This window comes from Pantoea sp. X-Soil-OKNW-713 (assembly GCF_059730685.1).
Map to the genome: position 1 here is coordinate 57672 of NZ_AP035998.1, position 57671 is coordinate 115342.

Below are 57671 nucleotides of genomic sequence, written 5' to 3' on the forward strand. Positions count from 1 at the left end.
GCCTGTGATCAGCTTATCCCGGGTTGAGCAGATTGGTTATAGCCACTTTGATGCTGTATTTGTTCCTGGCGGTCATGCGCCAATGCAGGATCTGCCTGGCAGCCCGGAAATGGGTAAGCTGTTACGTGCTTTCCATCAGGCGGGTAAACCGACTGTGCTGCTCTGTCATGGACCTGTCGCACTTATTTCCGCATTACCGGAGGCGAATAGTTACCTTCAGCGCCTGGAAAAGCATTCGGGGGTAAAAGCGCACGGCTGGATTTATTCCGGATATCGGATGACTTCATTCACTAACGCGGAAGAAGATGCCAGTGCCGCGGTGCTTGAGGGGGGAAAAATGAAATTTACCCCGCAGACAGCACTGACCAATGCCGGGGCGATATTTATCTCTGCTCCGCAAAAATGGCAAAGTCATGTTGTGGAAGACAGGGAGCTGATTACGGGTCAAAACCCGGCATCCGCACTTGAACTGGGCAAGCGCCTGGTTGCAAAACTTTCTGATGTGAAAGATCAGAAACGGTAAATCTCTCACTCATGGCACTGGCATAGCCAAAAATTGAAAGCGTCCTCTCTCATCGTATAATTTTTCCCGGTATGAGAGGGGCGTTCTGCGACTGACGCACACTTCACCGGTTTCGCCCCCTCCTGAGCATCTGACCACCTTGCTGTTCCCCGCATAAAAAATCGCCATCACGATCACATTTATCACAACTTGTTCACAAATTGACTTGCCTGATATATCAGATTTGATACTTACTATATCTAACATGTCACCTGATCGGATAATTTAGCGATGCAACTTACCGAGTCACCTCAAGTCATTCTTGACTGCCAAAACGTGTTGGGTGAAAGCATCCTCTGGGATGACCGAACCAACCAGCTTTGGTGGACGAATATTCATGCCCGTGAAGTGTGGTGCTGGGCGCCCGGACAGCAGACATCTCCACGTATCTATGCCATGCAACAGCGGGTTGGGGCCATTGCGTTATGTGAAGGACCGGGGATTGCGCTGGCGCTGGAAAAAGGGTTTGGGATGATGGATACCGCTACTGGCGCGGTTGAATGGTGCGCGGATGTTGAGTCTGCCGTGCCTGACACCCGGCTCAATGATGGTCGGGTGGATCCCGCCGGACGTTTTCTCTGCGGCGGGATGCATGAAGGCTCACCACAGTTGCCGCATTCCGCGCTTTGGCGCTGGGAAGGCAACAACCAGGTCAGCCTGTGTTTGCCACATGTGTCATGTGCAAACTCACTTTGCTGGAGCCCGGATGGTAACACCCTGTATTTCACCGATATGCCGGAGGGCACCATCAACGCCTATCCCTATAACCCGGACACAGGTGAAGTCGGTGAACCACGCCTGTTTGCCGATCTTGCCGAACAGCCTGGTCTGGCTGATGGATCAGTGGTGGATGAAGAAGGGTACTTGTGGAATGCGCAATGGGGTGGGGCGCGTATCGTGCGTTATTCGCCGGACGGTGCCATCGATCGCATTGTCTCTCTCCCGGTCGACAACCCGACCTGCCTGACATTCGGTGGCCCCCAGCGGGATGTGTTGTTTATTACCTCCGCCTGGTGGGGGCTAACCGAGGATCAGCGCCAGCAGCAGCCCTTCGCTGGCAGTGTCTTTGCTTTCAGGCCTGGCGTCCGGGGGCAGCGAGAACACCGGTTTCATCGTTAACGCGCTGCACCGTGCAGCGTTCTGCCACTTTCCTTCATGAGTAACTTATCAATGAAAATAACATCAGTGACGTCTCATCTTTTGCGTGTGCCGCTGGGCGATAAAACGTTCTATTCATCGCAGGCGGCCTTTCCGGAAAGAAACAGCTATCTGGTGCGGATCGAAACCGATACCGGGCTGGTCGGCTGGGGTGAAGGGGGACAATATGGGCCAGCGCAGCCGGTCGCCGCAGTGGTTGACCACGTTTTCACCCCACGGATCCTCGGGCGCGATCCCTGCGAGCCGGTTCGTATCTGGGAGGAGCTGTACGCCTTTTCACGGGATTTCGGTCAGCGAGGCACCTATATAGAAGCGCTTTCTGCCATTGATATCGCGCTGTGGGATATCGCCGGGCAGGCGGCAGGGTTGCCGGTGTGGAAATTACTGGGTGGGCGCTTTCGCGACAAAATCACCGCCTACGCCACCGGGTGTTATTACCCGGAAAGTTTCCATGATTTGCCCTCAATTTTAACCTCCTTGCAGGCTGAGGCCGCAGGCTATGCCAATGCCGGATTCGGTTTGCTGAAGGTCAAGATTGGGTTGCTATCGCTGGAAGATGACATTGCCCGGCTGCGTACCATCAGAGAAGCGGTTGGCCCGCATATTGGTTTGCTGGTGGATGCTAATCACGCCTACAACGCGGCGACCGCCGTGCGTATGGGACGGATGATGCAGGAACTGGGGGTCTTGTTTTATGAAGAGCCCGTGGTACCGGAGGATCGCGACGGTTACCGCAAGGTACGCGCTGAAAACCCGATTGCGGTAGCAGGTGGAGAGTGTGAGTTCACCCGTTATGGCTTCCGTGATTTTATCGCGGGTGGTTGTGTGGACATTGTTCAACCCGATCTGGCCGTCTGCGGCGGCTTCACCGCCTTCACGCAAATCCTGGCGCTGGCTAACAGTTGGGGCGTAGCCACCGTGCCACATGTGTGGGGTTCAGGTATCGCCGTCGCTGCCGCGTTGCAGGCTGTCGCAATTATTCCGCCTTTCCCGTTTACCGCGAATGGACTCCCTCTACTAAATCAGCCTGTGATTGAGTTCGATCGTAAACATAACCCGTTGCGTGATGACCTGCTTCACCAGCGTTTTGAGCTGGTTGATGGTTGTCTGGCCGTGCCTGATGCGCCAGGACTGGGCGTCACGGTGCGCAACGACATTCTTAGCCAGTTTTCATATTGAGGAGATCAACCATGAGATATCAGGGAAAAAACGTGCTTATCACCGGTGCCGCCGCCGGGTTGGGTCAGGTTATCGCCACCTCCTATGCGCGCGAAGGGGCCAGCATTGCCATTATCGATTTTGCCGATGCCAGTGATTCCGTGGCAAAAGTGCAGGCACTGGGTCAGAAAGCCGTGGCGTTTCAGGCCGATGTTCGTGACCAGGCTGCCGTTCAGACCGCAGTGCAACAGGCGGCCGCATTCTTTGAAGGACGTATTGATGTGCTGATTAACAATGCCGGTTTTAACGGGCATTACAATCTGGTGGAAAACATGCCGTTGGCACAATGGCGTGAAACGCTGGATATCAATCTTACCGGCACCATGCTGGTGACGCAGGCGGTAATCCCGCATATGCGAGCCAGCGGTGGTGGGGCTATTGGTATCACCGCCTCTAATGTGGCTCGCCGGGGATTACCTTATCGTGCCGACTACGTCTGTTCAAAATGGGCACTGCTGGGGCTGAATCAAACGCTCGCACTGGAGTTGGTCAATGACCACATCCGCGTCAACGCTGTCTGTCCAGGGCCAATTGAAGGTGATCGCATTGAAGACGTGATGGTGCGTCAGGCCGAAGCCGAAGGTAAGAGCCTGAGTGACATGCGTAAAGCCTGGGAGGATGCGGCCCCGATGAAGCGCTTTGTCACTGCTGATGAAGTGACGGCCGCCATGATGTTTCTCACCAGTGACGCCGCCAGTGCGATGACCGGTCAGGCATTAAATGTCACCGGTGGATTCTTGATGACCTGAGAACAACTTCCCAATACCAAACCTACCCTACACCCGAGGAAGTCAAAATGAAAAATACAACAACATACGCCCTCGCTGGCGCAATGACGCTCGCCCTGCTTTCAGCTTCGGCTGCCAGTTGGGCAAAAGAACTGGTGGCGTTTTCCCAGGCTGGTATGGAAAACGAATGGCGCGTCATGGACACCAAAGATATGGAAAAAACCTTTAAGGATGCGGGTTACGACTTTGTCTGGACCAACGCAAATTCCGATCCCGCCAAACAGATCTCCGATATTGAAGATTTGCTGGCGCGCAAACCGGCGTTGTTAATCGTGGCCCCTATCGAGTATGAGCCGCTGGCACCGGTGCCGGATATGGCCACCAAGGCAGATGTGCCATTGATTGTGGTGGACAGGGCACTTCCCGGAGAACCCGGTAAAGGCAAGTGGCTCGCGCTCCTCACCACCAATTTTGTCGATACCGGTGAGCTGGTGGCGAAAGACGTGGTGAAAGGATTGACCGAGAAGAACGGCGCACCCAAAGGCAACTTGCTGCATATCACCGGCAACAAAGGCGCATCGCCGGTGGTTGACGAACAAAAAGGGCTGGATAACGTCCTGAGCAAGTATCCCGATATTAAATTCGTCGCCAGCTGCGACGGACTTTATTCGCGAGAACCCGGGCGCAAGTGTGTGGAAGACCTGTTCCAGGCTTTCCCGAAAGGCAAAATTGACGGCATCGTGTTTGACAGTGATGACATGATGATTGGCGGTATCCAGGCCATCAAAGCGGCAGGCCGAAACGAGTTACTGGGCTATCTGTGGGGCAAAGATGGCACGGTTGATGGCCTGCAAGCCATGATCAACGGTGAGGCGCGTTTTAGCGTACAAACGCCGCCGTTCTTTGGCGAAAAAGCGCTGGAGGTCTTCAAGCTGTTCCGTGCGGGCAAACCGATTGAACCGAAGACGCAATACGTGCCTAAAGAGATTTTCCAGCGCGATACCGATCAACATCGGGCGCGTTTACCGCTGCGTATCCAGGAGTTGAAGGCAATGGGTGTCGGCTGCTGCTGACCCCGTTAATGGCAGGTAGCCAAGTGGGCTGCCTGCTTTCCTCATTGGCGACAACACCTGGAACTGCACTATGCAACCTCACATGCAACCACTGGCCAGACTTGAAGCTATAAAAAAGACCTATCCTGGCGTGAAAGCGTTAAGTGGAATCGATTTTGACGTTTTAGCGGGCGAGATCCATTGTCTGGTGGGCGAGAACGGCGCGGGTAAATCGACGCTGATGCGCGTTCTGACCGGCGCAACACAACCGGACAGTGGCACCATCTTTATTGACGAGAAACCTACCGTTCTGGATGCCAAAACCCGGCTCGATCACGGCATTGGTATTGTCTGGCAGGAGCTGGATCTGATCCCTGCCATGAGCGTGGCGGAAAACATCTATATCGGCCATGAACCGATGCTGAGTATGGGGCGCGTTGATCATGCCGCCTTACGCGACAACACCCGGAAACTGCTGAGCAATTTTGACCTTAACGTGTCCCCCGATACGCGGGTGGATCGCCTGGCTCCGGCCCAGCAGCAACTGGTGCAGATTGCCAAAGCGCTCAGCCATAATAACCGTATCCTGATCCTCGATGAGCCAACCGCTTCGCTCACCGACAATGAGGTCGCGAACCTGTTTGTGCTGTTACGTAAGTTGCGGCAACAGGGATTGGGGATTGTTTATATCTCTCACCGGCTGGAAGAGCTGACCGCGATTGGCGACCGTCTCACCGTGCTGCGCGACGGACACTACATTTTGACGGCCGATGTTGCCGCACTCAGTCACAGCGACATCATTAAAGCGATGGTTGGACGACCGCTGGCCGAGCAGTTTCCCCGAGGTTCCCGTAAAACGGCGGAGGTCGGATTACAGGTCACCGGGCTGGGGCGCCACGGCGAATTTGCAGAGATAAACTTCAGCGTTAATAAAGGTGAAGTGCTGGCTATCGCGGGGATTATTGGTGCCGGACGTAGTGAGCTGCTTGAAACCCTGTTTGGCCTGCGTAAGGCGGATAACGGCAGCATTGCCATCGACGGTAAGCCGGTCAATATACGCCATCCACGGGACGCGGTCCGGCTGGGCCTGGGACTGGTGCCCGAGGAGCGCCGCGAAAGTGGTCTTGTCCTCAACCGCGCCATCAACGACAACCTTATCTATCCCATCATCAATCGGTTGGGCAATGTCCTGCATTTCAGCCGCAGCCAAATGCGCGCGGTCAGCGATCGCCTTATCAAGCAGTTAGCCATTAAAGCCCCTTCAGGACAGGCGAAGGCGGGGAGCTTATCTGGCGGTAATCAGCAAAAAATCGTCATCGGTAAATGGCTGGCAGCCGGTGTGAAGGTGTTATTGCTGGACGAGCCGACGCGCGGGGTAGATGTGAATGCCAAAGCCGAAATCTACCGTCTGATTGACGAACTGGCGCAAACCGGTGTCACCGTGGTGGTGGTGTCCTCTGAATTACCCGAGGTACTGGGCATTTCCGATCGCGTCCTGGTGATTGCGCAAGGTCGTCAGACGGCGCTACTCAACACCGCGGAAACCAGTCAGGAAGAGATTATGTCTTTTGCGGTGGCTGCTACCAGCATGCCGCAACCGGAGGAAGCATGAATTCGACGACCTTTAACAAAAAGGAGACGCTGACCCTGGAACGTCTCCCCGGCGAAAGTCTGCTCAGGAAGTTGTTTTCTGCCTGGGCGCTGGTGTTTATCTGGGTGGCAATGGCGATTGTGGCTTCGATCATCTCGCCGGTTTTTCTCACCAGTATCAACCTCAGTAACATTCTCAACCAGGCGTCGATACTCGGCATTCTGGCGTGCGCCCAGTTTCTGGTGGTGCTGGTCGGCGGTTTCGATCTTTCCGTCGCGGCCATTCTGGCGCTCTCCTCGGTGATCTTTGCCAGTACGGTTCCGGTTTCGACCGGGTTGGGCATGGTGTCAGGCTGCCTGGCTGGCGCAGCGTTGGGTCTGCTCAGTGGTATTGCTGTCACATGGGGACGTGTGCCGCCAATGATTGCCACCCTGAGCGTAATGGGTATTGCGCGCGGTCTGGCATTCGTGGTGTCGGAGAAAAGCGTTGCGGTGCCGATGGCTAAACTGGCCGCTTACAAATTCAGTTTGTCCCTGCTTTCCCTGCCGGTGCTGACCTGGCTAATCGCGGCGTGCTTACTTTACTGGATGCTGCGGTCACTGAGGTTTGGCCGAAATCTGTATGCCATCGGTGGCAATGAACGTGCCGCCAGTCTGGCGGGGATCGGTGTGCGGACCCATAAAATCATTGTTTACACCCTGGCCGGTGCGCTCTCCGCGCTGGCTGGGCTGATGCTGGTGGTGCGCACTTCATCCGGGGTTCCCCATGTGGGACAAGGCTGGGAGCTGGATTCGATCGCGGCGATCGTCATCGGTGGGACACGCTTGTTTGGTGGTGAAGGCAATATCCTCAAGGCGATGATGGGGGTGATTATTTATCAAACCATCGCCAATGTGATGAACCTGGCGAGCCTCGATCCCTTCTATCAGGACATTGTGAAGGCGCTGGTCATTATCACCGTGGTCGGCGCGACGGTCATGCGTGCAGAAAAGGTGTAGGAGAAGATGATGACAACGCAAACGGCGAAAACGGGCCTGAATCTGCGCAATCCGGCCTTCTGGCAAGACAACGGCACGGTGGTGGTATTGATCGCTTTTATCATCCTGGCGACTGCGGTATCCGGGGGCGTTTTTATCCGGCCCGATAACTTAATCACCATTGCTTACCAGGCATCGATTGTGGGTGTGCTGGTTCTGGGACAATCATTGGTAGTGATCTCTGGCGGCCTGGATCTCTCTATGGTCGGCATTTTGATCCTGTCAGCGGTGATCATGGGCGGAGCCGGCTCGGAACAACAATCGATGATGCTGCTGGGCGGCTTGCCTTATATCGGTTTATGGCCAGCGATTATCGCCGGATTTCTGACGGCCTTACTGTTTGGCTTGCTGAACGGGCTGATGGTCACGCGGCTGCATATTCCTGCGTTCATTGCCACACTGGCCAGCACATTGCTGCTGGGAGGCATCATCCTGCTCACCACCGGCGGTGCGCCGATTTATTACCCTGATCCTTTTTTCACCCACTTCGGCAATAGCATTTGGCTTGGGCTACCTGCACCCATTTATCTGTTTATCGCCATGACGCTGATAACCTGGTGGATGCTGAATCGCACCCGTTTTGGCAGAAAACTTTACGCTATCGGCGCGAATGCGCGTGCCAGCCATTACTCAGGCGTGGCCGTGAACAACGTGCGGCTGTGCGTGTACATGCTGAGCGGGCTGGCGGCTGGGGTGGCGGGCTTCATGTTCCTGAGTCGTACCGGGTATATTGCCGCCGCGTCGGGCGGGGATATGCTGATGACCACCATCGCCTCGCTGGTGGTGGGCGGCATCAGTTTGTCTGGCGGCTTTGGTGGCATCAAACATGCGATTTCGGGTGTTCTGCTACTGGCTGCGCTGAGTAATTTAATGAATATCCTGCTGATTTCGCCCTATGTGCAAAATGCGATCAACGGCTTTGTTATTCTTATCGCGGTGTCGGTGTATAGCCATATCCACCACGACCGCGCGTAACAGAAAATGGGTGGACTTGTTTCACCCAGAATCGCTACGTAGACTGATATATAAGATTTCAGCCGGTTTGACGGTAAGCTGCTTAACGAGCGATGTATTGGATGACGATAATGACAAAAACGCAAACTGATGCGCTTCCCGCGATTTCTCTGGAAACGCTCGGCAATCAAATTGTCGATGCACTGAGTCAGGAAATTATCTCTGGCCGATTAACCCCCGGACAGCGTGTTGATCTCGGTTACTACGCGACGCAATGGAACATCAGTATCACACCGGTACGCGATGCGGCGCGAAAATTAGAGGCGTTGGGGTTAATGGAGATCTTCCCTCGTCGCGGTGTGTTTGTGGCAACGCTGAATGCCAGAGATGTCAAAGAGTTGTTTGATGTGCGTATTGCGCTGGAGAGTGCCACCATTCGCCTGGCGACGCCCAATATTCCGCGTGCAGAGGCCGAGCAAACGCGCGCCCTCTATCTCCAGGCGGGGGAACAACTGCATCAACAGAACGTAGAGCAATCGCTGCCAGCAGTAGATCTGCTGATCCATAAGCTGGCATTACAATATTGCGACAATGCCCGATTAACCCGGATGATGCAGGAGATGTGGAGCCAGATTGAGTGGTGTCAGAATACCATCGCCTCACAATTGCAGGAGCCTTTCCTCACCACGTTACCTGAACATATTGCGATATGTGATGCCGTTATAGCAGGGGATGCGGAGGCGGCTTCGCAGGCCATGTATCGTCATCTCACGCTGACTGCTGAGCGTATTCAACACTTATTGATGCAAATGTAAGGCACCGGGGGACGACGTTGAGCGGTCTGGACCGAAAAAGGTTCATTTGGCAGAACCTTTTTCGGTAATGGTATGCTGCCCGGAGCTGTAAACAACGCTCACGCACGACATCTTATGCTGAATATAAAACGGAATCAGCCTTCTTACAGTTGTTTCTGCGTTGGCGGTGTGCCATGAGTATGGAAAGTTTCGATCGTCTTCAGGCCCCATGCCTGTCCTTTTTTACGCTCGGTTTCCGTCCAGACGACTGTCTGCCAGTCAGGAGCCAGAATCAGCCGTGCCCCAGAATTTGCCAGCTCAACACGGTTGCCAGCTGGTTCCCATACGTATAAGAAGAATGTGCCCTGAATGGCATGCTTATGCGGTCCGGTTTCGATATGTACACCATTTTCGAGAAAGATATCCGCGGCACGCAAAATATCTTCACGGGTATCTGTCGCATAGGTGACATGATGAAGACGAGCATTACCCCCACCATGCTCTTCGGTGCAGGCCAGATCGTATGTTTTATTATTGATCGTGAACCAGCAACCGCCGATGCGTCCGTTATCAAGCTGAATCATTTCGGTGACGCGCGAGCCGAGGCAGGTTTCCATAAAGGTTTTAAACTCGCTCACATCGGCTGCCAGCAGGTTGAGATGATCGAGACGACGTGGGCAAGCGCCGCGGCCATGATAGCGTTGCGCTAAGTTTTTTAATGAAGGGCGCTCAGCCGCATCTGCCTGATAACGTACCGTATCGTAATAGATTTCAAATATATGTCCGAAGGGATCTGAGAAGCGAAAAGCGCGTCCATGCCCAGGTTCATCGTCAACCCAGCCAATAACATCATATTTACTGGCCTCGATCGCCGCCACCCGTCGCATCAACGCGGCCTCTGAACTGGCGCGGTAGGCGATATGGCCCACACCTGTCGTTGAGTGGCGCGTCAGTTTCAGGGTATGGAATTCGTAGTCATCCCATGCCCTGAGCCAGGCATGGTTCTCATCCTGTGCAGAGACAGTGAGACCATACACGTTGACAAAGAAATCCAGGCTTTCCTCAAATTTATTTGAGAACATCTCAACATGTGCCAGGTGTGCAATATCATGACATGGCTCGGCTAAATGGTTTGTCATTCGAGGCTCCCAAAATCTGATCGTATCGTAGAGGTTTATTTATCCTTCGGTCAGGGTATCTTTAAGCGGCACTGGAAAGCAGGTGGCTTTCGCTTTTCAGGGTATGAGTTCCATTTATACTGTGACGGATGTATCACCGGATAGGGGCAAAACGCGGCGGATCGGCGGGAAAATGCCAATAGCGTATAAATTTCATAAATTGATCAGGCAGAGTGGCTGGCGGCAAACTGAACAAAGCGTGAGGGCATCTCATGGCCAGATTGACGGATTTCTAAAGAAATCCGTTCCAGATAACGTTGATTCTGTCGGGTACTGAGATTGATGCTACAGATAATTAAAATGACTTTACCCTTACCCGGGCAGTTTCTGGTTTACATCAACACTCAGGCTCACCCATTTGGCCCCGGTAATGCTGGCCAACTTTTCGGGCGAGATACGCACCCCTGAGCGTGCATTGCCGCCCGCAGGTAGCACTTCAGGATAACTGAGCAGGCTTTCATCACAGTAAATGTTAACTTCCGGATTGATGCCGAAAGGGCAGACACCACCCGGAGCAAAGCCCGTTTGCATCTCCACCTCATCGGCTGCCAGCATGCGCGCCTTCACCCCAAAAAATTCTTTGTATTTTCGGTTATCCAGTCGCCGATCGCCCGCCATGACCACCAGCACGACCTGGTCATTAACCCGGAAGGATAACGATTTTGCTATTTGTCCATGTTCAACGCCAAATGCCTCGGCCGCCTGAATCACGGTTGCGGTCGGTGCTTCCAATTCGGTCACGGTAATTTCTGGTGCGTGTGTTTGCAGGAAGCTGCGAACGCGTTGAATCCCCATATTGCTCTCCATGTTGCTGATTTCAGCTCGACGATATGATGAAAGAAAGCTCATCATTGTTATGAAATCAGATCGTTTTCTGTTTTACCAGTCCGGCAACGGGATCTAACTTTCTCATTTCCTGCTATACGGCTTTTGCGTGACGATCCCAACATCAGCGCGGTGTATAACGTTGCTGGTGTGGATTAACGTGGATAGTTACCCACAGCACGATTCACCGCCGCCCATGCCGTCTTAAGATCCCGTTGACTCATCGCCAATGCCTGACGTGCCTGAATATCGCTACGTTGGGCATCCAGGACATTAATAAAACTGGTTAATCCGCCGTTATAGCGTGCCTCAATCAGGGCCAGAGCCTGAGCAGAACTCTCAGCCCGCGTTTGTTGTTCAGCGAGTTTTTGTTGGGCTGCGCTATAGCGACTTAAAGCGTCATCAATTTCCTGCCACGCTCTCAGGACAGTTTTCTGATAATCGACAGCGGCCTGTTGCTGATCAGTCTCCCGCAATACGACAGTCGCTTTACGCCGTCCTCGATCGAAAATCGGTAAATTAAGGCTTGGGCCAACGGACCAACTGCGACTGCCCCATTCACCGAAATTACCCGCACTGTAGGTATCCATACCAATTTGGGCACCGATTGTGATACTGGGATAGAGCTCTGCTTCAGCCACGCCAATTCTGGCCGTGGCAGCATGAAGATGTGCTTCCGCAGCTTTGATGTCAGGTCGGTTTGACGCAACCTCGGAGGGGATACCTAACTGTAAAGGTGGCAGATTACCTGCCTGTAAGCTGCCAGGTTTGAATTGCAGCAACGTTTTCAATGCACCAGGACGTTCATTCAGCAGCAGAAGAAGCTGATTTGTCGTCACCCCCTCCTGTGCCTGTAATTCAATAAGATTTGCCCGCGTCGCTGCCAGTTCACTGCGTTGCCGTTCAAGATCCGTATTATCCTGTGCACCACCCAACGTTCGTGCTCGAATCAACGACAGACGTTCATCAAGTGCTCTCTCATCATCTTTTGCCAGGCTGATTTGCTGCTGCACACCCCGCAAAGTCCAGTAACTGTTAACCACGTCACCAACAATACTCAATCTGGCAAATTCAAGCTGGGCCTGCTGCGCGGCGCTGTCAGCTTCGGAAGCCTCAATGGCGCGACGGACGTGCCCCCAGAAATCAATTTCCCAGCTAAAATCCAGTCCTGACTGATACCAGTTGTAGGGATCGGTCATCAGCGTGATGAGCTCATCCGGATTTGGCAGAACCTCTTTTAACGCTCTGGTCGAAGGGCTGTTTTCGCTTTGCTGATTGCGGGTGATACTGGCTGTCGCATTGACATTTGGCGTTTGTTGCGACGACGTGATGTGTTGCTGTGCGCGTGCGCTGGCAAACCGAAGCGCGGCCGTTCTGATATCAGGACTGGCAGTTAAGGCCTTTTCGACCAGCACATTGAGTGTGGGGTCATCGTATCTTTTCCACCACTGGTTATCCGCCACCGCAGCGGCGCCGGGAACATGAAGCAACGCCGGATCAGCACTACGCCAGCTTGTCCAGTCAGCCGGGGCTTTCTGCTCTGGTTTTTTGAAATCAGGACCAACGGTACAACCGCTAACGAGTGTCATCGCCAGCAACGTTGCCACGACAGACAACCCAGGACGATTTAAGTGGTAAACACTGAGATTCATGTTCATTCCTGCATCAGTACAGTCGGTTACGAAACAACCATGCAGCCAGCGGCATAGTGACAACAGCCAGGGCAAGCATTGGGATAAAATCAAAGGCGATATCAGCGAATCCGGCTCCCTCGAGATAGACCCGGCGCACCAGATCGATGGCAAAGCGCAAGGGGTTGGCATAGGTAAGGGTATTGAGCAGGTCAGGCATGGTTTGTACTGGAGTAAGCAGCCCGGAAAGCAGCATGAGCGGCATAATCAGCAAGAAGGTATAAAGCATCGCCTGTTGCATATTGATGGAAACAGCCGAAATCGACAGCCCCAGCCCAACCGCAGCAATGTTGAAGCACAACAGGCCGGTGTAGAGCACCAGAAACGAGCCGTTCATCGGTATCCGGAACCAGAACAGAATGATCAGTAAAATTATCGTCGACTGTACCAGGCCCACCAATACTGGCGGTATGGCTTTGCCAACCAGTAGCTGCATGGGTGTAAAAGGGGTCACAAGCAGTTGATCAAATGTTCCCTGTTCCCGTTCTCTGGCGACAGACAGAGCAGAAAGTAACAGGGTTTGAATCATGCTGAGGGCCGCAATCAGAGTCGGCATTATTCCCCAGCGAGACTCAAAATTTGGGTTATACCAGGCTCTGACCACGACGTTCAGGGCAGAAGGGCCAGCACTTCTCTGATTGAAGCCAGTGACTACCGCAGAGATATAACTCGCTGCAGCCCCGGCCGTTGAAGAGTTACGCCCATCCAAAATTACCTGCATGGGGGAGGTTAAGCCCTGGTTGAGTTTATCCTCAAAGTCGGGTGGGAAAGTCAGTACCATAAGCGCTTTACCGTCCATGACAGTCTGCGCTATCTGGGCAGATGAAGTCAGGGTCGCCGTACGGTTAAAAACACCGGTGCCATCAAGATGCGACAGAATCTCGATGGAAGACTGACTTCTGCTTTGATCCAGGACGGCGTAGTCAACATGATTGACATCATAGGTTGCGGCATAACCGAAGAGTACGGCCTGCAAAAATGCCGGCGCAATCAGGATCACCCGGTTGGCGGGTTCTTTGATGATCGTCAGCATTTCTTTTCTTATCAGAAAGCTGATATGTCGCAGCCACTGTATTAATGAATTCGTCATCTTTTTATCTCAACCGTTTACGAAGTGAGATCCGCGAAGCGTTAATAAGCAGCACTGCGTAAAGCAAAAGAATGCCGCACTGGCGGAAAAACAATGGCCAGTCATTCCCCCCCAGGAAAAGCGTTTTTATCAGAGACATGAAATGTGTGGCAGGCAGGATCTGACTGACTACCTGGATTGCCAGCGGCAAATTGCGAAGATCAAAGACAAATCCTGACAGCATCATGGCTGGCATAAAGCTCGCAATCAGTGCCACCTGACTTGCCATGAACTGACTCGGCGCAAACCCAGAAATTGCCAGTCCCATACCCAGTGCCACCAGCAGGTAGAGCAAAGAGGCGATGATGATAGCGAACAGAGAGCCACGGATGGGGACGTCGAAAAGATAATGCGCGGCCAGAAGGCACATCATCAGGTCAACCGTGCCTATCACCATATACGGGGCAAGTTTGGCGAGTACAAGTTCCAGGGGGCGAACCGGGGTGACAAACAACGCTTCAAGCGTTCCCCGTTCTCGTTCCCTGGCTATCAGTAACCCGGTAAGAAAGGCACCAATGAGCGTCAGAATCAGGACAATGATCCCAGGAACGATGAACCAGGTGCTGTTGCTGGCTTCGTTAAACCACATACGCTGCTCGATGGAAACAGAACCCACCACCGAGGGGGTATTTTGCCTGTCTGATTCAACGGCAGACTGCACGGCCAGTGCCCCGGTAATGTAACTCTGAGCGGCAGAGGCGACGCTGGTCACCGCCCCATTCAGGATTACCTGCAACTGTCCTGTGCCGACGCTACTACTCTGCGCATAATCTGAAGGAATACGGACAATGGCATCCGTTTTCCCCTGTTGCAGCGCCCTCTGTGCCGTAACGAAGTTTGGATACTCCTGCACTGACAGATAGCGACTTCCCTGCAATGCGCTAATCACCTGATGGCTTTGCGGAGTATGTTGTTCCTGAACGACAGCAACACGGGCATTGGCAAGGTCGAAAGAAATACCGTAACCAAATAAAAGAATTAGCACCACGGGTAACAGGAAACCCACGGCCAGATTGCTTTTATCACGAACCAACTGGCGTGTTTCTTTCCGTGTCAGCGAGATAAGACGATGAAAGAATGTGGAGTCATGCATGTGATGACCCTCTCTCTATGGCGTTGGCTCGTGCATTCTCGACAATCGCAATAAATGCCGTATTCATATCGACATCGTGATGCAACCCGGCAAACTGTCGTACTTCTCCTGGGGTACCCAGTGCCAGCATTTTTCCTGCATCCTGAATCGCTATGCGGTCGCAATACTCGGCTTCTTCCATAAAGTGAGTGGTGACAATGATGGTGATCCCCTTATCGGCCAGCTCTCCGATGGTGTACCAGAAAAGGCGTCTGGCCAGCGGATCGATACCACTGGTTGGTTCATCAAGAAAGACGATTTCGGGTTGATGCAGTAATGCGACAGCCATGGACAAACGTTGTTTAAACCCACCCGGCAATTCACCACTGATAGCATCAGGATTGAGTTTGAACTGTTTAAGAGAGGCTTCAATTTGTCGAGCTAACACGTCCCCGGACAAGCCATAAGCACCGCCAAAGAATGTCAGGTTTTCCCTGACGCTGAGATTGCCGTACAGAGCAAACTTTTGCGACACATAGCCAATGCGGGCACGCGCTTTTGCTCTTGCGGTTCGCAGATTCATTCCGGCGACTTCCAGCTGACCACTGGTCGCAGGCAGCAGTCCACACAGCATCCGAAAGGTGGTGGTCTTTCCAGCGCCGTTCGGTCCGAGAAGACCGAAAATCTCCCCACGTTTTACCCCAAAAGAGGTGCTGGCAACCGCAGTAAAATCACCAAACTTACGGACCAGATCCTTTACAAGGATGACCGGGTTATCGTTGTTATCTGCGGAATCACGGGATGACACCATTTCTGGCTTCACCGGGGCAGAGAATGTTGAGGGGTGTTCCTTCAATTGTGCACGATGCAGCAACAGCATGAAGCCGTCTTCAAGTTCAGGTTCGCGTGTTGTAGCGTTTATCCCGGCAGGGGTCGATGTGTCTTCAGGGGACTGACAAATAAACCTTACGGCATCCCCTTTAGGGACGGCGTCAGCAATCTTTTCCCGTTGTTCAAGTAAATGTGCCTGCAATGTACGTGATTTGATTCCGGATGCCGGAATTGCCTGCCATGTGCTGCCATTGGCGACCTGTCGAAGCTCGTCTGGTGTGCCAGAGGCGAGAATTTTACCCTGATCCAAAATGTAAACCTGAGCACATCGCTCAGCTTCATCCATGTAAGCTGTGCTGATGATAACGCTCAGATTTTCTTCCTGGACAAGTTGCTCAATAATCTTCCATAAATCGCGACGGGAAAGCGGATCAACGCCGACACTGGGTTCATCCAACAACAATAAATCCGGGGAGCGCACCAGGGTACAGGCCAGACCCAGTTTCTGTTTCATACCGCCAGACAGCTTTCCTGCCGGGCGAGCGGTGAAACGTTCAAGGTCAGTGATAGCCAGCAAACGGGCAAAACGTGACTGCCTTTCCCCGGCTGGGACACCATGCAGGTCAGCATACAGGTCAAGATTCTCCTGCACGCTCAGATCCTCATAAAGACCAAATCGTTGCGGCATATAACTGATGCGGCTTTGCACAGATTGCGGGTCAGCGACCACATCGGTCCCCAGAACTGTCAGGGTACCCGATGTGGGGGTATACAGTCCGGCGATCAGTCGTTGAAAGGTGGTTTTGCCAGCACCATCCGGCCCGACGAGCGCCGTCACTTCACCGGCACGAATCCTCAGCGTGAGTCCATCCAGCGCTCGCAGGCCTGGCATATTTTTCCCAGGGGCAGGAAACTCGCGCACTAAATCTTGAGTCACCACCACGTCCTGACGATCAGTGAGTGGCATCATGTTGTTTCTCTGGTTGAGTGTTGATAGTGACCGTTGCAGGCTGTCCCATACGCAATACATCATTCGGGTCTTCAGCAACAATTCGCACTTCGTATACCAGATTGGTTCGTAGCTCCTCGGTTTGAACCGATTTTGGGGTGAATTCGGCGACAGAAGAGATAAAGCCGACTTTGCCCTGCACGGGGTTATCAGGAAAGGAGTCTGTCCTGATCTGGGCGGTCATGCCTGACCTCACTCGGCCAAGATCATTTTGGCTCAACCATACCCGAACCCATTTAGGTTCACTCAGTGCCAGAGTGAAGACCGCTTTCTGAGGTCCGGTCATGTCACCCGGCTCCTGAAGACGGGCGCGTACCACAGCATCGACAGGAGAACGTAACTCGGCCTGTGAAATGTGATACTGCATCAGTGCCAGCTGGGCCTGTGTGGCGCGGACCTGAGCGACCGATGCCTCACGCTGTTCTTTTCGAACCCCTTTTTCCATTAACGTGAGGTTAGCCTGCCGCTCTTTCACACTCGCCTGTGCAATGAGCAGGGAACTTCTGGCCATATCCAGTTCCTGCTTGCTGATACCTTTACCACCCGTGGTGGCTGAAATCCGCTGGATCCGGGTGATATCCTCAGTGGCTTTTTGCAGTTGTGCCTGAGCGGATGCCAGTTGCGCTTTCGCCTGTGCGATTTCTTCCGGACGCGCGCCCGCCTGCTGTTCACGAACGGTCTGCTTTTGAACATCCAACTGCGCCACAGCCTGTTGTTCCTGAATTTCCAGCGCTTTGGTATCCAGCGTAGCCAGAATCTGCCCGGCTTTGACGTGGTCGCCTTCATCAACGGTAACCGTACTGATCCGGCCATTATTCTCAAATGCCAGTGAAACCTGACGGATGTCGACATTGCCATACAGCGTCAGTTGACCCGAACTCTGGTTGTTTCTGCCAAACAACCAGAAAGCGCCTGCGACAACGATGAGAACCGCCACGATCCCTCCAGCGATGATTTTTTTGTTCATAGGCATTGCGTCCTGACGCTCTCTGATGCTTAGTTTAAATTTAATTTAAACTTTAACTGTGTGATAATAAACCCCTTATGGTCATAAATAACTTATCCGGGCATTTTGAATAATGGGCAGAGCACGACGCAGCGATGGAGATATCACCCGCGAGAGCATTCTGGAGGCAGCAGGGGAATTGATTGCGGAGAAGGGGTTTGCTCAGACCACTAACAAAGAGGTCGCCAAAAAAGCCAATGTTGACCTGGCAGCGATCAACTATCACTTTGGCGGTAGAGATGGGCTATATCTGGCTGTGCTGACACTGGCTCATCATCATTACCTGGATGGTGATCAGCTTGCTCAGTTAGCGGCATCAGACCTTCCCGCTGAAGATAAACTGGGTGTGTTTCTGGAAACGTTTCTGGCGAAACTCAGCAATCCGGATGACTGGCACGGACGCGTATTTGCACGAGAACTGTTGTCTCCTTCGGTACAACTCGGTGATTTTATCAACTCAGAAGGTGCAGGAAAAATTCAGTCAGTCAGGCGGATTGTTGCGGAAGCCGCCGGTCTTGCAGAGGATGATCCCCGCCTGCTTCCCTGCATGCTCAGTGTCGTGGCACCCTGTATGATGCTGATGGTGGCCGGGAACCGGATACCTGGTCCGGTGCAGGAAATTGTTGCGATGCAGACGCAAGCGCTGACTGCGCATTTCAAACTTTTTTCTCTGGCTGGGTTAAAGGCGATACGTGGCGAGAACAGCAGTGAATCGCCGCAAAAAAGTTAACCGTCAGCTTAACCAGCGTTTCAGACACAGGCCTGTGCGACCGCGTAACTGTCTTCAAACAGCCGAAAACGCGTAATCAGGCCATCAGTCACCGTAAAATCAAGCACGAACTCGCTCTCGATCAGTTTTCCGGTTTTGTTCACCCGGGAGGCCAGCCTGCCGGGGATCATGACTCTGCCACCCAGCACCAACATCTCGCCGACTTCAAATTGTTCCGAGCTAATCTGCTCGCGGATCTGCCGATAAAACTCGACGGCACCGGCTTTGCCGTGCTTGCGGCCAATCCACGGTACAACCGCCACATCTCCCGCCACGAACCAGTCAACCTCCTCGCTGACCAGCTCAGCAATGGTGGAAGCATCTGGCGATGTTGCCGCACGTTGCAAAAATTCCTCAATAACCTCAACCGGTTGTCGTTCAGACATCATGCGCCTTCTATTCTGTAGTCAAAAATATATAATTGGTTCTAACCCGGCTGGATGATGCAGTCAATAATTTTGTAGTGATATTTACAGAAATGGTGTGCTATGACTTCTCGCGGAAGACCCCGCAGTTTTGACAGGCAAGCGGCTTTGCAGGCGATGATGGAAGTCTTTTGGATTCGCGGCTATGAAGGCGCGCAACTCTCTGATTTAACTGCCGCAGCAGGCATTAACCCGCCCAGTTTTTATGCAGCCTTTGAGTCCAAAGAAGCCGCATTTTGTGAGGCGGTGGATCATTACCTGGTGACCATCGGAGAAAGGTCACGACAGGCGCTGGAAACACCGCCAACGCTGTGGCAGGCGCTGCGTAATATGTTCCTGACCAGTATTGAGGCTGCGCTCGCCCATCAACCGGGCGGATGTATGCTGATCCTCGGGGTAGTGAATTGCCTGCCGGGTAATGAACAGGCAAGGCTGTACCTTAAGCAGGCACGGCACAAGATTGTTGAGGCGATTACCGCCCGTATTGAACGTGGACGTCATGACGGCGACATTCCCGCAGAAACCGATATTGGGCAAATGGCGGCGTTTTTTTATGGCATAACCCAGGCGATTTCCTTGCAGGCGCGTGATGGATCATCCAGAGAAGAGCTTATCGCCATGATTGATTTTGCCCTGCGTTCGCTGGATACGGTGGTGGTTACAGGTTAAAGCGGTCAGATAAAGAAGAGAGAATGCTCTGCGCAGCCATCAGAACAATGGAATATTTCCTGTCGAAATTTTACCGCAAGAGTAAATAGAAAAAATGTTAATGTCTGATGGCGATTTTAGTCATCTGTGAAGGTTAAATATGGAGAACATGTCTGTGTATGGCGTGTTTTCAACTGTCGAAATTAATGTGTGTTTTATGTGATTTATATCACTCCATTGGTCTTTCTGGCCTTTAATTATTATCTCCTTATTAATGTAATTCGCTTAACTTATTGATTTGTAGTTTTTATTTTCGCGCATGAAAGAAAATATAATGATATGCAACCATCTAAGTTTACGCCCGGAATCATATAGTAAATACATATAAACGTCCTGTTTAGATCTTGTTATTTACTGTGAGTGATTACTCCTGTTGCATTTTTTCAATGTTTTTAATAATTGCTAATCATTAATTGCAGATGTATTCTCCTTGCTCCTTTTTCGTAATATAAATAACTATATAACGCAATGATATGAACAAGAGATTAATCGCGATACTACTCGCCGGTTTGCCTGGGATGGTCGGTGCAGCAGTAACGAATGAACCTGTTGCGACAAAAGATAAAAGCACGTCGGCAAAAGAACCCACCCATGATGAGCAGATGGTGGTTAACGCAGTGCCCTCGGGGGACATTTATTCAGACAGTCAGGGTGGGGCAGGGTTTACCACGCCGGATGTCAACCTGGGTCCCATTGGCAATAAGTCATGGACTGAAACGCCGTACTCAACCACGACCGTTACTCACCAGATGATTGATAATCAGCAGGCGAAAAGCGTCAGCGAATTATTGAAATATTCACCCAGTACGCAGATGCAGGCCCGCGGTGGCATGGACGTTGGACGGCCACAAAGCCGGGGGATGCAGGGTAGCGTGGTGGCAAACAGCCGTCTTGATGGTCTCAATATCGTTTCAACCACCGCATTTCCGGTAGAGATGTTAGAACGACTTGATGTACTGAACAGTTTGACGGGGGCACTTTATGGTCCCGCCAGCCCGGCGGGTCAGTTTAATTTTGTTGCCAAACGTCCCACTGAACAACCGCTGCATCGGGTCACTTTGGGTTATCAAAGCCGCAATGCTTACAGTGGTCACGTCGACCTGGGGGGGCATTTTGGCGATGACGATAAGTTTGGCTACCGGGTGAATCTTCTTAATGAAGAGGGTGAGGGTAACGTGAAGGACAGCACGTTACGCCGCAAACTGGTTGCAGTCGCGTTTGACTGGAATATCCGACCGGGGACGCAGTTGCAACTTGATGCCAGCCATTATGAATTTATACAAAAAGGTTATGTTGGTGGCTTCAGCTATGGTGAGAGCATAAATCTGCCGAAAGCACCTAATCCGAATAATAAAAACTATACGTTGCCGACGTCAGGTAATGACCTGACCACTGACACCATCAGCACCCACCTGATTCATTACCTGAACAGTAACTGGTCAGTGAATGCCGGGGTTGGCTTCCAGCAGGCTGACCGGGCAATGCGCACCGTATCTAACACGATTACCGATAATTCGGGAACACTCAGTCGCTCCCTTTCTGATTCTGCGGCAGCGGGGCGATTCAGAGTATTAAGTAATACGCTGACGCTGAACGGACACGTCGATACGGGCAGTATCGGTCACGACCTGGCCTTCTCCACGGGAGGATATGTATGGTCTATCTGGACCGCTAAAGGCAGTACCCAACGTTATAGTCTGGGAACGACTAACTATTATGATCCTTCGGCTATGCAGGAACCGGGTGATGGCAAAATTATCACTGATGGTGCGCGTTATAAATCGAGTGTGACCACGCAACAAAATATCACCGTTGGCGATACCGTCACCTTCAATCCACAGTGGTCAGCGATGTTCTATCTCAGCCAGAGTTGGCTGGAGACCAGCAACTACAGTAATGCGGGCCAGAAAACCGGGGTGGTTAGCCAGGATGGCTTAAGCCCGAATGTCGCGTTGATGTATTCGATCACCCCAGCCTTGATGGCATATATCAGCTATGCCGACTCGCTTGAACAGGGTGGCACGGCGGCAACAGGTGAAGGCATTAAAAATGAGGGGCAGACACTCGACCCTTACCGCAGCGAGCAATATGAAATTGGGCTGAAAGCGCAGGTTCAGGGGTTGAATCTGGGTGCCGCGCTGTTTCGCCTGAAACGTCCTTTTGCTTACGTTGACCCTTCTGACATGGTTTACAAAGAGCAGGGTGATCAACTCAATAAAGGACTCGAACTCACCGCCAGCGGAAATGTGTTTGACGGGCTGAATATCTATAGCGGCGTCACTTTCCTTGATCCGAAATTGAAAAACACCGTTTCGGAAGACACCAGTAATAAACGGGTGGTCGGCGTACCGAAAGTTCAGGGGAATGTGCTGGTGGAATACAACCTGCCTTCCATGCCAGAACTGGTGTACAGCGCCAATGTGCATTATACCGGCAAGCGTGCAGGTAATGACCTGAATACCACATGGGCAGACAGTTATACCACCCTGGATCTCGGTACCCGCTACACCACGATGGTTGGAAATATCCCCACCACACTGCGTGTTGCGGTAAATAACGTGACGAATGAACACTACTGGGCGTCTATTTTCCCGGGTGATACCGACGGGAGTGGCAGCTCGGCAAGTGCCTTTGTCGGCAACGGCCGTGAAGTTCGCGCTTCAGTCACTTTCGATTTCTAATATCTGGAGCGGTGTCTCCCGCCAGGAGGCACCGGGATTTTATGGAAAACTTTATTCGTCGATTAACGACGGTTTTATTCGCCGCCCTGTTAGCCTGGCCGTTGTATGGTAATGCTGCAAATGAGACGCACAGCGATATTCGTGTCGCGTCTCCCTGGCCTGCACAAAATACCATTATTGCCATGCTGGGTTATGGACCCAATATTGTTGGCACCTCAGAAATTGCCAAACGCATTCCTTTGTTTCGCCAGATCTATCCAGGCATCGAAAAAGTACCGGTCATTGGTGTGAACAGTGCGCATGAAATCAATCCTGAGCAGGTTATCGCACTCAATGCTCAGCTACTGATCATTCCCGCCAATATGCATTTGTCACAACCCGAACTGTTATCTCAGGCCGGTGTTAAGACGCTGGAGCTGAAAGCGAATTCTATGGATGCCTTGCGTGAGCGGGTATCACTGACGGCGCAGGCACTGGGGCCATCGGCACAGGTTATTAACGATCGTTATCAGCACTATTTTGACCGCAATATCGCGCTGATAAAGCAACGACTGAAAGGGCTGCCGGAAAGTGAGCAGGTAACACTTTATCACAGCATGGGAAGCCCACTAACGACCAGTGGTCGTCCTTCTCTCAACCAGGACTGGATGGATTTAGCTGGCGCGCGCAACGTGGCAGAACATTGGTTTGGCGTAAAACGGAACAACATGGGTGAAGTCCCGCTGGAGAAAGTCATCGCCAGTAATCCTGAAGCAATTGTTGCCATGAACAGACGCGATGCCGATGAAATCATGCATTCTCCCGCGTGGCAGGCTGTGTCTGCGGTAAAACAGCACCGGGTGTATGTCAATCCGCAGGGGATGTTCTGGTGGTGCAGGGAAACCAGTGAAGAGGCAATACAGATCTTATGGCTGGCGAAAACCCTTTACCCGACGCGATTTGCTGATATCGATATGGCTAAGGAAACGCATGATTTTTATAGCCAATTCTTTGGTGTAGACCTGTCATCGCAGCAGGTTGAAGACATCCTTAATCCTGAGTCGTGAAATGCGTTGTATCTGTCAGGGGCGGATTTTCAGTACGGCTGAGCTCGACCCTGTGATGAAGGTGTTGCCAGATCATAACCATCCTCTGATTTTTGATATCATAGAAGTTGATATCAAAAATCATAAATCATAATTTTCTTTATTTCTTAAGTGCTGCCACCATTGATTCATCGACACACTGACTGGATTAAGAAATGAAAAAAACACTACTGGCCGTCCTCCTGGGTTCTGCTTCACTTTTCAGCGTGGGAAGTCATGCCGCACAGCAACAGGTATCTCCGCAGATGCAGACTGAGGGATACGGCCCTGTCATTGTATGGCCCAAAAAGTTTACCCCGGGCACCACAGATAACTATGTTTCTAATGAAGTGGTCGTTAAGGGACTCACTATCAATGATGTCTGGCCTTTGCTCACTCATGCGTCTGAATGGCCGAACTACTACAAAAACGCAGCAAACATCATTTTTCATAAGAAAGGTGAAACAGAACTGCATATGGGAACCCGTTTTAAATTCACCACATTTGGTTTCCCGGTTGAGTCTGAGGTTACTGAGTTTCAGCCATCCGTTAATGGTGGGCCAGCACGCATCGCCTGGCATGGCTGGGTAGAAGGTGATGCCCAGCATCATCTCGATGTTCATCACGCCTGGTTACTGGAGAATCTTCCGGGGGGGCGCCTGCGCATCCTGACAGAAGAAAGCCAGATTGGTGTTCCTGCTCAACAACTGCACAACACATTACCTAATCCTATGCTCAACGCTCACCAACTTTGGCTGACAGGTCTGGTCCAGGCTGCGGAACAAGCCAAACAGTAATTATCTGGCCTGAGTGGCCGTCTGGAAAAAACAGGAACTGACAATGGCAAATATCACCGTTATCGGGTTGGGCGCGATGGGAAGCCGTATGGCGTCTAATCTGCTGAAAGCCGGGCATGTGTTGACTGTCTGGAACCGCACGCCGGCGGCTGTTAAGGAACTGGCTTCTGCCGGGGCTATCATCGGCAAAACGCCGCGTGAAGCAGTAGCCAGTGCTGATGTGGTTTTATCAATGGTGCGCGATGATGATGCCTCACATGAGGTCTGGCTTGATGCCGAGCACGGTGCGCTTGCCGGTATGCAACCGCATTCAATTGCTATAGAGAGCAGTACTCTCACGCCGGGCTGGATTAAGACGCTTGCCGCAGAAATGGCTGCGCACACCAGGCACTTCGTTGAAGCACCGGTATCAGGTTCACGGCCTCAGGCTGAAGCAGGAACCCTGGTCTGGTTTGCTGGCGGAGAACAGGATGTGATCAAAAAAATCCAGCCTGTGCTTCTCCAGATGGGGTCTGTGGTTTACCACACCGGTGCGCACGGTTCAGCGGCACTGACCAAACTGGCCACCAATGCCCTGATGGGCGTTCAGGTCACCGCAATTGCTGAGATCATTGGCATCCTTAATCAGGAGGGGGCTGATGTGGCCCGCGTACTGAATGCGGTTTCCGGCACGTCATGCTGGAGCCCGCTGGCTGGCGGTATTTCCGGGTTAATGATGAGCGAAAATTATACCCCGCAGTTCCCCTCAGAACTGATTGAAAAAGACTTCGGATACATTTTGCAGTCCACTGCATCTGGTCAGGATGCCCCGACACTGAATGGTGCGCGTGCGGTATTCCAGCGAGCTATCGACGCCGGACAGGGCGCGGACAATATGTCAGGTGTGGTAAGGCTGTTTCGCTGAAAGAGGAAGAGGCTTTGCGCAATAATTTCGCGGTCACTATCGCGGTAGGTCAGCCTACACTTCACGGCGGTAAAATCTGCGGGTGACTTCATCCGTAAATACTCATTTACTCATTTGAGTAAACTCAGTAGGTAGTTATCAGAACACATCAGGCGATGGCAAAAACCATCGCCTGATATTTACCCTATTTTCGTTGTCGTCTGCGTACGAAAAACAGAAGAATCGCCAGGACAATAACACCACCAGCGACCATACCGCCTTTCGCCACGGCTAATAGCGGCGAAGGTTTGCCGCCTGCTCTTAACTCTTTCACGCGCTCGGGTGTGGTCTGAACACGGGCATCGCCAAAATTATCGAACAGATAGTTAACCAACGTGGCAACCTGTTGGTCGTTCATATGCCGGGAGAAAGCTGGCATCGCTTGTCCGTGGTCGGGTACCAGACCATCCAGCACTGCCATGACAGCGTTATCCGCCACCGGGCGTCGAAGTGCCGCGTTGCCAGCCAGGGCAGGGAGTCCGTTACGTCCTTCTCCCGACAGCTGATGGCAACTGGCGCAGTGGCTGTTATACAGATTTGCGCCTTCGGACGCATTGCCCGATAACAGGTCCAGCTCATTCACCTGCTTTGCCGGGGTTATCTGCGTTTGCGTTGCCGTTGGATTGATTTGCTGTGCGGGTACATCGCGCAAATATGCGGTAATGGCTTTGATATCGCTGGGCGTCAGGTGACTGAAGCTTTTGTTGATGGCTTCCAGCATCGGGCCACCTGCCTGCGATCCTTCCCCTGAATTACCGGTAGTGAGATAAGCAGACAATGCCTGATCTGACCAACTGCCGATACCTGCATGGACATCCGAGGTAATGTTGGGTGCAAACCAGGTACCGAGAGATGCACCGGCCAGCGCCTTACCCGACTCTTCAGCCATCAGGGCGTTGCGTGGTGTATGGCAAGTGGAGCAGTGGGCTAACCCCTCAACCAGATACGCACCCCGATTCCATTCAGCCGATTTGCTGTTATCCGGCGTAAACGGTTTATCGTCTGCAAACAACAAATTCCATCCTGCCATCGACAGGCGAATATTGAAGGGGAAGGGCAGATCGGTTTGCGGCCCTTTGTCATCGACGGGTTGGACACCCTGCATGAAATACGCGTACAGCGCCTTCATATCCTCATCAGTAACTTTCGAGTACGAGGTGTAAGGCATGGCCGGATAGAGGTTTGCGCCATCTTTGCGTACCCCATGACGTACCGCTTTTTCAAAATCAGTCAGGCTGTAATCACCGATACCTGCTGTTTTCGACGGTGTGATGTTGGTGCTGTAGATACTACCGAGCGGCGTCTGGAGTGATAATCCACCGGCAAAGGGTTTGCCACCCGGCGCAGTATGACAGGCACCACAATCTCCTGCGGTGGCCAGATACTGCCCTTTGGCGATAAGTGCAGCGGATGCCGACTCATCAGCCTTAGCTGCTGCACTCAAGGAGAGTGCCAGCGCCACGCCTGTCAGACTTAAAGAAAGCGTCTTTTTCATTTACGGCTCTCCTTAAATTTTGCCAAGAATGGCGTCGGCAGTACGTAATCCGAGCGCGCAAGCGGTGAGGGTTGAGTTTGCGGTAGCAACGGTTGGCATGACACCCGTCGATACCATGTAGAGATTGTCGTATTCCCAGGCTTTGCCATGATGGTCAGTGACTGAGGTCTTTTCATCAAAACCCATCGCCAGCGTGCCGGTAATGTGTTGGTTATTGCTATACACGCCCGGCGTGGAGTAACGCACATTGGTGGCACCCAGCATTTTGGCAATATCGGCGTACACCGCTAAGGAGTGCTGCATCCCTTTTTCAACGTAACTGTCGAATGAATAGGAGAATGCCGGGGTGGGTAAACCCAACGCATCCTTTTTCGTGGTACTCAGCATGGTACGGTTGTTAGGATCGGGCAATTGTTCTAACACGTTCTTAAAACTCAGTTCATGGGAGGCGCGAAACCGGATAGCGTCATCCAGTGCCTGACCGGTAAGACCTTCTTTAATTGCACCCGCAGTGACGCCGGCGACCCGCGATGAGTTGGAAATATCAATACGAAACGCGGCGGATTCAGAACGGAAAGCACCATCACGCAACTGCTGGATAGAAGAGGGACTCATGGGGCCGCGTCCGGGCCAGAGGGGTTCATCAGCGAAAAAGGTGACGGAGTTTGATGGATGGTCCATCAAATTACGTCCCAGTTGGTCATAGTTATTGCACAGACCATGAGGGTTTTTCGCATCGGCAGACATGAACAATATTTTGGGTGTTTCAACCGCATTTGCCGCCAGCACGACGATCTCCGCTTCTACCCGGTGAGATTGTTTGTTCCAGTCGTAATAGTGAACGGCCGTGATCTTACCTTTCCCGTCCTGCTCCAGTTTGTAAACCACCGCCTGTGGCAGCAGTTTGACACCCGCTTTTTCAGCGGCATCCGCAGCAATGCCACCGTGATATTGCGCATCAATCGGACAGATTGGCATGCAGTTATTGTTACCACAGCATTGAGGACGACCATCATAAGGCAGTGAGTTACGCCCGGTGGTATTCGTCAGCACTTCATATTTCGGTGCCAGGCGGTCGGTAATTCGCTGCTCAAGCCACGATTTGGTGACGGGAGGCATCGGAAATGGCTGTTTTCTGGGTGAATATTTCGCCATTTCTGGCGGGCCTGATACTCCCCAGAGGAGTTCGGCCTCGTAATAATACGGTTCGAGATCGTCATAACTGATCGGCCAGTCGCGTCCAACGCCATACTGAGTTTTCAGGCGAAAATCAGCCGGCACCAATCGCCATGCCTGGGCTGCCCAGTGCCAGCTGGTCCCACCGACAACGCGCAGATATTCGGGTTTATAGTCCTTTGGACCCGTCTGGTCGAGATAACCGTTATCTTCAGGTTTGTAATCCGGAAACGGGGCGATTTTTGAATTTGGGTAGGGAGCGATGAAATCGTCCTTACGGGCAGAATGACGGAAATTGCTGACAATGGTGTCTCGTTCAATACGCGGGCCAGCCTCCAGCATCAGAACCTGGCGTCCCGCCAGCGCCAGCTTACGGGCGGTTAATGCGCCCACGACCCCGGAACCGATAACGACAATATCAGCAGTAATAGTTTCAGACATATTAGTTACTTAATCTCAATGGATAGATTGAACCCAGGGGTTAGAGCGGCTTTGCAGCCCAACTGCCATAAGCGCCGTAAGCGTAGGTCGGTGGTCTGAGCTTGTCGGCCACAACCTGATTCGCGAGCGCTTCGATATAAGCCACGCAAATGGCGTTGTCTCCTTTGCCGACGACCCCGAGATACCAACCAGTCAAAATGTCGGTAGGGAGGTGGGCTAAATCGGCTACTGAGGGATCGGCTGCCAGCTTGCTGCTCATTTCATTGGCGCTCACTGCGTGTTGGTCAATCCACTGCTGAAGTCTGGACGTTTTACTGCTGAAACTGCTGTCAATTCTGGAGAATGCGGCAAGAAGGACCCTGGTAAAGTTTTCCGGTAATTGTGATTTACCGGTTAGCAGGGTGGATAATTTTGCGAAACTACTGTCTTCGGGGGCGCTGGCATAGGAAGGGAATGCGGGAATAACCGTCAGTGCAGCCAGTGCACCCATTCCCTGCAACAAACGCCTGCGCGAAACACGACTTGATTGCTCAACCATAAATAAATGACCTGCCATGTGTGATTCTATTGTTATGACTGAATGCTGCCAGCCACAGGTGTGGTGACATAAATTCAATCTCTCAATAATTATAGGGATATAAAAACTTAACCTGTATCACAAAACTGACGGTAAAATTTCACAAATTACATTTAATGTGATCTTTTCTTAAGGAGGTGTAACATTTTGTGTGTTGGGCTGCTTATGTTGTCAGTACATCGTATTACGCTTCTTCACTTCCCTTCTGCCAGATTTATCAAGAGCGGTGAGCCTGCAAGCCAGTTGTGTCAGAATTACCTCTACGTTGCCAGTTCCTGATTCCGCAGTGTGTTTTTCACCGAGCGGGATACAACGGCGTTCGAACATTTCAGTATGAATTGAGTGGGGGTTTCATGAGTACAGGCAGTCTTTTCCTGCTACAGCCGCTTTCAGGCGACATCATTGAATTTAATCCTGAAACCGGGGAACGCGCTTCTGTTGTTTCCGGCTTACGATCCCATCCCGATGGCATTGCCATAGATGTTATAAATAAGCGGATTTATTGGACAAATATGGGGGAGCACAAAGAGCCTGATACGTTGGAATTTTTCCAGGCCGATGGCAGTGTTGAAACCGCGAACCTGGACGGTTCTGGCCGTAAGCGCCTGGTTGAAAATGGGGTGTTTGTTACGGGTAAGCAGCTTCTCCACGACAGCGACAATGGTCATCTTTACTGGTGCGATCGAGAAGGAATGCGCGTTCTTCGCTCAAATGATGATGGCTCAAATCTGACGGTACTGATTCAGACGGGGCTGTTTCCCAAAGATTCCAGAGACTATACGCGGCATTGTGTTGGGATCGCGATTGATCTGAAAAATGATTTTATCTACTGGACCCAGAAAGGACCGTCAAAAGGTGGGAAGGGGCGCATTATGCGGGCATCACTCGCTCTCCCTGAAGGAAAAACGGCATCAACACGGCAGGATATTAAGCCTGTAATGGAAAACTTACCGGAACCGATAGATCTGGAGTTCGATTTCCACAATAACCTGATGTACTGGACAGACAGGGGAGACAAGCTGCAAGGGGGAAACACGTTAAACTGTGCTTCGGTGCAAAACGGCGAATTTAACGATCATCGTATCCTTGCTACGGGTTTGGACGAAGGTATCGGATTAGCCATAGATCATCCTCGTGGAGTGATTTGGATTACTGACCTGGGCGGTAATTTATGGCAGTACAAACTGAACTCAGATGAGCCACTCCAGCGTATCGCCAGCTTCGAACCACTGACAGGTATCGCCCTCGGTTGAATGGCGTCTGTTCTGGCACGACTCCCGGCAGGAGCATTATAACGCCAATGGCGATTAACCTGTGCTTGCGGTCGTGCCGGAATAAAGTGGAGTTGACAGGCATGATTTGGATAAAGGCACGCTTAAATGTTTACGTAAAAAGAGCTTTGGCGGATACAGAAAATTCATTGATTCAAAGGGTACTGAACTGAGTTAGTATATAAAAATAAGGACATTTAGAACTGCCCTTATTTATATCCTCAGCCGTGTCTCCCTAATATTAGTGCTTTATTCGCATAAAAATTCGAGACAGAACCACGGCCTATGGTAAAAATGGATGCGCTTACAGTATGTTAAAGCAAACATTTATCGGGATGATAACCTGGCAGGATATAAAAATGAGAACCGCTTCCATTCTTTTAGCTTCAGCTTTGCTATGCATTTCAGCTACAAACAGCTTGTGATGACTCATATATTGTTCTGTTAAAAACTCCCAGCTTTGATAGCAATACGGATAATAAAAGTTAAAGGCATAAACTATGCAAAGCTGGCAACGTCACAGAATCTCGCGCGGTTAGACAGACAAAACTCTATTCAACCTTGATTATTTTCCGACAATGCTTGGTAACGTCCCAGTTAGGCTGTGGCAGTTGTGGGAATGTGCTCACAACATCTCTCGACTGAGTTTGATTGGGATGAAATAATTTTCCGATATTTCGCGTACGCGATAGTCAATAGCAAAGTAATAACGTTTCCCGGGTTGGGGAATAAACGGAATCCACTGTTCTTCGCTAACGTCCGAAAAAGGGAGTAGGGGGCTAATTGATTTTTGACCGTGTAGATCTGTTCAATCGCGATGAGTTTTCCCGGCGGAATTTATTTTTTTCTTTCTTGCAACGAGCCTATGGCCTACTGGCGGTACTGTGCATGACGCTAATGAACAAGAAGCGGCGCAGCGCCAGTGGTGGATTAGTATAGTCCCGGTTACTTGCAAAAGGATAAAAGTTCAACCGTTCCCTCTGATTGAGAAAAGACAAATTTTTTACATTGCCTTGTAGAGCCCGAGTAATCCAGCAGAGCAATTAACACCAGATAAAATTAAGGAATTCGTGCATTGTTTCATTTGTGAAACATATTCCTTTAAAGGTTTGCAAATTAAGTCACAATATTTTTGTTATTTAAGCATGGCCACATAAAGTATCTCTTTGTCGGTAAAATCTCTTAAATATCATCGCTTTGCGGTGGTATTGTATAATGATAATGATTTTCATAAGCAATTGCATGTCTGTTCATATCTGCTATCTTAGCCGCGAATAAGAAGGGATGGTCAATGGCACCATAACTCCAAATATTATCCTGCATGGAGAATAATTGTACTTTCGGGTCTTTGAGTATCGGCTTCTTATCTTCTACTTATCTAAATAAATTCCTGATAATTAGTGCGGTTTATAACTTCTAATATGGACATGGTATGAATCAGACAAAAGCGTGTGGCATTGTTTTGCGTTCTCTTGCGGTTATGATCTCGGCAGTTTTGTGCCATCAGGCGTTTGCTGACTTGCCTCAGCCAGCTAATGATCCTCATGCTCAGGTTCATGATGGGGGTAAAGGCGGGCAACATAAATGGGCTCAACCGCCTCAGCCTTTTAAAGTCTTACCTGATAATAAAGTGGTTTTTAGCATTCGTGCGCCGGAAGCTTCTAAAGTAGAAGTGCAGGGTGGCTGGCCTGGTGGAGCGAAAGGGGATAGTCGGGTTGCTATGACTAAAGGCGCTGATGGCGTGTGGACCACCACTGTGGGGCCTCTGGCTTCCGATATCTGGAATTACCAGTTTATCGTTGATGGTGTTAAAGCGATGCCTGAGTTTGGCCGTAAGTCTCCTCAAACCGGGCTGGCAAACAATGAATTTGCTATTCCTGGTGCAAAAGCTGACGACTTCGTGGCAAATTCCGCTTCTAAAGGCAGTGTTACTTACACGTCTGTGCCGTATATGGACAGTCAGAAGCGTTTTACCATCTATACCCCACCAGGCTATTTCAATTCATCAGAGCGCTACCCGGTTTTATATCTCACGTTAGGCGGCGCACATGATGGTTCTCGGGCGAATGAAGACTCTTTCATCTTCAACTTGCTTGATAACATGATTGCAGATAAACGTATCCAACCGATGATTGTGGTTGTTCTCGACCCGGATGCGCCAGGAGGAAGTTCGCTGGGGAACTCCAGTTTCCATGGTGGAGGAAACCAGACATCTGAAAAATATGTAGAAGCATCTCAGGCGATTGTAGATAACATCGTCCCCTTCGTGGATAAATCATTCCGTACATTGGCGGACCGAGAGCATCGTGCGATCGGCGGTTTCTCCTCTCCTGGTGCACAAGGCTTTATGGCTGGAGCACGTAATCCGAATGTATTTGCCTCGATTGGTACTTTCAGCGGCGGCTTCCCGACCTGGCCGGGTGTAGGTGTGCAGATTGAAAGCAAGCTGCATTATGACCATTACACTGGGCCTGATCTGAACCGCGTACCTGACATGAAAAAGTTAGGAGCATATATTCCTAAACTGAATTCAGACGCAAATATGAAGTTGGTCTTTATGAGTGTTGGAAGCGATGAACCTCTGATCCAAACTTTCGAACTGATGAAAACGTTTCTGAGTGAACGTGGAATTAAATATCAGGCCATCGTTGAACCGGGTGAGATTCATGATGGGCGTAATATCCGTGTTTCACTGCGTAACTTCCTTCCATTGTTGTTCAAGTAATTAGTTGTATTTCGTCATTCAAAATAGAAATCAATAAAATTTGAGCCTGCTTTGCAGGCTCTCATAAGAAATGACCGTATTGATACCATTCGCATTTAATTGCGTTATTTGGTTGCACGCCCGTGTTCTGAATATGTTCAATTAAACGACGAGAAAAAAGAAATGTCTATCAAGTATGCACAGGGATTGCCGCGGCTCTCTTCATTATCTCTTGCAGTAACATTGTCCATTTTGACGATGAATAATGTCCATGCCGATGATTTTTCATATGATTCAACTGCTAATAACCTTAATGGTAAAGACCAGAACACAATGGTCGTGACGGCATCTGGATTCGATGAGGATGTGACCAAAGCTGCCGCCTCTGTCACCGTCATTAGCAATAAAACCATACATTCCAAGCCATATTATACGGTGCTGGATGTACTAAGAGACGTCCCAGGGGTTTTTGTAACAGGAAGCGTCGGCTCTGAAGAAATAACCATGCGTGGCATGGCAAGCGATTACACCTTGATTCTGGTTGATGGAAAAAAGGTTGATATGCGAGAAACCGTCGATGAAACAACGACAACGGGATATCAATTTTTGCCGGGTATCGAAGCCATTGATCATATTGAGGTGATCCGTGGCCCTGCATCTTCCCTTTATGGTTCCGATGCAATAGGTGGTGTTATCAATATCATCACTAAAAAAGCGAACAGAAAAGAATGGCACGGTTCGATTACCGCAGGAACAACTATCCAGGAACACAGCCGTTCTGGTGACATTAATCAAACCAGTGCCCATTTAGCAGGTCCATTGATTGAAGATACGCTGAGTATGAAAGTCGATGGCACTTTTCAGCAGAGAAATGAAGATGACTATGATGGTGGGGCAGCAAAACGTAAACTTCTGAATGGAGGGGTAGGATTTACCTGGACGCCAAATCTCGACAATATTTTTGACTTTGATGTGACCCGGGCTTTACAGGAAACACTGGCCACACCGAAAACTTCTGGTGGTACGACTAACCATGCCTACACTCGAACAAACTATACGCTGAGCCATAAAGGGTATTATGGAATCCTGGAGACTAATTCTTATGCTCAAATTCAGGACTCAACCAATTCCAGCAGTAGCATCACTGGCAGAAACACCACGTTAAACACGCTTGAGAAACTTTATCTTGGGGACAATCATACGTTTTCATTTGGGGGTTCATTCCTGAACGAGACCATCCATGATGCCAACAATGTGCTTAAAGTTGAGAGTGGTGATCCAACTTCAAAACTGGACCGTAATAGCTGGGCGCTGACTGCTGAGGACCGATGGAATGTAGTTGACCCATTTGATGTGATCCCGTCACTTCGTCTGGATGAAAATGAAAAATACGGTTCACACGTTACACCAAAACTTTATGGCGTATGGACTATCGCCCCGCAATGGACGTTAAAGGGCGGTATATCTGGTGGTTATAAAAACCCCACTTTACGCCAGTCAGCGTCAAACTGGGCTGACTCTGCCGGTTCCGGTCAACGAGATGGGGTAAGTATTGGTAATCCTGATCTTAAGCCGGAAACCAGTACTAACTATGAGCTGGGAATTAACTGGGACAGCGGCAGAGTGAAAGTCGGCGTCACCGGATTCTACAGCAAGTTCAGAAATAAAATTGAACTTGAAACGCTATGTACTGGAGATGCCGGGACTTATACCTGCGATTATAATGGCGAAAAATATGACTTTGTCTCGTCTTACTATAATGTGAGTAAGGCAATGATGCGTGGGGTTGAATCCACATTTGCATGGGATATTCTGTCTAATCTGCATCTAAATACTTCTTACACCTATACTGAAACCAAGCAGGAGTCGGGAGAATTTGCAGGCCAGCCGCTTAATCAGCAACCTAAACATCTGGTAAGTGCACGTCTGGATTATGACTTCTCACAGAATATCAGTCCGTGGTTGCGTGTTTATTATCGTGGCAAAACGTCTGAGCACTATGCAGGGAATTCCAGGTCAACTGAAACAGCAGGATTCTATTCCTACACCGTTGTTGATTTAGGGGTTAATTTCCAACTTACACCGAAGGTTAAGTTAAATACCAGCGTTTCAAACCTGTTTGATAAATACATAGATAGTGATACCTATGGCGATAATCAGGATGGAAGACGTTACAACGTTAGCCTGACCTACAATTTCTGATTCTACAGCAGGGCGTATCAGGTATCTAATACGCCTGAATCAGAAAAGAGTCTCCCGGTTAATAACTAAGATGAAAATTAAGGACTTAATGATGGTGAAGTTGAAAAAAGGGCACTATACCTTAAAAACACTATTTGCCGTATTATTGGCGAGTATGGCAACTCCGGGTTTTGCAGACATCCAGGTGTTAAGAAAACCGGTTGATGTAGGTGCATATGAAATGGTCTACAACAATGATCATCAATCCATTTTGGTTGCCACCACTCAGGACAGAAATGTTGAAGGGGGGCTGGTATATGAACTTGATGCCAAAACACTGAATGTGATTCACACGATCGAAACAGGTAAAAAGCCTTTTGGCGCAGCAATAAACAATAAAACGCACACCGCATATTTTGGTGGAAGTATAGATGGATGTCTTATCGCTGTTGATATTGATACAGGAAAGGTCAAAGGTATTGTTAGCCTGGTACCGCAGATGCAAAGAGCAGAAACGAAAGGTAAACCCACAGAGCCGCGTCGTCAGAATGCGCAAGCTCGTGGAACGAAACCTGCGGGTGAGATGAAGATTCACGACGATAACCGGCCACCTGCACCGCGAGAGCTGGCGGTGGATGAACAAACCAATACCGTTTATGTCAGTGGTGTTAACCGCAAAGATAGTGTGCTATGGGTGGTTGATGGTGGCAGTTTAGTGGTGAAACAGACACTGCACGGATTGGGTAAACTCAACACCGGATTGGCAATAGATAATGATAATCACCGCCTTTATACCAGTAACGGTGATGGAGAGTTCATCACAATCGACAGCCAGAACAATAGCATCCTTTCCAGAACGAAAATTGTCGCAGATGACCAGGAACATTTGCTGATGAATATTTCTCTCGATAAGAAAGGGCATCGCGCATTTGTGTCAGATAATAAAGCAGCCGAGATTTTGGTTGTGGACACGACCAATGGTAAAGTTATTCATCGGATCAATGTACCTGAGTCTATCGGTGTTCTTTTCAATTCACAGCGTAATGAGATCTTCGCAGCCCACCGTAACGATGGGACTGTCAGCATAATTGATGGCAGAAACTATGAGGTGCTGTCAACTTTACGGCTTCCAGCACACCCTAATAGTTTTGCATTATCAACATCAGGTGATGCACTCTATGTAAGTGTCAAGCAGGACTCTGCTCATGATAAACCTACTATTCTACCTGATGATGTTGTGCGTATTGCCCTGAACTAAGATGATGCGTGCCCGTATTCCGTGCGGGCATGCAATGATTTAGGGAGGGTCACACGCGCGTTAAGTCCGTGAGGGTTACGGTTCATCAATTCGAATACACCGCCATGCAATTGAACAATTTCATTGACGATTGAAAGACCTAATCCGGCATTTCCTTTTCGCTCATTTCTTGCCGAATTGAGATGAAAGAATGGTTCTTTGACTTTTTCTAGCATGTCGGGAGGGATGCCTGGGCCGTTATCCATGATCTCAATAATGATTTGATCACCGGCCTGCCTGGTATGAATCGTTATTTGGTCTGCATGTGCTGCTGCATTTTCAATAAGATTGACGATAGCTCGTTGTATCGCTTCTGGTTTGCAAAATAATTCCAGGGTTGATGTACCAATGTATTGTATGCATGTTCCGCCATCTTCATATTCATCGCAAAGGGTTGTCAGTAATGCATCCAGATCCAGCCATTCTGGTTTTTCTCCATCCGAACCCGTGCGAATGAAAGAAAGAGCCGCCCCGATCAGTTTGGTCATCAGATCTATGTCCTTGATGAGTTTTTCTTTTGCAATTTCCGGTGGCCAGGTATCGATACCAAGTCGCATTCGGGTGAGGGGAGTACGCAGATCATGACTGATAGCTGCCAGCATATGGCTACGGCTTTGCATGTAACTTGAGATGCGCTCCTGCATGAGATTGAAAGTGTGGGCGACTCTGCGAATTTCGAGAGGGCCTTCCTCTTTCACCGGTATAACCGTCATATCGCGACTGAATGCGTCTGCTTTTATTGAGAGTTCGCGCAGTGGGCTAATAATTCGGCCAATTGCCCAAATTGACATAACCGCAATTCCCGTCAGAAGAAACAATATTGCGCAGAAGGTTGGAAAGGTAAATCGCGTAGGTTCTCTGCCAATGTTATCCACCATCACTTCAAGATAACCATTACCCATATTTATGATGACCTGTATATCCTGGCGGGGGTTCTGAGAGTTACAGGAAAAAACGTCAATATGGTTTCCTCCTTTTAATTCACTGGCTAGTGATCTTGCCAGATCCCAGGTATTGAATGTCTGAGTTGTGCAACTTACAGGTTGTTGTGTGACCCAACGAATTTTCATCCCATCGGCTCGTTGTGCTGCCTGCAATATTGCATTCTGCTGTGCAGGCTCAACTTCACGCAATATATTAACAATACTACTAATACGATATGTTGTTTGCCATGGCCAGGGAGGGCCGGGTGGCCCTTTCGGGATGAATAGCAGTGTGCATAAAACCATAAAGGTAATGACAGTCGAGCATGAAATAATAATCAGAATATGGCCTAACGTAGTGGAAAAGAATTTTTTCATCACAGCGTATTAACTTCTGGTCTGAACATATAGCCACCATTTCTGAATGTCTGGATTAACTCATCTTTTACCTGGTCATCAGCAAGTTTTTTTCTTAAACGGCTAATCAGAATGTCGATGGTACGTGTTGATGGTGAACAGTCATCCGCCCGAGTTAACTCCAGCAGATTTTCGCGAGAAAGCAATTTGTTGACGTTCTGGCACAACACGACCAATAAGTTTGTTTCGTTCGCGGTCAAGGATTTGCGTAGTCCCCCAGGACCGCGAAGATAGCGTCTCAAGGGGTAAAAGGTGTATGCAGAAAACTGAAATGTCATTTCTGTTGTTAATTTTGGTTGAGAGACATCATGAGAAGTCGATCGGCGTAATACGGAACGAATCCTGGCGAGGAGAACGTGTAAATCAAAGGGTTTCGTAACATAGTCGTCTGCGCCAAGTTCCAGACCAAGAATATTGTCAGCAGGATCTTCCAGAGCCGTTAGCATGATGACAGCTGGACCTCCTTCGGTGCGGACTTTACGGAAGAATTCAAAGCCGTTCTCTCCAGGTAACATCAGGTCAAGTAGAATCAAGTCAGTGCTATTTTTCTTCATCCACTCATGCCCGGTTTCAGCTGAAGGACATGTTTCCACATGATAGCCCTGCGTTTTGAGAAACGAAGCAAGTGATTGGTTTATATCAATATCATCTTCGATTATTAGGATTTTTGTCTCGTTCATGTGTGTATTCAGCAATCTCAGGCATGAGCAATATTTTATCATTAATTGATAATAATAGTCATTATCAATTAACGAATCTGTATCTGTGAGATTGAGAGAAAAGAAAGGGCTTAAATATCTGAACTGGCAAAAGTCGATAGTTGTCGTTGGAGCTAAAATAAACATACCGGGATTCGCAGTATGCCGGTGCGGTTTATAACACGTTAACGAATTGCCATATTGTTCCAGGGAAGAAGGGGGCATGGTGGAAAATCACCACCACAACTTTACCCTCAGCTTCGAGTTTAGTCAGGAACCCGTTGTAAAACCGGTGGCGCAAAGTGGGAGCCCGATGGCTGCCCACTCATCAAGCGCAGTTAGTGAGATTTTTTCATAAACAACGCGGTGCCTGCGGAGAGCAGGCAGCCAGCCAGAAGGTAAATTGCCACGCTATGCCATTGACCACCTGACAGGGTGACTAAAGAGGCCGCAATAAACGGCGTAAAACCACCGCCAACTACGCTGGCGACCTGATAACCCACCCCTGCGCCGCTGTAGCGATAACCTGCACCAAACATTTCAGTAAACATGGGTTGCTGGACACAGACGACCATATCATGCGCAATATTCGCCAGCATAATTGAGAAGAATATTATCCAGACGAGAGATTTTGCCTCCAGTGCCATAAAGAAAGGAAAGGCACTCAACATACCGATCACCGCACCGATGATGTAAATGCGATGACGACCGAAGCGATCCGCTAAATGGGCAAAGCAGGGGATGGTAAGGCAGCTAAGGCCACCGACCAGCAGACCGATATTAAGGAACAGTTCGCGTGGCAAGCCAAGATTCTGTGTGGAATAACTCAATGCGAACGCGGTAACAATATACATTGTCAGTAATTCACACAGACGCAGTGCGATAATCTTTAAAAACGCACCCGGATGACGCACCAGCGCCTCCATGACAGGTATGCGTGATTTCTTTGATACATCTGCTTTCTGCTGGCGCTCAAATTCAGTGGATTCTTCCATGCCTTTTCGTATCCACAGCGCGGCAAGAACCAGGATCGTGCTGCATAAGAAAGGGATGCGCCAACCCCAGCTCAGAAATTGCTGGTCCGATGTTAAATGACTGATGAGTGAAACCAGTCCGGTGGAGAGTAAAAGTCCCACGCCGTAGCCGACCTGAACACCACTGCTGTAAAAGGCTTTTTTCCGCTCAGGTGCACTTTCTACTGACAGCAACGCTGCACCTCCCCATTCTCCACCAACGGCAAAGCCCTGTATGGCCCGCAATGTGACCAGCAACACCGGTGCATACCAGCCAATGCTGGAAAAGGTTGGCAACAGACCGATAAGGGCGGTGGAAATACCCATCATCCAGACCGTCATCATCAACATACGTTTACGGCCCAGACGATCTCCAAAATGGCCGAAAATTATCCCGCCCAATGGCCGGAACAGAAAGCCGACACCAAAGGTGGCGAATGCAGCGAGTGTTCCCATCGCTGGGCTAATCTGTGGAAAGAATTCATGGTTAAAGACCAGGGCGGCAGTGATGCCGTAAAGCAAGAAGTCATACCAGTCAACCACCGCACCGGCAAAGCTACCCCAGGCAGCACGCCGGGCACGATTCAGAGACGGAGTTTTGTTCATGGCTGATGGTGAAATAAGTGGAGAATCCATAGTTGTCCTGTTTGCACTATTTTTAGTTGTTAGAACGAGCAGCAAGTCATTCTTATCAAAGCGGGCATCATTCAGAGTCGGCCAAGAGACTACTCTGTCATCAGCCAGGATGAAACCCTTATCCTGGGATACTTGCGCGAAGCTGTCTGTGCCATAAGGCTAAGCTGAGAGGGTGTACAAGTTATCCAAATCGGTCATGCAAGTCTTAATTGATTAAAAATAGATAATTATCAACGAGATATAAAAGTGCGCAAAATGATAGTTATGTTAAATACGATATCCGGCTAATCCCGCAACACCACCCCATCCCGTAGCGGCGCGATTCATCGCGCAGGTTTTACGTCACCATCACTGGATATCACACCAGAAATGGCTATCAAGCTGTCAGCTGTAATCGGCAGTACTCCCGCGATGTGGTTACGTATTCAAGCTGCCTATGACCTTGACCGGGCGGAAAAAACTGTCGACCTCTCTGTTTTGAATACAAGTTATAAGCCAGCCCCTTTAAAAGGTGCCAACTGAGCCGATTAAGAGGCTTCAAAGCCACTGTTTCTTAATGACATTCCCGAACTGGGCAGGCTACCTGTTCTGCCCAGATTTCAGGAGTGTTACGTCAAAATATGTTAGCAGTCAGAGCGTTCTCTTTTAAAAACTCACGATTAATCGTGAAGCCCAACCCAGGCTCTTGCGGCAACGTTAACCAACCCTGTTCATGTTCAAGCGGATTCTCGACCAGCGCGGTGCGGAACGGATGTGATGATGTGTCGTATTCGAAAAGCGGTTGGCTGGCATAGAGCGCATAGTGGGTGACCGGGGTTGACGCGATCAGATGCAAAGAAGCGTATTGGCCCACCGCAGTGCCCCAGACATGAGGGTTGACCTGAACGCCGCCTGCCATAGCTAACACGTTAATATGACGTAATGCAGTCACCCCACCCGCCAGGCAGATATCAGGTTGAGCAATATCAATGGCCTGAGATGCAATGAGATCACGGAAGCCAAACAATGAAAATTCCGCTTCACCACCCGCGATGGGAATATCCAGCGCATCCCTCACCCGGCGGTAAGCAACATAATCTTCAGGAATAACCGGCTCTTCCATCCACAGCAAATCGTAATCGGCCAGGGCGCGTCCAAGGCGAATGGCATCATTGGCACCATAGCCGTGGTTAACATCGACCATAAATTTGCTGCGTTCGCCAACGGCTTCCCTGATAGCAGACATCACTTTTACGTCATCATCAACACCAAAGCCCAGCTTCACCTTCATCAGGGAAAAACCGGCTTCACTGTGGCGTATCGCCTCACTGGCCATAGCATCCGCCTGGCCGCGTCCTTCCGTGCGGAAAAAACCTGTCGCATAACATTGCACGCGCTCACGAAACGCGCCGCCAAGCAGTTGCCAAAGCGGCAATCCCGCCGCTTTACCGCAGATGTCCCACAACGCAATATCAACTGCGCTGATGGCCCCCAGCACCACCCCCTTACGGCCGTAATCTCGCGTTTTGACATACATGTCATGCCACAAGACTTCTGTATTGCGCGGATCTTTACCGATGATCAATGGCTTCAGGGCGCTGTTGATGGCGGCGGCAGCGATTTCAGGAGGCTGCAAGCCAACACTGAACGTCTCACCCCACCCCTCGATGCCTTCGTCGGTGGCGATGCGCACCAGCACGGTGGATCGTCCCTGCACCCAGCCTTGTGAGTAGGCAAATGGCCGATCCAGTTTGCTCTTCAGGATATAGGTTTCCACTTCAGTAATTTTCATCTCAGATTACTCCTGCGTAGCTTGTGCCATAAGGGATGAGGATTTTTCTTCGCGGATAACCGGCTTACCGACGAACCAGAAATAAATACCTGCGCCAAGCACAGAGACAACCGCGGAAATCAGAAACACCAGCGTAAAACTGTGAGTAGCATCGACAATCGCGCCAGCGACCAGCGGTGAAACTGTCGCACCGAGGAAGCCACCGAAATTCTGCACTGCGGCGACAGAGGCTACGGTGCCAGGGGCCGTGACTTCGGCTGGAATCGACCAGGCATGCGCGACTACGCCACCATTAAAACCGAGTGCAAACGCCATTAAGATCACCGCGACAGTCAGGCCTGCACCTTCACCGAACATGCCATTAAATGGCAGTAGCGCCAGGACGATAGCCTGTAACACCAGCGCACCAATGATGGTGACCTTCTTGGCTTTAAGTGTGCTCCAGCCGGAACGTTCGGAGAGCTTACCTGAAATCACACCGCTCACGAGATCACCGATGATCGCACCAATCCACGGGACGCTGGCGACCAGTCCTAAAGAGGAAAATTTAATCCCAAACTGGTTAATAATATAAAGTGGGATAAAGACCAGGAAAATCTGGTAAACCCACATATTACAAAAGAAACCCGCCATCATGCCCCACATCGTTTGATGTTTGAATAACTCCCTCCAGGGTAAATTATTTTTTGTAATTATGGGGGTGGCATCATGCTGAATATATTCCCGTTCTTCTTTTGTCAGGGATTTATGTTTCTCAATATCCCGATAGAAGGCGAAAAATATCACTGCGGCAATAATTCCTGCCCCACCGGCAATGAAATACATTTCACGCCAGCCAATTTCTGAAACGATCCAGATCAGTAAAAAGGTAAAGAAGGCCGGTCCTACTTTAAGTGCAGCATCCCAGCTGGCATTGGCGATGCCCTGCTCCTTTTTTGGGAACCAGCGGGTAACAATTTTATTCGTTGCTGGTAAGGAGGGTGCTTCAGCCAGACCGAGCCAGATACGGGCCAGTATAAAGCCAGTAAGCGTATAGGACATACCCATCGCGACTGTCGCGGCACTCCAGATGATCACGGACGCGCCCAACAGGATACGCGGGCTGAAACGATCGACAAACCAGCCGGAAGGTAATTGACCAAATGCATAAGCTAAAGCAAAGGCGCTTCCCAGCAGGCCGATATCCGTAGCGGTGATATGCATTTCAGTTTGCATTACCGGCGCTGCGATAGAAAGCGTCAGGCGGTCAATATTATTAATGATCGCCAGCAGGCACAGTAACCCTAGCACTCCCCAGCGTTGCCGCCCTGGAGGTTTCATGGTCGAGCTTTGTTTTGACAGAGTAAATCCAGACATTTATTTTCTCCTGTAGGGTAGAGAGAATAAGGCTACGTTCTTTATGCCGTAGCCGTTTTATTACGGGAAAATAGTTATTGGTTTTTCATGGCGTCCCAGGCGTGCACCAGATTTATTGCTCTTTGCGAAACCGTTCGTGCGTTATCTCCGGCTTTATACAGATTGCTACCAAGCCCAAAAAAATGAATACCGGCTTGGTGATAATCAATAAACTGCCCAGCTTCTATTCCGCCAACCGCGCCCAATGGGATGTCTGAAGGTAGAACTGCGCGCAGCGCATTGATACCACTGGCCCCCATCACCGATGCCGGAAAGAACTTAAGGCCGCTGGCTCCTGCGGCTATCGCCGTAAAAGCCTCGGTTGCTGTAAACACGCCCGGCAGAGATAACATGCCCCGTGAACGGGTTTGCTCAATGACGGCCTTATCGACGTTGGGACTGACGACGATGCCGCCACCACAGTCAGCCAGTCGGTCGACATCATGTGGGTTCAGCACTGTGCCCGCACCGATGAGAATGTTCGAAGGTAATGTTTTTATCAGCCGAGATATGGATTCAAACGGTTGCGGGGAGTTCAGGGGAACCTCAATGATCTCGATTCCCGCCTCGACCAACGCATAGCCAATATCCACCACTTCGTCGGGTTTAACACCGCGCAGTATGGCGATAAGCCCCCGCTTAGCACCTGATAAATTTAATTCAGACATGGTGTTGCTCCTCCTGCCGCTGCCACAGGGTTTGTGCACTCTGGAACAGCCCGGCGCGTACCGCTTCGTCAGCATCCACCAGGGTGACAGCAAAGCCCGCCAGCGTTAAAGCCTGGCGATAAAGCGCGGTGAGGGAGCCTGATGCAATTAACATTACCTGGCGCTGTGACGTCTGTTGATAGCATGCTGCTACCTCTGCACCAATCAACAATCCCGATAAGCGCGAGGCGCTTGCTGCCGGGGTGCAGTCACTCAGTAAGGTGGTTGAGCGAACAGTGAACAACTGTTGAGTGAGTGATCCCCCACTTAACATCAGCTTCACTGCCGCGATAAACTCCGGAGAGTGTTCATCAATTTCACCGACAGCATCGGCGACCGCGTGGCGCAGGATAGAATGCGTGCTCATCAGGCTGAACAGTTCCCCGGTCATAAACGTGCTAAAACCGGTGACAACCGCATCCTCCAGCGTTATCCATTTGCTGTGAGTGCCGGGCATCACGATCAATCCGTTCTTAAGCTGGCCTGATCGCACTGCACCCAACAACATGGTTTCCTCGCCACGCATGACATCGTAAGTAGGTGAACGTTGGCACACGCCTGGCAAGATGCGGATGTCTCTTTCGCCAGCAATTCTGATCGGTGACAGCAGAAGCTCGTTCACCGTCAGCGGGACCGTGCTGTAACCGGCGTCCTGCCAGCCCTGGCGGGAGCCCGCCATCCCACAAATCAATACCGGCAGGTCGGTTGATGCGCCAAGTTCCGCCAGATGCTGCTCCAGCACGCGTGAAAACGACCGGTCGGCCATACTGCCTAACCCCTGGTGGGTACGCACTTCACTCAGGGTTTTGCCCTGCCCGTCCACCAGCCACAGTCGAAAGCTTGAGGTGCCCCAGTCACAGAGTCCAAATTCCGCAGTGTTGCTCATCTTTATCTCCGGGTTCACATGCTCTGCACCCTGGGTGCAGAGCAAACGGTCAGATACGGCCAAACTCTGCCAGCAGGTCTTCAACGGTTTTGCCCTGCTTCACCCATTCGCGCGTGGCCTGTTCACGCTCAACCTGTTCTTTCGCCAGATTTAAAACGTCTTGCGCATTTTCCAGAGGGATCACCACCACCCCCATCAGGTCAGCCACGATAAAATCGCCAGGTTTTACTAACTGACCGCCGACCGCGATGGGAACGTTGATGGACAGTTCTTCTTTGCGCCCGGAAAACATGGTGTGGGTACCGCGAGGGGTGATCGCCCGGCTCCAGATTGGCCAGTTAATATCTTCCAGTTCATCGGTGTCGCGCCCGGCCCCGTCAATGATCATGGCGCGAATCCCACGATTCTGCGCCAGGCCCCCCATCAGCCCTCCGCAAACGGAGGTATTACCGTCACCGCCGGCATCCACCACGATCACATCACCAGGTTGTCCCATCTCCAGTGCTTTCAATGGATCAACCAGGTCGCCTTTAGAGAGCTGCACGGTAATGGCCTGTCCACAGACTTTGGCGCGGAATGCGGGTTTAATGCCGCTGTCCATCACGCCAGTGCGATATTGCACATCGGCAAAAACCGCAGCAATGGAATAGCTCTGCAATAAAGCGTCAAACTGAGCCAGCAGCTCTGGCTGACGGGTGAAATCATTAAATTGCTTCAGCATGGTCATTTGCTCCTTTGCTGCGAAGCGCAAGGGCTTCGCCATTAACCGGGAATCGTGGTGTTTTGCCTGTCAGCACGCTGGCGACTTCAGTGGCCGCCAACTGGCGTGCGGCACGAATTGATTCTTCGGAGTAGTAGGCCGAATGGGGTGTCACGATGACATTTGGCAGAGAGAAAATCGGGTTGTCCGCAGGATTCCATTGCGCGCGTTTTGCCGGTTCCTCTTCGGGATCGTCCAGTGCTGCACCGGTGATCCAGCCTTCATGCAGTGCGCGGTACAACGCCTGATTATCGATAGTGGGGCCACGTCCGGTATTAATGATTAACGCCCGACGCTTCATGGCTTTGAATTCTGCTTCGCTAAGGAAATGACGGGTATCCGTGGTCATCGGTACCTGCATCATGAAAATGTCGGATTGTGTGATGAGCGTTGCTTTGTTGACCAGTTTCACCTGATGTTGCTGTGCTAATGCCGGATCGATGTAAGGATCGTAGACGATGACATTCACGCCAAAGGCGCGAGCGCGTTCGGCGATTGCCTGGCCAATGCGGCCAAATGAAACAATCCCCATCGTTTGTCCACGCAGGCGATAGACAGGTGCGCCGGATTGCCACTGCCAGATGCCCTGATGTGTGGCGGTATTGTAAGCAAACAGGTTACGGGCCAGAGCCAGCCACATGCTGATGGCATGATCGGCGACTTCCTCGGTGCAGTAATCACGCACATTTGTTACCAATATGTTGCGCTTGGTGGCGGCATCCACATCGACAATATCGACACCGACACCGTAGCGGGCAATCACCTTGCATTGTGTCATGGCGGAGATCACCTTTGCGCCGACACGGGCGTACTGATTCATGATGGCGTCGCAATCACGCGCAGCTTCAACCAGGTCATCCTCAGATTTCGCCTGTAAACCAATAACATCCGCACCTGCGGCATTGAGGATCTCTTCTTCAATGGCGATGTCGCCGTAATCGTAATCAGTAATAACCACCTTAAATCTTCGACTCATCAGACGCTCCTTTAACCAGATTGAGTAGTTTTCGTGACCTGCATTAGCTGCCGGTTTTGAAAAAAACTAACTGAGATCTGGTATACCAGTCAAAGAAAAGTTAAAAAAATGTGACCAGGATTGGTTTTTTAGTGATTACGCAGGAATGGGCCAGGTATCCCTGGCTCAGAAGATCAGGAGGACGTCGTCAGGGAAGCCGCGTCGGCGGCGGCAATGTCTTCAACGCCGATCTCATAGGTTTCGCGGGTACGGCCTAAATGGCGTTCGAGAATGGTCAGAACTTCTGCGTGCGCATCATTTCTGATGGCGGCAACAATGTCACCATGTTCCTGATAAGAAAGGGATGTGTGCTGAGGTTTTGCAGACAGATGGGTACGTAGCGCCGCAATCTTCGCTGCATAACGCACATAAGAGTTGGTCAGGTAAGCGTTGTCACAGAAATCAAAAAAGCGCTGGTGGAAATCATTATCCAGCTCCAGATAACGGCGAAAATCCCCCTCACTCTGAGCGACATCCATTTGTTTAACCACTGCATCCAGTGCATCAGCCAGCCCTTTTGCATTCTGCTGCATAGCCAGAGTGAGTGCCGCGGTTTCAAGAACCTGTCTGAAAGCACAGATTTCGCGGACTTCTCTGGCGCTCAGTGTAAACACCCGCACGCCTGATTGCGGCTTGATCGTAACAAGACCTTCGTTACTGAGCTGGGCAAGCGCTTCACGAACCGGTGTTTTTGAGACATTCAACTCAGCGGCAACCGTGCGTTCGCTAATGGCTGCACCCAACGGAATATCGCCATGAACTATCAGCTTACGAACGTGATCGGTTACCACCGCTGTCAGTGACTTAGGTCGCTCAAAATCTGCCACGGATGACTCCCTGTTGATGGACGAGATGCCACATTTTAGCGAATCAACTCAGGACAACAATCCTTTTACATTTATTACTGGTCAGTCAGAGGTCGTTAAGATGATGTCCGCGGCCCGGATGATCATCCGCCTCGGGGAATACCATCACTTCAACAGATAAGCCAATGAAAGATTATCGTTAAACGTTATCCTGCCAATTTCAGTCAAAAATGCATCCTCTGCATTTTTGTCATGTCTTGCGATACTGTGATAGCTATAGACAATATTAATCACGTCATCTTCAGTGAAGTTATCATTCAGCGCAATACTTGCAGCAATTAGCCACTTTAGTAATAACCATTCCGATATCATCAAATAAAGGTTGGTGAAAAACTCTCTTCCATTCTTCAGTGGGAAAAAATCCTCATACATACGATACTGGATATAGTTACTAAGCAGATGGGGGCGTTCCTGGAACCAGGGGCGTGCTTTATCTTGCCAAATTGTATTTATTCGCTGCATTGTGTCTGCGGAATTGTTGCTTTGCAAATCATGCAGTTTTTGCGAATAAAATCGTAGGGTGGACCACCCACGACCTTCATTTTTTGCACCCAGGTATGTTTGCAGTCGAGAAAGGAGTTCGGATTGTAGCTGATAATTCGGATTTAATTCATCAATGCTTTTTCTAATTTGATCGTTATGAATCGCCGTCTGGATATCCTCGAAATAATTTAAAATATTTCCTTCCGGCTCATTGTCTTTTGCCAGTTTATCACGATAAAAGAATAACAAGATGATACCGTAAAAGCCCGCCTCGATGTCTGAACCGCAGATTAGCATAATGTTGGTGCACATCAGATTGAGCAGACGATCTTGCTCGCTAATGTCAGGTGCATCCAACGCCTCGGGACTTGGTTTGATTTTTTCGCTGTAGAGCATCGCGCCCGGCGTTGTTAACAGTCTTTTTGCCGCCTCCGGGCACGATAAGGTCAGGTTACTTCTGATTTCATATTTATAGCTGGCGTAAAGACGTGGATAGATCGCACAGGTGGTGCTGAGCGCTTTTTCCCCAAGTGACTTATGCACTTTGCACAAGCGATCTTCATCAAGAAAAGTACAGTTACCATTACTTGTTAATTTTATTTTTCCCCAACGACTCTGGCTCTCTTTAGTGGTAATAATATGTTCAACTGCAATGTGACGAATTTCAATTGCTTCGCTCTGCATGTATCGATTTACCGTTGGTTCATCGAACTCAATATCCCATCCTTTGCAGCAATGGTCCGGGCAGGCACTACCCACACATTGAAACTGGTTGAAAAATGCCGGTTCTACAATAACGATCTCTTCCATTAACGCAGCGCTCTCTTCAAAGAAGAAAAAATAACAATGCCCAACGATAGCAACAGGTGAATAAATCGATAGTAGAAAATAATAACCAAATTGCTGCATGTTCTGCTCATAAAATACCGTTTTAGAGCGAGGGATGCCTGTGGATTTGGCGATATAAAAGGCGGGCGCTGTGCCATTTAACTTGTTTTTATCATTATTGGTGAAAAATAAAGACATGGAAAGGGAATTAAAAGCATATAATGTTAAAGATGACAGGCGTCCTATATTTCAGAAAAGAAAATTATTCTTAGCCATTTGGGGCATGCCTGCGGCTTCTGAGTCAATGAAGAATGTTGAAGTCTCTGAATAGCGGGTATACATTTCAGTTTTTCCCAGCTCGAGGCATTGTCTTGACAGGCGTTAGTTGGGATGTGGCCCTTTCCTATCACGAGGGTAGATAATGGATGAACGATGGATGGAAACCGGATGAAGAAAAAACACACTCCAACGCCTCATGACGCAGTTTTCAAGACATTCCTGTCCCACCCGACAATGGCACGGGATTTTATGACTCTGCATTTGCCGCCGAAACTATTGAAGATCTGCGATCTGACAACCCTTAAGCTTGAGTCAGGTAGCTTTGTTGAAGATGATCTCAGGCCTTATTACAGTGATGTTCTTTACTCGCTCAAAACCAGTCAGGGCGATGGTTATGTTCATGTGTTGATTGAACATCAAAGTTCACCTGACAGATACATGGCATTTCGGCTCATGCGTTACGCCATTGCCGCCATGCAACGTCATCTTGATGCCGGAAACAAAATACTGCCGCTTGTGATCCCCATACTGTTTTACCAGGGGAAACGTAGTCCCTACCCTTATCCGGTAAACTGGCTGGAGTTGTTCAGTGATAGTGAAATCGCTGCTGAGCTTTACAGTGGAGATTTCCCTTTAGTCGACATCACCGTCATTCCTGATGATGAAATCATGCAACACCGCAGTATGGCCGCCCTGACTTTGCTGCAAAAACACATTCGCCAGCGCGATCTCAATGAATTTCTTGACCAGTTAGGGAAGCTGATGCTTGAGGAATTTATCACCAGACAACAGGTGCTGGCGCTGGTAAACTACATGCTGCAAACGGGCGAAACGCCCGATGCAGAAGGTTTTATTCGCGAACTGGCCCAACGTTTGCCACAGCATGAGAATGAACTTATGACCATTGCACAACAACTTGAGCAAAAAGGTGAGCAGAAAGGCCTGCAAAAAGGCTTGCAAGAAGGCAAGCAAATCGCTGAGCGCGATACCCGGCTGGAAATCGCCCGCAATATGCTTGAAAGCGGTTTTGAGTGGGCATCTGTCATGAAAATGACCGGTCTTACTGAGCAGGACCGTCAGCATATTAAGCACTAATGATGTTGCCCTGCTATGCGGCAGGGTTTCAGTGGTACATAACTTGCCGCAGGTGTAGTGCTGGTGAATCAGCGTTTCACGCCCCTGTAAAAACTGGAAGCACTCGGTATTGAGCCTTGTGCCGACGATGCCTGGCAGCATTGATCTTTTGTCCGTTATCTTTGCCGGTATGATTAATTACGTCTCCGTCTTACATTGCTGAATTATCGTCAGCCAACAGCATGTTTTATCTTTTCGTTACGGCATGAATGACAGTCATGCCCAATGCGTTGCTTCGTTTAGTGATGGTAATAACGTTGCCGCCATACACATTACCTGCCGGATAACACACTTTGATTTTTTCTTCCAAATCAGGATCGTACAGACGAGCGCCTGAACAGCTATGGCGTCCAGCGGAATCATACTCATAAGGGGTGGAGTAAGTGCTGACCTGTCCTGGTAGTAACCACGTCAGTGTGGTGAGCAGAAAATAACTGACCATGCAAAGAAGAAGAACCACACCGGAATACAATTTAATATAATCCTTCGCTGTATGTGGTTTGGCACCTGTTCCCCATTTAATCATCGCAAAGAGCAATGGCACGGCTAATAATAAACTGGATAACAGCATGTTCCTGATAGTCAATGGTCGCAGGAACGTCTCCCGATCAATCTCATATTGCCAGGTGAAAAAGCCAAAGATGCATCCCAACACAATGAGTGTGATGGAAAATAATTTAGGATATGAGGATGTCATCATTTTTTGCTACCTTCCGTGGTCATAAAAAACGGCATATGTTCCTTTAGCTTTCTGTTTAACTCAACTGGGCAGTTTGCGCATGATTCCCTGTAGAAACTCCAGGTACGGGTTAGTGCCTGATGGTTGCTTCAATCACTGGTCGGCTCATCACGCCATACCAATGGTACTCCAACAAACGTGTGGGTACAGCATCGGCATGTCACGGGAATATCCTCTGCTGTGATGTGCGGATTAACCTGTTGAAGGATTCTGTTCTCGTCTACATAGAGACCCGGAAAAAAGGCGAAATCCCCACACCGGACATAGTCCTGCTGTTGATGCTCATGCAACGCAACCATCCAGAAAATGTGATCGGGCCTGTCGAGTCGGCTGTTGGCTTCACTGAAAACATCATCCCACTGTTGACCCACTTTACTCATCAGAAAGTTAAACAATGGCGTGTAGTCCAGGCCACGTTGCTGTTTACCGCGCATAGATTCACGTTGAGGTAACAGATCATCTGCAAGCTTTTTCCTGTGTCTGCCATGACGGTATTCCGCACCGGGATTGTTCGAATGATGGCGCGTAGTGGTATTAACTCTGCGGTAGAGTTTTTTGGCGTGATTGTCGTGCAATGTTATTCCTTTCAATGTCGCTAACGTATTAATGCCGAACTGAATTTGACACAACGAGTTTTTCCCCCTGCACCAAAGGCAGCGTCACCATCACCGACAATCCCCCGCCGACCCGCTGGCTGACACTGAGATCCCCGCCATGTTGCTGGGCGATCTGGCGTGCGATAGCCAATCCCAGGCCCGAACCGTTGTGCCGGGCAGCCGCTCCTTTACCCCGGTGGAATGGTTTAGTAATCAGCAACAATTCTTCCTCTGTAACGCCGGTACCACGATCCTGTACCGCAATCTTTGCGACATCACCTTCCCGCCAACTGGCAACTTCAAGTCCGGTCCGACCATATTTGGCGGCGTTTTGCATCAGGTTTGTCAACAGGCGCATCATGCTAACGGGACGAAAATAGCACACCGGGAGCGGCGTCAGGGACAGGGTAAAGTGTTGGCCCAGGCCGGTAAAATCATAATTCAGTTCGGTAATCATCTGATTAATGTCACCAGGCTGACTCAGCTCAGTGGCGCTGCCGCGGGCATAATCAATGAATTGCTGGAGAATAGTATCCACATCCTCGAAGTACCGGCCAACATCATCCGGGTTCGCGCTGCCCTGCCCGCCGATTGCCATCGCCAGCCGCAGTTTGGTCAGCGGAGTGCGCAGGTCGTGAGAGATTCCGGCCAGCATCTGCGCGCGGGCATTTTCCATCTCGGCCAGACCATCCAGCATGCGGTTAAATGTCAGGCTGACCGTCCTGATTTCGCTCGGTCCTTCCGGCGATAACGGGCGCGGCCATCCTCCCTTCCCTACATCTGTGGCAGCCTGCGCCAGGGAGGTCAGCGGGCGGTTGATGCGCCGTTGCAGGCCATAGGCCGTCAGCAATGCCAGCAGGGCCAGACCCACTGACAGCAGAATCGCACTGATCAGGCTGGAAAGGTGGTTCGACGGTTCAACCGCCAGCGCCACCCAATATGGCTGACCGGCGATCTGCACCTCCACCCATAATTTTTTTTCGGGGGCCTGTTCCCAGCGCAGCGGTATGCCGGGCGGAAGTTGCTGGTGCAGGCTATCAAGAAAGACTTTGAGATAATAACGGCGATAGAAACCCGCCAGCCCCAGCGTGGGGATTTCGATCAGATGAGCCGGTGGTTGAATCACGCCCCCCACCGCCTGGACATAACGATCGCGATCCGTGGCCGGTACCGTTGCCAGCAGCTTATCGAGCATGATGATCTGCGAGGCAATGAGCGAGGCGGCATCATTCACCCTGGGCTTCTGGATAAAAACCAGAAACACCGTGAACGTGGTGATTTGCGTCAACGTCACCAGCAATATCAGCAGGACGCTGTTGCGTGCCAGCAGTGAGCGGGGCCAGAATTTTTTCACGTTTCGCTATCTACGATCAGCATGTAACCCATCCCCCACACGGTCTTCAACCAGCGAGGTTCGGAAGGCTGCGCCTCAAGTTGCTGGCGCAGGCGTAACATCTGCACATCCACGCTTCTGTCCAGTGCTGCATATTCGCGCCCCCGGGCGCGGCTCAGCAGGTTCTCGCGGCTGACGGGCCGGTTAGGTGTGGTGGCCAGCGCAATCAGTAAATTCATTTCGGCAGAATTCAACGCCAGCAACTGATCTTCGCGGTACAGCGTCTGCCGCGTGATATCAAGACGGTAAGGGCCAAAGCAGACCGCCCCCGAACCTGCGGGTGTTTCACCCTGCTGCAACGCCTGACGCCGGAAGATCGCTTTGATACGTGCCACCAACTCCTGCGGCAGAAAAGGCTTGGCGAGATAGTCATCAGCACCGGTTTCCAGACCGATCACCCGGTCTACCGGATCGCCGCGCGCCGTTAACATCAGGATGGGCAACGTGAAGTTTGCTGCCCGCAGGCGACGGCAAACGGACAGGCCATCTTCCGGTTCCATCATCAGGTCAAGCACCAGCAGATCAAAGGGTTCACGTTGCAAAAGACGGTCGAGCCGGGCGCCATTTTCTGCCGTCCTGACGTCAAATCCCTGATCGCGCAAATAGCGTTGCAGCATGCTGCGCAGTTCATTTTCATCGTCAAGGACCAGTATTTTCTTTGCCTTGTGCTCGGTTTTCGCGTCACTCATAGGTCATTCACCCCTGATGAACAGGCTTCCGGCGCGCTTGCCAGGCCTCTTGTGCACGTTGCAAAACGACATAAAAACAAGGGACCAACAGGATGGCAAGAAAAGTCGCTGACAACATCCCGGAAAAAACGGTAATCCCCAGCGATTTTCTGGCACTGGCGCTGGCGGCGCTGGAGAATATCAGCGGTATAACGCCCAGCGTAAAGGCCAGCGAAGTCATAATAATCGGGCGGAAACGCGTCCTGGCTGCCGTCAGTGCCGCATCGATGATGCTGCTACCGGCCAGACGTTGCTGGCGGGCATATTCGACAATCAGGATCGCATTTTTGGCAGCAAGCCCGGCCAGCAGCAGCACGCCAATCTGCGTATACAGATTGTTAGCGATATTCAGCGCTAACAATGTGATCGCCGTACCTGATAATGCAAGCGGGACACCGAGGATCACGCTGACGGGCAACCAGTAGCTTTCATATTGTGCCGCCAGCACCAGATAAACCAGCAGCAGTGACATGGCGAACGCAAGATAGATACGGTTCCCGGCGACGTTTTCCTGATACGACATATCGGTCCACGACAGGCTGATATCCGGCGGCAGTGTGGCTTTTGCCAGCGCGCTCACTGCCTGCATCGCCGCACCGGTACTGTAACCCTGAGCGGGCATACCATTGAGGGTGGCCGACGGATTAAGATTATATAAAGAAGCCACCGCTGGCCCTTCTGTCGGGGTGAAACTGACCAGGGTTGCCAGCGAAACCGGCTCGCCGCTGGCATTTTTTACCGTCAGGGCGGAGATTTGTTGTTGCAGGCGGCGCTGGTCAGACTGCGCCTGAACATACACTTTCACGCTATGGTTTTCACGGGTGATTTGATTGACATAGCTGGCCCCGAGATATTGTTGCATGGCATCGAAGGCATCACCCGGTGAGACGCCCATCGCTGCTGCGCGCGCTCTGTCCAGCGTGACATTGATCTGCGGTACGTTCGCACGCAGTGTACTGAACATCCGCGACACTTGAGGCAGTGCCATCGCCTGCCGGACAAAATTGTCACTTACCTGCTGCAAATGCTGATAGTCACGTTGTCCGTTAGTTTCGCTCAGCACCATCTGCATACCGCCCCCGTTACCTACGCCCTGGATCGGCGGCGGCACAATCACCAGCGCATTGGTATCGGGAATTTTCGCCAGTTGTTTATTCAGGTTGCTGTAAATAGAACGCAGATCCTGGTGTCTGCCACGCTGATTCCACGGTTTCAGGGTGACGTAAATCAGAGCCGCGTTGGACAAGGACGCATTGTTGTCGAGCGGTGAAAGTCCGCCAATCACGACGGCATGATCCACCCCCGGTTGCTGCCCCAGCACCTGCTCTACCCGCTGGGTCACGCTGGCGGTTTGTTCCAGCGAGGCGGCGTCCGGTAGTTGCAGCGACACCAGCAGATAGCCCTGGTCTTCCAGCGGAATAAATCCGGTCGGGATGCTGAAAAAAGCCGCCAGTGTCAGCGCGATGACCAGCAGACCGCCGATAAACGCCGCTTTGCTGTGGCGGATCAAGCGGCGAATGCCGTTGAGATAGGCGTTTTCCAGCCACGCGAACACCTGATTGAACTTGCGGTAAATCCAGGGTTTGCTGCCACTGTTAGCGGGTCGCAGCCACTGCGCGCTTTGTACCGGTTTTAACGTCAGGGCATTGAGGGCGCTGAGTAAGGTGGTCACGGCGATCACCAGCGCAAACTGACGATACATCTGGCCGCTGAGGCCGGGTAAGAAACTGGCCGGAAGATACACGGCGACCAGCACCAGCGTGATGGAAATGATCGGCGGCAGCAGTTGACGCATGGCACGCAGCGTCGCCTCGCGAGGGGCATATCCCTGTTCGATATGATGACTCACCCCTTCGACCACCACGATTGCATCATCAATAACGATACCAATCGCCAGCACGATGGCAAAAAGCGTCAGCAGATTGATGGAAAACCCCATCAGATAGATGGCACCGAATGTTCCGATAAGGGTGACCGGCACGGTGGTGGCAGGCACCAGCACGGCACGCCAGTTTTGCAAGAAAACCACGATCACCAGTAACACCAGCAGCCCGGCAATCAGCAGCGTGCTGTAGACATCATTGACCGAACTCTTGATAAAGGTGGTGGTGTCGAAAGGCAGCGCATAATGCATGCCTGCTGGCATCCGAGCCGACAATTTCTGCATCTCCGCCGCAACCGCGTTGCCGACCTCCAGCGCGTTAGCATCCGGGAGTTGCGAAATGGCAATCCCTGCCGCAGGTTTACCGTCCATCGTGAAAAACTGCGCATAGCTGGATGAACCCAGCTCGGCATGGCCCACATCCTGTAAACGCACCAGTCTGCCGCCGTCCTCGGTGCTGCTTTTGATAACGATCTGATTGAACTGGCTGGCATCGCTCAGCAGGCCATTGACGTTAAGCGTCAGCTGCATCTGTTGACCATTGTTGGCGGGTGGTGCGCCCAGTTGCCCGGCGCTGACGCTGCGGTTTTGCGCTTTGATGGCGTTAATTACGTCATCCGGCACCAGGCCATATTGCTGCATACGCGCGGCATCCAGCCAGATGCGAATGCTGTAATCTCCGGTACCGAAGACCGTGACATCCCCCACGCCGGGGATCCGCGCGAGTGAGTCGCGCAAATGGTTGGTGGCATAGTTGCTTAAAAACAACGTACCCTGGTTTGGGTCAGAAGATTGCAGGCTGTACAACTGCAAAATTGCCGTTGACCTTTTGCGCACCGTTACGCCCTGCTGCTGCACCGCATCCGGCAACTGGGAAAGCGCCGCCTGAACACGGTTCTGCACCAGGATCTGTGCCTGATTGCTGTCGGTGCCGATGGCAAAGGTGATATTCAGGGTGTAGGTGCCATCATTGCCGGTGGTCGATTTCATATACAGCATGTTCTCGACCCCATTCACCTGCTGCTCGATAGGGAACGCCACCTGATCCTGCAAGGTTTGCGCGTTCGCACCGGGATAGTGGGTCACCACCTGAACAACTGGCGGCGTAATGGCGGGATATTGCGCTACCGGCAACGCCCACAAAGCCACAGCGCCGAGGATCAGGATGATCAATGACAGCACGTTGGCAAAAACCGGCCGGTCGAGAAAGAACTTAATCATGCTGGCTTTGCGCCTCGTTGCTGACGTTGACTTTTTTGCCGACCAAATCCGGGCGAGCATAGGTCAGGACGCGTTGTGTGGCGTCATTTGCACTGAGCAAAATGACATGTTCATCACTGCCGGGAGCGGTGTTAATCCTGAGCTGGCTGACCGTGCCATCCGGGGACACCGGGAAAATGCTGCCGTCCTTCACGGCCGTCACCGGGAGCTGCAACGGGCTGTCCGGCGTTGCCGCATGCAGAGTGACCTGGACAAACATGCCCGGCAGCAGGTTAACCGGCGGCTGGTGCAGGGTCGCCCGCAGGGTGATATTGCCGCTGGCGCTGTCGAGCTGGTTATCGACAAAATCGATGGTGGTATGCAGCGGCTCATTCAGACCGGGAACCTGGATATCCACCGGCTGATGTTCCACCGCATCGCTGCGTGCCGCGATAATGCCGAAACGCGTCGCGTCTGACTGGTTCAGGCTGAAAGTGACATACAGCGGGTCGATTTTATTGAGCGTGGCTAACACGGTGTTGCCGCTGCTGCCGACCAGATTACCCACATCGACAGTGCGTCGCCCGATGCGCCCGGTAAACGGGGCGATAATCCGCGTATAGCTGAGGTTAATTTGCGCAATGTCCCGTTGCGCCTGCGCCTGATCCCGGGCCGTCTGTGCGTTTTGCAAGTCTGACAGAGAAATAACATGTGACGGATAGAGCGCCTGGTCCCGGTCCGTTTCACGCTGATTATTCACCAGCGTGGCCTGGTCCGAATTAAGCTGCGCCTGTAAGGTGGATGAGTCCAGGGTGAACAACACCTGACCAGCATGAACGATATCGCCGTCCCTGAAGTTAACAGATTGCAGCGTCGCGGCGACACGCGCCACAATCTGCACCTGCTCAGAAGCACTCAGCGTGCCCGTGACGGTGGTTGACGGATCAAACGTGAGTTT

48 protein-coding genes (2 of these 48 cut by a window edge) are annotated in these 57671 nt (G+C 50.9%); 20 read left to right on the forward strand and 28 right to left on the reverse strand.

Annotation, left to right across the window (positions count from 1 at the left end; all coding sequences use genetic code 11):
• The 9 genes from AC6I8R_RS25240 to AC6I8R_RS25280 all read left to right on the forward strand — a co-directional run.
• Positions 1-523 carry the 3' portion of a type 1 glutamine amidotransferase domain-containing protein gene (locus tag AC6I8R_RS25240; RefSeq protein WP_497833293.1) on the forward strand. It extends 338 nt beyond the left edge of the window, so the window shows 523 of its 861 coding nt (coding positions 339-861); its start codon lies beyond the left edge, outside the window; its stop codon occupies positions 521-523.
• A gap of 270 nt (positions 524-793) precedes the next feature.
• Positions 794-1681 (forward strand): SMP-30/gluconolactonase/LRE family protein, encoded by an 888-nt coding sequence (locus AC6I8R_RS25245; RefSeq protein WP_497833189.1) that lies wholly within the window; start codon positions 794-796, stop codon positions 1679-1681.
• A 51-nt stretch (positions 1682-1732) separates the two neighbouring features.
• Positions 1733-2899: a mandelate racemase/muconate lactonizing enzyme family protein gene (locus tag AC6I8R_RS25250; protein WP_497833190.1), complete on the forward strand. Its 1167-nt coding sequence runs from the start codon at positions 1733-1735 to the stop codon at positions 2897-2899.
• An 11-nt stretch (positions 2900-2910) separates the two neighbouring features.
• Positions 2911-3687: an SDR family NAD(P)-dependent oxidoreductase gene (locus tag AC6I8R_RS25255; RefSeq protein WP_497833191.1), complete on the forward strand. Its 777-nt coding sequence runs from the start codon at positions 2911-2913 to the stop codon at positions 3685-3687.
• Positions 3688-3734: 47 nt separating this feature from the next.
• Entirely contained in the window at positions 3735-4739 is a 1005-nt protein-coding gene (locus tag AC6I8R_RS25260; protein ID WP_021183890.1) for an ABC transporter substrate-binding protein, read from the forward strand.
• A gap of 70 nt (positions 4740-4809) precedes the next feature.
• Positions 4810-6330, forward strand: a complete 1521-nt coding sequence (locus tag AC6I8R_RS25265; RefSeq protein WP_497833192.1) for a sugar ABC transporter ATP-binding protein — start codon at positions 4810-4812, stop codon at positions 6328-6330.
• Positions 6327-7307, forward strand: coding sequence for an ABC transporter permease (locus tag AC6I8R_RS25270; protein WP_497833193.1), 981 nt, complete (start codon positions 6327-6329; stop codon positions 7305-7307). The genes AC6I8R_RS25265 and AC6I8R_RS25270 overlap by 4 nt, the downstream gene beginning before the upstream one ends.
• A gap of 6 nt (positions 7308-7313) precedes the next feature.
• A complete protein-coding gene (locus tag AC6I8R_RS25275; protein WP_021183893.1) occupies positions 7314-8321 on the forward strand; it encodes an ABC transporter permease in 1008 nt (335 codons plus the stop codon).
• 110 nt (positions 8322-8431) lie between these two features.
• Positions 8432-9115 carry a GntR family transcriptional regulator gene (locus AC6I8R_RS25280; protein ID WP_208726890.1) on the forward strand — a complete coding sequence of 228 codons (684 nt, stop codon included), beginning with the start codon at positions 8432-8434 and terminating at the stop codon, positions 9113-9115.
• Positions 9116-9258: 143 nt separating this feature from the next.
• Here the strand turns inward: AC6I8R_RS25280 and AC6I8R_RS25285 are convergent, their stop codons facing one another.
• From AC6I8R_RS25285 to AC6I8R_RS25315, 7 genes are all read right to left on the reverse strand, one after another.
• The gene (locus tag AC6I8R_RS25285) at positions 9259-10233 is read right to left on the reverse strand and encodes a VOC family protein (protein WP_497833194.1); all 975 of its coding nucleotides are present in this window, start codon (positions 10231-10233) and stop codon (positions 9259-9261) included.
• A gap of 351 nt (positions 10234-10584) precedes the next feature.
• Complete coding sequence (locus tag AC6I8R_RS25290) at positions 10585-11067, reverse strand: YbaK/EbsC family protein (protein ID WP_208726892.1); 483 nt, start codon at positions 11065-11067, stop codon at positions 10585-10587.
• Between the two features lie 185 nt (positions 11068-11252).
• Positions 11253-12749, reverse strand: a complete 1497-nt coding sequence (locus AC6I8R_RS25295) for an efflux transporter outer membrane subunit (protein WP_497833195.1) — start codon at positions 12747-12749, stop codon at positions 11253-11255.
• A gap of 13 nt (positions 12750-12762) precedes the next feature.
• A complete protein-coding gene (locus AC6I8R_RS25300; RefSeq protein WP_497833196.1) occupies positions 12763-13878 on the reverse strand; it encodes an ABC transporter permease in 1116 nt (371 codons plus the stop codon).
• Between the two features lie 4 nt (positions 13879-13882).
• Complete coding sequence (locus AC6I8R_RS25305) at positions 13883-15010, reverse strand: ABC transporter permease (protein ID WP_021183916.1); 1128 nt, start codon at positions 15008-15010, stop codon at positions 13883-13885.
• Positions 15003-16790: an ATP-binding cassette domain-containing protein gene (locus AC6I8R_RS25310; RefSeq protein ID WP_497833294.1), complete on the reverse strand. Its 1788-nt coding sequence runs from the start codon at positions 16788-16790 to the stop codon at positions 15003-15005. The genes AC6I8R_RS25305 and AC6I8R_RS25310 overlap by 8 nt, the downstream gene beginning before the upstream one ends.
• Positions 16774-17796 carry an HlyD family secretion protein gene (locus AC6I8R_RS25315; RefSeq protein ID WP_497833197.1) on the reverse strand — a complete coding sequence of 341 codons (1023 nt, stop codon included), beginning with the start codon at positions 17794-17796 and terminating at the stop codon, positions 16774-16776. The genes AC6I8R_RS25310 and AC6I8R_RS25315 overlap by 17 nt, the downstream gene beginning before the upstream one ends.
• 112 nt (positions 17797-17908) lie before the next feature.
• On the opposite strand from AC6I8R_RS25315, the gene AC6I8R_RS25320 reads away from it, so the two are divergent.
• Positions 17909-18565, forward strand: coding sequence for a TetR/AcrR family transcriptional regulator (locus tag AC6I8R_RS25320; RefSeq protein ID WP_497833198.1), 657 nt, complete (start codon positions 17909-17911; stop codon positions 18563-18565).
• Between the two features lie 20 nt (positions 18566-18585).
• On the opposite strand, the gene AC6I8R_RS25325 is transcribed toward AC6I8R_RS25320, so the two are convergent.
• Positions 18586-18993 (reverse strand): nuclear transport factor 2 family protein, encoded by a 408-nt coding sequence (locus AC6I8R_RS25325; protein WP_497833199.1) that lies wholly within the window; start codon positions 18991-18993, stop codon positions 18586-18588.
• Between the two features lie 153 nt (positions 18994-19146).
• On the opposite strand from AC6I8R_RS25325, the gene AC6I8R_RS25330 reads away from it, so the two are divergent.
• The 5 genes from AC6I8R_RS25330 to AC6I8R_RS25350 all read left to right on the forward strand — a co-directional run bounded on the left by AC6I8R_RS25330 (position 19147) and on the right by AC6I8R_RS25350 (position 25183).
• On the forward strand, positions 19147-19698 hold the full coding sequence (locus tag AC6I8R_RS25330; protein ID WP_497833200.1) for a TetR/AcrR family transcriptional regulator: 552 nt from the start codon (positions 19147-19149) through the stop codon (positions 19696-19698).
• A 512-nt stretch (positions 19699-20210) separates the two neighbouring features.
• Positions 20211-22418 (forward strand): TonB-dependent receptor, encoded by a 2208-nt coding sequence (locus AC6I8R_RS25335; RefSeq protein WP_036626024.1) that lies wholly within the window; start codon positions 20211-20213, stop codon positions 22416-22418.
• A gap of 41 nt (positions 22419-22459) precedes the next feature.
• A complete protein-coding gene (locus AC6I8R_RS25340) occupies positions 22460-23464 on the forward strand; it encodes an ABC transporter substrate-binding protein (protein WP_497833201.1) in 1005 nt (334 codons plus the stop codon).
• A 284-nt stretch (positions 23465-23748) separates the two neighbouring features.
• On the forward strand, positions 23749-24279 hold the full coding sequence (locus AC6I8R_RS25345) for an SRPBCC family protein (RefSeq protein ID WP_497833295.1): 531 nt from the start codon (positions 23749-23751) through the stop codon (positions 24277-24279).
• A 43-nt stretch (positions 24280-24322) separates the two neighbouring features.
• Positions 24323-25183, forward strand: a complete 861-nt coding sequence (locus tag AC6I8R_RS25350) for an NAD(P)-dependent oxidoreductase (RefSeq protein ID WP_021183924.1) — start codon at positions 24323-24325, stop codon at positions 25181-25183.
• A gap of 184 nt (positions 25184-25367) precedes the next feature.
• On the opposite strand, the gene AC6I8R_RS25355 is transcribed toward AC6I8R_RS25350, so the two are convergent.
• The 3 genes from AC6I8R_RS25355 to AC6I8R_RS25365 are packed head-to-tail and all read right to left on the reverse strand — an operon-like array spanning position 25368 to position 28890.
• Entirely contained in the window at positions 25368-26717 is a 1350-nt protein-coding gene (locus AC6I8R_RS25355) for a c-type cytochrome (protein ID WP_497833202.1), read from the reverse strand.
• Between the two features lie 12 nt (positions 26718-26729).
• Positions 26730-28334 (reverse strand): GMC family oxidoreductase, encoded by a 1605-nt coding sequence (locus tag AC6I8R_RS25360; RefSeq protein ID WP_497833203.1) that lies wholly within the window; start codon positions 28332-28334, stop codon positions 26730-26732.
• 40 nt (positions 28335-28374) lie between these two features.
• Positions 28375-28890 (reverse strand): sugar dehydrogenase complex small subunit, encoded by a 516-nt coding sequence (locus AC6I8R_RS25365; protein ID WP_497831517.1) that lies wholly within the window; start codon positions 28888-28890, stop codon positions 28375-28377.
• 374 nt (positions 28891-29264) lie between these two features.
• Between AC6I8R_RS25365 and AC6I8R_RS25370 the strand changes: the two genes are divergently transcribed.
• The 4 genes from AC6I8R_RS25370 (at position 29265) to AC6I8R_RS25385 (ending at position 36325) form a co-directional block, all read left to right on the forward strand.
• Positions 29265-30164, forward strand: a complete 900-nt coding sequence (locus tag AC6I8R_RS25370) for a hypothetical protein (RefSeq protein ID WP_497833204.1) — start codon at positions 29265-29267, stop codon at positions 30162-30164.
• 1450 nt (positions 30165-31614) lie between these two features.
• Positions 31615-32907: an esterase gene (locus AC6I8R_RS25375; protein ID WP_497833205.1), complete on the forward strand. Its 1293-nt coding sequence runs from the start codon at positions 31615-31617 to the stop codon at positions 32905-32907.
• A gap of 162 nt (positions 32908-33069) precedes the next feature.
• Positions 33070-35088 (forward strand): TonB-dependent receptor domain-containing protein, encoded by a 2019-nt coding sequence (locus tag AC6I8R_RS25380; RefSeq protein WP_497833206.1) that lies wholly within the window; start codon positions 33070-33072, stop codon positions 35086-35088.
• A gap of 70 nt (positions 35089-35158) precedes the next feature.
• Positions 35159-36325 (forward strand): YncE family protein, encoded by a 1167-nt coding sequence (locus AC6I8R_RS25385; RefSeq protein ID WP_497833207.1) that lies wholly within the window; start codon positions 35159-35161, stop codon positions 36323-36325.
• On the opposite strand, the gene AC6I8R_RS25390 is transcribed toward AC6I8R_RS25385, so the two are convergent.
• The 11 genes from AC6I8R_RS25390 to fliB form a co-directional block, all read right to left on the reverse strand.
• A complete protein-coding gene (locus AC6I8R_RS25390) occupies positions 36322-37665 on the reverse strand; it encodes an ATP-binding protein (RefSeq protein ID WP_497833296.1) in 1344 nt (447 codons plus the stop codon). The two genes, AC6I8R_RS25385 and AC6I8R_RS25390, sit on opposite strands and share 4 nt — an antisense overlap.
• Positions 37665-38384 carry a response regulator transcription factor gene (locus tag AC6I8R_RS25395; RefSeq protein ID WP_497833208.1) on the reverse strand — a complete coding sequence of 240 codons (720 nt, stop codon included), beginning with the start codon at positions 38382-38384 and terminating at the stop codon, positions 37665-37667. Before AC6I8R_RS25395 ends, AC6I8R_RS25390 begins: the two co-directional genes overlap by 1 nt.
• A gap of 356 nt (positions 38385-38740) precedes the next feature.
• Positions 38741-40051 carry a shikimate transporter gene (gene shiA / locus AC6I8R_RS25400; RefSeq protein ID WP_021183935.1) on the reverse strand — a complete coding sequence of 437 codons (1311 nt, stop codon included), beginning with the start codon at positions 40049-40051 and terminating at the stop codon, positions 38741-38743.
• A gap of 613 nt (positions 40052-40664) precedes the next feature.
• A complete protein-coding gene (locus AC6I8R_RS25405) occupies positions 40665-41822 on the reverse strand; it encodes a mandelate racemase/muconate lactonizing enzyme family protein (protein ID WP_497833209.1) in 1158 nt (385 codons plus the stop codon).
• 6 nt (positions 41823-41828) lie between these two features.
• Complete coding sequence (locus tag AC6I8R_RS25410) at positions 41829-43178, reverse strand: MFS transporter (RefSeq protein ID WP_021183937.1); 1350 nt, start codon at positions 43176-43178, stop codon at positions 41829-41831.
• A gap of 74 nt (positions 43179-43252) precedes the next feature.
• Complete coding sequence (locus AC6I8R_RS25415) at positions 43253-43885, reverse strand: 2-dehydro-3-deoxy-6-phosphogalactonate aldolase (protein ID WP_497833210.1); 633 nt, start codon at positions 43883-43885, stop codon at positions 43253-43255.
• Positions 43878-44810 carry a 2-dehydro-3-deoxygalactonokinase gene (locus AC6I8R_RS25420; RefSeq protein ID WP_497833211.1) on the reverse strand — a complete coding sequence of 311 codons (933 nt, stop codon included), beginning with the start codon at positions 44808-44810 and terminating at the stop codon, positions 43878-43880. Before AC6I8R_RS25420 ends, AC6I8R_RS25415 begins: the two co-directional genes overlap by 8 nt.
• 49 nt (positions 44811-44859) lie before the next feature.
• Entirely contained in the window at positions 44860-45531 is a 672-nt protein-coding gene (locus AC6I8R_RS25425; RefSeq protein WP_244634092.1) for an RraA family protein, read from the reverse strand.
• Positions 45515-46546: a C-terminal binding protein gene (locus AC6I8R_RS25430; RefSeq protein WP_497833212.1), complete on the reverse strand. Its 1032-nt coding sequence runs from the start codon at positions 46544-46546 to the stop codon at positions 45515-45517. The genes AC6I8R_RS25425 and AC6I8R_RS25430 overlap by 17 nt, the downstream gene beginning before the upstream one ends.
• 173 nt (positions 46547-46719) lie before the next feature.
• Positions 46720-47412, reverse strand: coding sequence for a GntR family transcriptional regulator (locus AC6I8R_RS25435; protein ID WP_021183942.1), 693 nt, complete (start codon positions 47410-47412; stop codon positions 46720-46722).
• Positions 47413-47556: 144 nt separating this feature from the next.
• Positions 47557-48960 (reverse strand): flagellin lysine-N-methylase, encoded by a 1404-nt coding sequence (fliB, locus tag AC6I8R_RS25440; protein WP_497833213.1) that lies wholly within the window; start codon positions 48958-48960, stop codon positions 47557-47559.
• Positions 48961-49209: 249 nt separating this feature from the next.
• Here fliB and AC6I8R_RS25445 point away from each other — a divergent pair, with 249 nt between their 5' ends.
• Complete coding sequence (locus AC6I8R_RS25445) at positions 49210-50136, forward strand: Rpn family recombination-promoting nuclease/putative transposase (RefSeq protein ID WP_497833214.1); 927 nt, start codon at positions 49210-49212, stop codon at positions 50134-50136.
• A gap of 226 nt (positions 50137-50362) precedes the next feature.
• On the opposite strand, the gene AC6I8R_RS25450 is transcribed toward AC6I8R_RS25445, so the two are convergent.
• From AC6I8R_RS25450 to AC6I8R_RS25475, 6 genes are all read right to left on the reverse strand, one after another.
• The gene (locus AC6I8R_RS25450) at positions 50363-50875 is read right to left on the reverse strand and encodes a hypothetical protein (RefSeq protein ID WP_497831527.1); all 513 of its coding nucleotides are present in this window, start codon (positions 50873-50875) and stop codon (positions 50363-50365) included.
• 128 nt (positions 50876-51003) lie between these two features.
• The gene (locus tag AC6I8R_RS25455; protein WP_497833215.1) at positions 51004-51489 is read right to left on the reverse strand and encodes a hypothetical protein; all 486 of its coding nucleotides are present in this window, start codon (positions 51487-51489) and stop codon (positions 51004-51006) included.
• A 28-nt stretch (positions 51490-51517) separates the two neighbouring features.
• Positions 51518-52864, reverse strand: coding sequence for an ATP-binding protein (locus tag AC6I8R_RS25460; protein ID WP_497833216.1), 1347 nt, complete (start codon positions 52862-52864; stop codon positions 51518-51520).
• Positions 52861-53592, reverse strand: a complete 732-nt coding sequence (locus AC6I8R_RS25465; protein WP_021183968.1) for a response regulator — start codon at positions 53590-53592, stop codon at positions 52861-52863. Before AC6I8R_RS25465 ends, AC6I8R_RS25460 begins: the two co-directional genes overlap by 4 nt.
• A 7-nt stretch (positions 53593-53599) precedes the next feature.
• Positions 53600-56734 carry an efflux RND transporter permease subunit gene (locus AC6I8R_RS25470; protein WP_497833217.1) on the reverse strand — a complete coding sequence of 1045 codons (3135 nt, stop codon included), beginning with the start codon at positions 56732-56734 and terminating at the stop codon, positions 53600-53602.
• On the reverse strand, positions 56727-57671 hold the 3' portion of the coding sequence (locus tag AC6I8R_RS25475; RefSeq protein WP_497833218.1) for an efflux RND transporter periplasmic adaptor subunit. Its footprint extends 129 nt past the window's final position; only the last 945 of its 1074 coding nucleotides appear in the window; the start codon falls outside the window, past its right edge; the stop codon is at positions 56727-56729. Before AC6I8R_RS25475 ends, AC6I8R_RS25470 begins: the two co-directional genes overlap by 8 nt.

What these genes read in the sequence shown, in the direction of transcription:
- AC6I8R_RS25245 (WP_497833189.1), top strand. Translation starts at nt 794, where the DNA reads ATGCAACTTACCGAGTCACCTCAAGTCATTCTTGACTGCCAAAACGTG.
- AC6I8R_RS25250 (WP_497833190.1), top strand. Translation starts at nt 1,733, where the DNA reads ATGAAAATAACATCAGTGACGTCTCATCTTTTGCGTGTGCCGCTGGGC.
- AC6I8R_RS25255 (WP_497833191.1), top strand. Translation starts at nt 2,911, where the DNA reads ATGAGATATCAGGGAAAAAACGTGCTTATCACCGGTGCCGCCGCCGGG.
- AC6I8R_RS25260 (WP_021183890.1), top strand. Translation starts at nt 3,735, where the DNA reads ATGAAAAATACAACAACATACGCCCTCGCTGGCGCAATGACGCTCGCC.
- AC6I8R_RS25265 (WP_497833192.1), top strand. Translation starts at nt 4,810, where the DNA reads ATGCAACCTCACATGCAACCACTGGCCAGACTTGAAGCTATAAAAAAG.
- AC6I8R_RS25270 (WP_497833193.1), top strand. Translation starts at nt 6,327, where the DNA reads ATGAATTCGACGACCTTTAACAAAAAGGAGACGCTGACCCTGGAACGT.
- AC6I8R_RS25275 (WP_021183893.1), top strand. Translation starts at nt 7,314, where the DNA reads ATGATGACAACGCAAACGGCGAAAACGGGCCTGAATCTGCGCAATCCG.
- AC6I8R_RS25280 (WP_208726890.1), top strand. Translation starts at nt 8,432, where the DNA reads ATGACAAAAACGCAAACTGATGCGCTTCCCGCGATTTCTCTGGAAACG.
- AC6I8R_RS25285 (WP_497833194.1), bottom strand. Translation starts at nt 10,233, where the DNA reads ATGACAAACCATTTAGCCGAGCCATGTCATGATATTGCACACCTGGCA.
- AC6I8R_RS25290 (WP_208726892.1), bottom strand. Translation starts at nt 11,067, where the DNA reads ATGGGGATTCAACGCGTTCGCAGCTTCCTGCAAACACACGCACCAGAA.
- AC6I8R_RS25295 (WP_497833195.1), bottom strand. Translation starts at nt 12,749, where the DNA reads ATGAATCTCAGTGTTTACCACTTAAATCGTCCTGGGTTGTCTGTCGTG.
- AC6I8R_RS25300 (WP_497833196.1), bottom strand. Translation starts at nt 13,878, where the DNA reads ATGACGAATTCATTAATACAGTGGCTGCGACATATCAGCTTTCTGATA.
- AC6I8R_RS25305 (WP_021183916.1), bottom strand. Translation starts at nt 15,010, where the DNA reads ATGCATGACTCCACATTCTTTCATCGTCTTATCTCGCTGACACGGAAA.
- AC6I8R_RS25310 (WP_497833294.1), bottom strand. Translation starts at nt 16,790, where the DNA reads ATGATGCCACTCACTGATCGTCAGGACGTGGTGGTGACTCAAGATTTA.
- AC6I8R_RS25315 (WP_497833197.1), bottom strand. Translation starts at nt 17,796, where the DNA reads ATGAACAAAAAAATCATCGCTGGAGGGATCGTGGCGGTTCTCATCGTT.
- AC6I8R_RS25320 (WP_497833198.1), top strand. Translation starts at nt 17,909, where the DNA reads ATGGGCAGAGCACGACGCAGCGATGGAGATATCACCCGCGAGAGCATT.
- AC6I8R_RS25325 (WP_497833199.1), bottom strand. Translation starts at nt 18,993, where the DNA reads ATGATGTCTGAACGACAACCGGTTGAGGTTATTGAGGAATTTTTGCAA.
- AC6I8R_RS25330 (WP_497833200.1), top strand. Translation starts at nt 19,147, where the DNA reads ATGATGGAAGTCTTTTGGATTCGCGGCTATGAAGGCGCGCAACTCTCT.
- AC6I8R_RS25335 (WP_036626024.1), top strand. Translation starts at nt 20,211, where the DNA reads ATGAACAAGAGATTAATCGCGATACTACTCGCCGGTTTGCCTGGGATG.
- AC6I8R_RS25340 (WP_497833201.1), top strand. Translation starts at nt 22,460, where the DNA reads ATGGAAAACTTTATTCGTCGATTAACGACGGTTTTATTCGCCGCCCTG.
- AC6I8R_RS25345 (WP_497833295.1), top strand. Translation starts at nt 23,749, where the DNA reads ATGCAGACTGAGGGATACGGCCCTGTCATTGTATGGCCCAAAAAGTTT.
- AC6I8R_RS25350 (WP_021183924.1), top strand. Translation starts at nt 24,323, where the DNA reads ATGGCAAATATCACCGTTATCGGGTTGGGCGCGATGGGAAGCCGTATG.
- AC6I8R_RS25355 (WP_497833202.1), bottom strand. Translation starts at nt 26,717, where the DNA reads ATGAAAAAGACGCTTTCTTTAAGTCTGACAGGCGTGGCGCTGGCACTC.
- AC6I8R_RS25360 (WP_497833203.1), bottom strand. Translation starts at nt 28,334, where the DNA reads ATGTCTGAAACTATTACTGCTGATATTGTCGTTATCGGTTCCGGGGTC.
- AC6I8R_RS25365 (WP_497831517.1), bottom strand. Translation starts at nt 28,890, where the DNA reads ATGGCAGGTCATTTATTTATGGTTGAGCAATCAAGTCGTGTTTCGCGC.
- AC6I8R_RS25370 (WP_497833204.1), top strand. Translation starts at nt 29,265, where the DNA reads ATGAGTACAGGCAGTCTTTTCCTGCTACAGCCGCTTTCAGGCGACATC.
- AC6I8R_RS25375 (WP_497833205.1), top strand. Translation starts at nt 31,615, where the DNA reads ATGAATCAGACAAAAGCGTGTGGCATTGTTTTGCGTTCTCTTGCGGTT.
- AC6I8R_RS25380 (WP_497833206.1), top strand. Translation starts at nt 33,070, where the DNA reads ATGTCTATCAAGTATGCACAGGGATTGCCGCGGCTCTCTTCATTATCT.
- AC6I8R_RS25385 (WP_497833207.1), top strand. Translation starts at nt 35,159, where the DNA reads ATGAAAATTAAGGACTTAATGATGGTGAAGTTGAAAAAAGGGCACTAT.
- AC6I8R_RS25390 (WP_497833296.1), bottom strand. Translation starts at nt 37,665, where the DNA reads ATGAAAAAATTCTTTTCCACTACGTTAGGCCATATTCTGATTATTATT.
- AC6I8R_RS25395 (WP_497833208.1), bottom strand. Translation starts at nt 38,384, where the DNA reads ATGAACGAGACAAAAATCCTAATAATCGAAGATGATATTGATATAAAC.
- shiA (WP_021183935.1), bottom strand. Translation starts at nt 40,051, where the DNA reads ATGGATTCTCCACTTATTTCACCATCAGCCATGAACAAAACTCCGTCT.
- AC6I8R_RS25405 (WP_497833209.1), bottom strand. Translation starts at nt 41,822, where the DNA reads ATGAAAATTACTGAAGTGGAAACCTATATCCTGAAGAGCAAACTGGAT.
- AC6I8R_RS25410 (WP_021183937.1), bottom strand. Translation starts at nt 43,178, where the DNA reads ATGTCTGGATTTACTCTGTCAAAACAAAGCTCGACCATGAAACCTCCA.
- AC6I8R_RS25415 (WP_497833210.1), bottom strand. Translation starts at nt 43,885, where the DNA reads ATGTCTGAATTAAATTTATCAGGTGCTAAGCGGGGGCTTATCGCCATA.
- AC6I8R_RS25420 (WP_497833211.1), bottom strand. Translation starts at nt 44,810, where the DNA reads ATGAGCAACACTGCGGAATTTGGACTCTGTGACTGGGGCACCTCAAGC.
- AC6I8R_RS25425 (WP_244634092.1), bottom strand. Translation starts at nt 45,531, where the DNA reads ATGCTGAAGCAATTTAATGATTTCACCCGTCAGCCAGAGCTGCTGGCT.
- AC6I8R_RS25430 (WP_497833212.1), bottom strand. Translation starts at nt 46,546, where the DNA reads ATGAGTCGAAGATTTAAGGTGGTTATTACTGATTACGATTACGGCGAC.
- fliB (WP_497833213.1), bottom strand. Translation starts at nt 48,960, where the DNA reads ATGTCTTTATTTTTCACCAATAATGATAAAAACAAGTTAAATGGCACA.
- AC6I8R_RS25445 (WP_497833214.1), top strand. Translation starts at nt 49,210, where the DNA reads ATGAAGAAAAAACACACTCCAACGCCTCATGACGCAGTTTTCAAGACA.
- AC6I8R_RS25450 (WP_497831527.1), bottom strand. Translation starts at nt 50,875, where the DNA reads ATGATGACATCCTCATATCCTAAATTATTTTCCATCACACTCATTGTG.
- AC6I8R_RS25465 (WP_021183968.1), bottom strand. Translation starts at nt 53,592, where the DNA reads ATGAGTGACGCGAAAACCGAGCACAAGGCAAAGAAAATACTGGTCCTT.
- AC6I8R_RS25470 (WP_497833217.1), bottom strand. Translation starts at nt 56,734, where the DNA reads ATGATTAAGTTCTTTCTCGACCGGCCGGTTTTTGCCAACGTGCTGTCA.